Origin of the sequence: Polaromonas sp. (assembly GCF_030689685.1) — a bacterium.
Lineage (GTDB): Bacteria > Pseudomonadota > Gammaproteobacteria > Burkholderiales > Burkholderiaceae_C > Polaromonas.
Genome location: NZ_JAUYEY010000061.1, coordinates 1 through 56,481 on the forward strand (window position 1 = coordinate 1; position 56,481 = coordinate 56,481).

48 protein-coding genes and 1 pseudogene (1 of these 49 only partly in view) are annotated in these 56,481 nt (G+C 62.2%); 28 read left to right on the plus strand and 21 right to left on the minus strand.

Translation table 11 applies throughout. From position 1 onward, the window contains the following. Positions 1-166: 166 nt before the first annotated feature. Positions 167-475 (minus strand): hypothetical protein, encoded by a 309-nt coding sequence (locus Q8O29_RS14385; RefSeq protein ID WP_305563932.1) that lies wholly within the window; start codon positions 473-475, stop codon positions 167-169. 352 nt (positions 476-827) lie between these two features. On the opposite strand from Q8O29_RS14385, the gene Q8O29_RS14390 reads away from it, so the two are divergent. Then, a complete protein-coding gene (locus tag Q8O29_RS14390) occupies positions 828-3,440 on the plus strand; it encodes a GAF domain-containing protein (RefSeq protein WP_305563933.1) in 2,613 nt (870 codons plus the stop codon). Between the two features lie 249 nt (positions 3,441-3,689). Next, positions 3,690-4,793 (plus strand): alkene reductase, encoded by a 1,104-nt coding sequence (locus Q8O29_RS14395; protein WP_305563935.1) that lies wholly within the window; start codon positions 3,690-3,692, stop codon positions 4,791-4,793. 75 nt (positions 4,794-4,868) lie between these two features. On the opposite strand, the gene Q8O29_RS14400 is transcribed toward Q8O29_RS14395, so the two are convergent. Next, the gene (locus tag Q8O29_RS14400) at positions 4,869-5,450 is read right to left on the minus strand and encodes a hemerythrin domain-containing protein (RefSeq protein ID WP_305563937.1); all 582 of its coding nucleotides are present in this window, start codon (positions 5,448-5,450) and stop codon (positions 4,869-4,871) included. 44 nt (positions 5,451-5,494) lie between these two features. Next, positions 5,495-7,651, minus strand: a complete 2,157-nt coding sequence (locus Q8O29_RS14405; protein ID WP_371134249.1) for a heavy metal translocating P-type ATPase — start codon at positions 7,649-7,651, stop codon at positions 5,495-5,497. Between the two features lie 218 nt (positions 7,652-7,869). On the opposite strand from Q8O29_RS14405, the gene Q8O29_RS14410 reads away from it, so the two are divergent. The 3 genes from Q8O29_RS14410 to Q8O29_RS14420 all read left to right on the plus strand — a co-directional run bounded on the left by Q8O29_RS14410 (position 7,870) and on the right by Q8O29_RS14420 (position 9,292). After that, the gene (locus Q8O29_RS14410; RefSeq protein ID WP_305563941.1) at positions 7,870-8,064 is read left to right on the plus strand and encodes a heavy-metal-associated domain-containing protein; all 195 of its coding nucleotides are present in this window, start codon (positions 7,870-7,872) and stop codon (positions 8,062-8,064) included. Between the two features lie 8 nt (positions 8,065-8,072). Then, complete coding sequence (gene cueR, locus Q8O29_RS14415) at positions 8,073-8,474, plus strand: Cu(I)-responsive transcriptional regulator (protein ID WP_371134248.1); 402 nt, start codon at positions 8,073-8,075, stop codon at positions 8,472-8,474. Positions 8,475-8,743: 269 nt separating this feature from the next. Next, positions 8,744-9,292 carry a Spy/CpxP family protein refolding chaperone gene (locus Q8O29_RS14420; RefSeq protein ID WP_305563946.1) on the plus strand — a complete coding sequence of 183 codons (549 nt, stop codon included), beginning with the start codon at positions 8,744-8,746 and terminating at the stop codon, positions 9,290-9,292. Between the two features lie 92 nt (positions 9,293-9,384). On the opposite strand, the gene Q8O29_RS14425 is transcribed toward Q8O29_RS14420, so the two are convergent. From Q8O29_RS14425 to Q8O29_RS14435, 3 genes are all read right to left on the minus strand, one after another. Continuing rightward, positions 9,385-9,762, minus strand: coding sequence for a glutaredoxin domain-containing protein (locus tag Q8O29_RS14425; RefSeq protein WP_305563948.1), 378 nt, complete (start codon positions 9,760-9,762; stop codon positions 9,385-9,387). Positions 9,763-9,895: 133 nt separating this feature from the next. Next, positions 9,896-10,417 (minus strand): hypothetical protein, encoded by a 522-nt coding sequence (locus tag Q8O29_RS14430; protein ID WP_305563950.1) that lies wholly within the window; start codon positions 10,415-10,417, stop codon positions 9,896-9,898. A 185-nt stretch (positions 10,418-10,602) separates the two neighbouring features. Then, positions 10,603-11,154 (minus strand): hypothetical protein, encoded by a 552-nt coding sequence (locus Q8O29_RS14435; protein ID WP_305563952.1) that lies wholly within the window; start codon positions 11,152-11,154, stop codon positions 10,603-10,605. A 358-nt stretch (positions 11,155-11,512) separates the two neighbouring features. On the opposite strand from Q8O29_RS14435, the gene Q8O29_RS14440 reads away from it, so the two are divergent. Genes Q8O29_RS14440 through Q8O29_RS14450 form a run of 3 tightly spaced genes read left to right on the plus strand, consistent with a single transcriptional unit; the run spans position 11,513 to position 14,592 of the window. After that, entirely contained in the window at positions 11,513-12,316 is an 804-nt protein-coding gene (locus Q8O29_RS14440; protein ID WP_305563954.1) for an endonuclease/exonuclease/phosphatase family protein, read from the plus strand. Positions 12,317-12,340: 24 nt separating this feature from the next. Further along, complete coding sequence (gene clsB / locus Q8O29_RS14445; RefSeq protein WP_305563955.1) at positions 12,341-13,591, plus strand: cardiolipin synthase ClsB; 1,251 nt, start codon at positions 12,341-12,343, stop codon at positions 13,589-13,591. Next, on the plus strand, positions 13,588-14,592 hold the full coding sequence (locus tag Q8O29_RS14450) for a lysylphosphatidylglycerol synthase domain-containing protein (protein WP_305563957.1): 1,005 nt from the start codon (positions 13,588-13,590) through the stop codon (positions 14,590-14,592). The genes clsB and Q8O29_RS14450 overlap by 4 nt, the downstream gene beginning before the upstream one ends. 3 nt (positions 14,593-14,595) lie before the next feature. Here the strand turns inward: Q8O29_RS14450 and pyrF are convergent, their stop codons facing one another. Further along, the gene (pyrF, locus tag Q8O29_RS14455) at positions 14,596-15,420 is read right to left on the minus strand and encodes an orotidine-5'-phosphate decarboxylase (RefSeq protein WP_305563959.1); all 825 of its coding nucleotides are present in this window, start codon (positions 15,418-15,420) and stop codon (positions 14,596-14,598) included. Positions 15,421-15,667: 247 nt separating this feature from the next. On the opposite strand from pyrF, the gene Q8O29_RS14460 reads away from it, so the two are divergent. Continuing rightward, positions 15,668-16,552, plus strand: coding sequence for a DMT family transporter (locus tag Q8O29_RS14460; protein WP_305563961.1), 885 nt, complete (start codon positions 15,668-15,670; stop codon positions 16,550-16,552). 184 nt (positions 16,553-16,736) lie between these two features. Here Q8O29_RS14460 and Q8O29_RS14465 read toward each other — a convergent pair whose 3' ends face one another. Genes Q8O29_RS14465 through tsaB form a run of 3 tightly spaced genes read right to left on the minus strand, consistent with a single transcriptional unit; the run spans position 16,737 to position 18,890 of the window. Then, on the minus strand, positions 16,737-17,636 hold the full coding sequence (locus Q8O29_RS14465) for a uracil-DNA glycosylase family protein (protein WP_305563963.1): 900 nt from the start codon (positions 17,634-17,636) through the stop codon (positions 16,737-16,739). Next, entirely contained in the window at positions 17,633-18,115 is a 483-nt protein-coding gene (gene rimI / locus Q8O29_RS14470) for a ribosomal protein S18-alanine N-acetyltransferase (protein WP_305563965.1), read from the minus strand. Before rimI ends, Q8O29_RS14465 begins: the two co-directional genes overlap by 4 nt. 55 nt (positions 18,116-18,170) lie before the next feature. Further along, positions 18,171-18,890, minus strand: coding sequence for a tRNA (adenosine(37)-N6)-threonylcarbamoyltransferase complex dimerization subunit type 1 TsaB (tsaB, locus tag Q8O29_RS14475; RefSeq protein WP_305563967.1), 720 nt, complete (start codon positions 18,888-18,890; stop codon positions 18,171-18,173). A gap of 156 nt (positions 18,891-19,046) precedes the next feature. Between tsaB and Q8O29_RS14480 the strand changes: the two genes are divergently transcribed. Both Q8O29_RS14480 and Q8O29_RS14485 read left to right on the plus strand, forming a co-directional pair. Next, positions 19,047-20,309 (plus strand): ATP-binding protein, encoded by a 1,263-nt coding sequence (locus Q8O29_RS14480; protein WP_305563969.1) that lies wholly within the window; start codon positions 19,047-19,049, stop codon positions 20,307-20,309. Further along, positions 20,306-24,382, plus strand: a complete 4,077-nt coding sequence (locus Q8O29_RS14485; protein WP_305563970.1) for an NACHT domain-containing NTPase — start codon at positions 20,306-20,308, stop codon at positions 24,380-24,382. Before Q8O29_RS14480 ends, Q8O29_RS14485 begins: the two co-directional genes overlap by 4 nt. A gap of 4 nt (positions 24,383-24,386) precedes the next feature. Here the strand turns inward: Q8O29_RS14485 and Q8O29_RS14490 are convergent. Next, positions 24,387-24,662 (minus strand): annotated as a pseudogene (locus tag Q8O29_RS14490) (EamA family transporter); the annotation flags it as partial. A gap of 102 nt (positions 24,663-24,764) precedes the next feature. Between Q8O29_RS14490 and dacB the strand changes: the two are divergent. Then, positions 24,765-26,264, plus strand: coding sequence for a D-alanyl-D-alanine carboxypeptidase/D-alanyl-D-alanine-endopeptidase (gene dacB / locus Q8O29_RS14495; protein ID WP_305563975.1), 1,500 nt, complete (start codon positions 24,765-24,767; stop codon positions 26,262-26,264). 55 nt (positions 26,265-26,319) lie between these two features. Here dacB and Q8O29_RS14500 read toward each other — a convergent pair whose 3' ends face one another. From Q8O29_RS14500 to uvrA, 3 genes are all read right to left on the minus strand, one after another. Next, on the minus strand, positions 26,320-28,395 hold the full coding sequence (locus tag Q8O29_RS14500; RefSeq protein ID WP_305563977.1) for a hypothetical protein: 2,076 nt from the start codon (positions 28,393-28,395) through the stop codon (positions 26,320-26,322). Between the two features lie 418 nt (positions 28,396-28,813). After that, entirely contained in the window at positions 28,814-29,872 is a 1,059-nt protein-coding gene (locus Q8O29_RS14505; RefSeq protein ID WP_305563979.1) for an alkane 1-monooxygenase, read from the minus strand. Between the two features lie 54 nt (positions 29,873-29,926). Then, complete coding sequence (uvrA, locus tag Q8O29_RS14510; RefSeq protein ID WP_305564052.1) at positions 29,927-32,884, minus strand: excinuclease ABC subunit UvrA; 2,958 nt, start codon at positions 32,882-32,884, stop codon at positions 29,927-29,929. A 411-nt stretch (positions 32,885-33,295) separates the two neighbouring features. On the opposite strand from uvrA, the gene Q8O29_RS14515 reads away from it, so the two are divergent. Further along, positions 33,296-34,324 (plus strand): DNA methyltransferase, encoded by a 1,029-nt coding sequence (locus Q8O29_RS14515; RefSeq protein WP_305563981.1) that lies wholly within the window; start codon positions 33,296-33,298, stop codon positions 34,322-34,324. On the opposite strand, the gene Q8O29_RS14520 is transcribed toward Q8O29_RS14515, so the two are convergent. Then, a complete protein-coding gene (locus Q8O29_RS14520; protein ID WP_305563983.1) occupies positions 34,325-35,074 on the minus strand; it encodes a hypothetical protein in 750 nt (249 codons plus the stop codon). A gap of 60 nt (positions 35,075-35,134) precedes the next feature. On the opposite strand from Q8O29_RS14520, the gene Q8O29_RS14525 reads away from it, so the two are divergent. From Q8O29_RS14525 to Q8O29_RS14535, 3 genes are all read left to right on the plus strand, one after another. Further along, the gene (locus Q8O29_RS14525; protein ID WP_305563985.1) at positions 35,135-36,364 is read left to right on the plus strand and encodes an MFS transporter; all 1,230 of its coding nucleotides are present in this window, start codon (positions 35,135-35,137) and stop codon (positions 36,362-36,364) included. Between the two features lie 19 nt (positions 36,365-36,383). After that, on the plus strand, positions 36,384-36,884 hold the full coding sequence (ssb, locus tag Q8O29_RS14530; protein ID WP_305563987.1) for a single-stranded DNA-binding protein: 501 nt from the start codon (positions 36,384-36,386) through the stop codon (positions 36,882-36,884). Positions 36,885-37,084: 200 nt separating this feature from the next. Continuing rightward, on the plus strand, positions 37,085-38,506 hold the full coding sequence (locus Q8O29_RS14535) for a MipA/OmpV family protein (protein WP_305563989.1): 1,422 nt from the start codon (positions 37,085-37,087) through the stop codon (positions 38,504-38,506). Between the two features lie 163 nt (positions 38,507-38,669). On the opposite strand, the gene mnmA is transcribed toward Q8O29_RS14535, so the two are convergent. Both mnmA and Q8O29_RS14545 read right to left on the minus strand, forming a co-directional pair. Beyond that, on the minus strand, positions 38,670-39,893 hold the full coding sequence (gene mnmA, locus Q8O29_RS14540; protein ID WP_305563991.1) for a tRNA 2-thiouridine(34) synthase MnmA: 1,224 nt from the start codon (positions 39,891-39,893) through the stop codon (positions 38,670-38,672). 36 nt (positions 39,894-39,929) lie between these two features. Further along, a complete protein-coding gene (locus Q8O29_RS14545; RefSeq protein WP_305563993.1) occupies positions 39,930-40,427 on the minus strand; it encodes an NUDIX hydrolase in 498 nt (165 codons plus the stop codon). Between the two features lie 136 nt (positions 40,428-40,563). Here Q8O29_RS14545 and Q8O29_RS14550 point away from each other — a divergent pair, with 136 nt between their 5' ends. The 5 genes from Q8O29_RS14550 (at position 40,564) to Q8O29_RS14570 (ending at position 46,153) form a co-directional block, all read left to right on the plus strand. Continuing rightward, the gene (locus Q8O29_RS14550) at positions 40,564-41,679 is read left to right on the plus strand and encodes a Re/Si-specific NAD(P)(+) transhydrogenase subunit alpha (RefSeq protein ID WP_305563994.1); all 1,116 of its coding nucleotides are present in this window, start codon (positions 40,564-40,566) and stop codon (positions 41,677-41,679) included. A 70-nt stretch (positions 41,680-41,749) separates the two neighbouring features. Next, positions 41,750-42,076, plus strand: a complete 327-nt coding sequence (locus tag Q8O29_RS14555; protein ID WP_305563996.1) for an NAD(P) transhydrogenase subunit alpha — start codon at positions 41,750-41,752, stop codon at positions 42,074-42,076. Further along, positions 42,073-43,506, plus strand: coding sequence for an NAD(P)(+) transhydrogenase (Re/Si-specific) subunit beta (locus Q8O29_RS14560; protein WP_305563998.1), 1,434 nt, complete (start codon positions 42,073-42,075; stop codon positions 43,504-43,506). Before Q8O29_RS14555 ends, Q8O29_RS14560 begins: the two co-directional genes overlap by 4 nt. 159 nt (positions 43,507-43,665) lie before the next feature. After that, entirely contained in the window at positions 43,666-45,354 is a 1,689-nt protein-coding gene (locus Q8O29_RS14565; RefSeq protein ID WP_305564000.1) for a long-chain-fatty-acid--CoA ligase, read from the plus strand. Positions 45,355-45,421: 67 nt separating this feature from the next. Then, complete coding sequence (locus Q8O29_RS14570) at positions 45,422-46,153, plus strand: 5'-methylthioadenosine/adenosylhomocysteine nucleosidase (protein ID WP_305564002.1); 732 nt, start codon at positions 45,422-45,424, stop codon at positions 46,151-46,153. Positions 46,154-46,563: 410 nt separating this feature from the next. On the opposite strand, the gene recQ is transcribed toward Q8O29_RS14570, so the two are convergent. Continuing rightward, positions 46,564-48,438 (minus strand): DNA helicase RecQ, encoded by a 1,875-nt coding sequence (gene recQ, locus Q8O29_RS14575; RefSeq protein ID WP_305564004.1) that lies wholly within the window; start codon positions 48,436-48,438, stop codon positions 46,564-46,566. A 96-nt stretch (positions 48,439-48,534) separates the two neighbouring features. After that, positions 48,535-48,927, minus strand: a complete 393-nt coding sequence (locus Q8O29_RS14580) for a rhodanese-like domain-containing protein (RefSeq protein WP_305564006.1) — start codon at positions 48,925-48,927, stop codon at positions 48,535-48,537. 146 nt (positions 48,928-49,073) lie between these two features. Between Q8O29_RS14580 and Q8O29_RS14585 the strand changes: the two genes are divergently transcribed. Beyond that, positions 49,074-50,120 carry a homocysteine S-methyltransferase family protein gene (locus Q8O29_RS14585; protein WP_305564008.1) on the plus strand — a complete coding sequence of 349 codons (1,047 nt, stop codon included), beginning with the start codon at positions 49,074-49,076 and terminating at the stop codon, positions 50,118-50,120. Between the two features lie 156 nt (positions 50,121-50,276). Here Q8O29_RS14585 and trxA read toward each other — a convergent pair whose 3' ends face one another. After that, positions 50,277-51,176 (minus strand): thioredoxin, encoded by a 900-nt coding sequence (trxA, locus tag Q8O29_RS14590; protein WP_305564054.1) that lies wholly within the window; start codon positions 51,174-51,176, stop codon positions 50,277-50,279. A 172-nt stretch (positions 51,177-51,348) separates the two neighbouring features. On the opposite strand from trxA, the gene purE reads away from it, so the two are divergent. From purE to Q8O29_RS14620, 6 genes are all read left to right on the plus strand, one after another. Beyond that, positions 51,349-51,858: a 5-(carboxyamino)imidazole ribonucleotide mutase gene (gene purE, locus Q8O29_RS14595; protein WP_305564010.1), complete on the plus strand. Its 510-nt coding sequence runs from the start codon at positions 51,349-51,351 to the stop codon at positions 51,856-51,858. Continuing rightward, positions 51,855-53,075 carry a 5-(carboxyamino)imidazole ribonucleotide synthase gene (locus Q8O29_RS14600; RefSeq protein WP_305564012.1) on the plus strand — a complete coding sequence of 407 codons (1,221 nt, stop codon included), beginning with the start codon at positions 51,855-51,857 and terminating at the stop codon, positions 53,073-53,075. Before purE ends, Q8O29_RS14600 begins: the two co-directional genes overlap by 4 nt. After that, positions 53,072-54,052, plus strand: coding sequence for an L-threonylcarbamoyladenylate synthase (locus tag Q8O29_RS14605; protein WP_305564014.1), 981 nt, complete (start codon positions 53,072-53,074; stop codon positions 54,050-54,052). Before Q8O29_RS14600 ends, Q8O29_RS14605 begins: the two co-directional genes overlap by 4 nt. Before the next feature lie 149 nt (positions 54,053-54,201). Further along, the gene (locus Q8O29_RS14610; RefSeq protein ID WP_305564015.1) at positions 54,202-54,573 is read left to right on the plus strand and encodes a hypothetical protein; all 372 of its coding nucleotides are present in this window, start codon (positions 54,202-54,204) and stop codon (positions 54,571-54,573) included. Between the two features lie 98 nt (positions 54,574-54,671). Beyond that, positions 54,672-54,962: a nucleotidyltransferase family protein gene (locus Q8O29_RS14615; protein WP_305564017.1), complete on the plus strand. Its 291-nt coding sequence runs from the start codon at positions 54,672-54,674 to the stop codon at positions 54,960-54,962. A gap of 29 nt (positions 54,963-54,991) precedes the next feature. Beyond that, positions 54,992-55,837, plus strand: coding sequence for an ATP-binding protein (locus Q8O29_RS14620; protein ID WP_305564019.1), 846 nt, complete (start codon positions 54,992-54,994; stop codon positions 55,835-55,837). A 41-nt stretch (positions 55,838-55,878) separates the two neighbouring features. Here Q8O29_RS14620 and corA read toward each other — a convergent pair whose 3' ends face one another. Continuing rightward, on the minus strand, positions 55,879-56,481 hold the 3' portion of the coding sequence (gene corA, locus Q8O29_RS14625; protein ID WP_305564021.1) for a magnesium/cobalt transporter CorA. Its footprint extends 384 nt past the window's final position; the window shows 603 of its 987 coding nt (coding positions 385-987); its start codon lies beyond the right edge, outside the window — the gene reads right to left on this strand; its stop codon occupies positions 55,879-55,881.

Consider the following 56,481-nt stretch of genomic DNA (forward strand, 5'->3'; position numbering starts at 1 on the left):
TAAGGAAGCGCTGAACAAGTCCCCTGCGGCGCGCGATCAGCCGGGCTCGGGCGGTCTGCTGCGTTGAATTTCTTGCCAATAGCCAGCTATTGGCTGCGAAATCCGCCTTGGCAATCCCATCCCGATCCGGCTGCCGCGCCTCCGCAAGGACTTATTCAGCGCTTCCCTAACGCCGCTTGAGCTTGTCGTACGCCGCATCCATGGCCGGGCTTTTACCCGTGTCTTGCAGGCCGCGACGCAGGTCGGCATGCGCTTGTCGTATGTGCGGGTCGGGCGCTGCGCTGGTCATGTCGGTGGACTGGTCGCGCTCATGCGGCAGCGCCAGGCTGGCTTCGTCCGAGGCGTCCGCTGGCGATGCTGCCCGGCCCGGTCGGGCATGGCCCGGTGCCGGGGTTTTGTGCGGCATGCCGTCGCTGGTTCCGGGTGCGCCCGAGAGGGTCTCTGGCGCCGCCTTGGCGGGAGTGCGTTTGACCATGGTGTGCTTTCTTGCAGTCAACAAAAGGGCTGCAGACCACGACGGTGTCCGCTCTGCGGCTGGCGGTGTGTCAGCACATGAGGGCGGCGGCTGTAGGCGGGTGGCAAGATCTGCGGACCGTTCGGATGCCTTGCTTGTAACAAGGATGTACAAGCCTGTCCAAGCGCGAATCAATGTACTACGATAGTGTGCAAATCGGCCTCGCGTGCTCGCCTTGCCCGGCGGACATACTGCGGTTGCCTCGCAAAACAAAGGCAGAAAGGCATAAGGCAATGGCATGTTGAGTTCCTGGCGGCGTCGCTCTCGCCTTGCCTTGGCGCGAACTTTCAATCGCCTGGCCGGGTCCTTGCAGATGCGCGGGTCAAAGCTTGACGATGCGTCGGCTCGCGTTGGCCGCGAGCATCGGCTGCTTGATTCGATCATCAACAGCATGAGCGAAGGCGTGATCGCCGCTGATACGGATGGCCGGTTTTTGCTGTTCAACGCGGCGGCCAGAAAAATATTCCCGCACCACCAACCCGGCATGATGCTGGCCGCATGGCGCGATCAACATGCGTTGTTGAAGCTGGACGGTAAAACGCTTTACGCGCCAGCCGAACTTCCGCTGAACCGCGCCATACGCGGGGAGAGCGTGGACAACTGGGAGGTGTTGATGCGCACGCCCAACGCCACTGACCAGGTCTTGCAGGTCAACCTGCGGCCCTTGCATGGCGAGGCCCATCAGTTGATCGGCGGGCTGATGGTGTTCACCGACATCACCGAGCGCAAGCGCAACGAGGACTTTTCCCATGGCCAGGAGCGGGTGCTGGAGCTGATTGCCAGTGGTGTGCCGCTGGCGCAGTCGCTCGGGGCCATCGTGACGCTGATTGAAGACCGCGCACCGGACAACCTGTGCTCGATTTTGTTGCTCGATGGCGCGCAGTTGCGCCATGGCGCCGCGCCCAGCTTGCCCGACGCCTTCAACCGTCAAATCGACGGGCTCGCCGTGGGCGACAGGGCGGGCGCTTGCGGGACCGCCGCGTTTCTCAAAAAACCGGTGGTCGTCGTCGATGTCACCACCGACACGCTGATGTGCAACCACATCGATCTGCTGCATGAATTCGGCCTGCGGGCCTGCTGGTCCACGCCCGTTCTCGCCACCGACGGCGAGGTGCTGGCCACCTTTGCGATTTACCACCGCACGCCTTACCAGCCGCAGCCGCGAGACGAGGACCTGGTGGCGACGGCCGTCAGGCTGGCGCGTATTGCCATCGAACGCAGGCGCGCGGAAGAGGCGCTGCGCGACAGCGAGGCGCGTTTTCGGGAGCTTGCTGAAAACCTGGAGGACGTGTTTTACAACCGGGATTTCGTGAGCGGGCGTTTTCTGTACATCAGCCCCGCGTATGAAGTGCTCTGGCGCAGCAGCAGGGAGAGCCTGTATGCCCAGCCGCACTGCTACTGCGATGCCATCCATCCGGAGGACCAGCGGGTCGAGGCCAGTGCCAAGCAGCGGCAGGCGCGGGGAGAGAGCACCAAGCTCGAATACCGCATTGTTCACCCTGACGGGGAAACCCGTTGGATTCGTGACCACTCCTTCCCGGTCATGAACGCGGCGGGCGCGGTCGAACGCATCGTTGGAACCGCGCGCGACATCACAGACCGCAAGTTGGCTGGCCTGGAGCTGGCGCGCACCAACCGGGCGCTGCAAATGCTCAGCCGCTGCAATGAGGCCGTGACACGCATGGACGACGAGTTTGCGCTGTTGATGCAGGTTTGCCGCCTGGGGGTCGATGTGGGCGGCTACCGGATGGCCTGGGTCGGTTATGCGCAGGACGACGAGGCGCGCAGCATCTTGCCGATGGCCCATGCCGGCCACGACGTGGGGTACCTGTCCAGCATCGTGCTGACCTGGGATGCCGAGCAGCCGACCGGCCGCGGGCCCGCAGGACAAACCATACGCAGCGGCGAAGTCCGGGTCAGCGAGGACATCACGCGCGGCGACAACCAGTTCTTCTGGAGCGAGAAGGCCGTGCAGCAGGGTTACCGCAGCGCTGTGTTTTTACCCCTGCGCGACGCCAGCCGCACCTTTGGTTTGCTCTGCCTTTACTCCGCATCCGTGGAAAAACTGGCGCCCGAGGAGGTCAAGCTGCTGCAGGAGCTGGTGGACAACCTGGCCTTTGGCATCGGCAACTTGCGTTCGCGCCTGGAGCGCAAGCAGGCCCAGGTGGAAATCCTGCGGCTTAACGCGGAGCTGGAAGAACGCGTGCGCCAGCGCACAGCGCAGCTGGAAGCCGCCAACCAGGAGCTCGAAGCCTTCTCGTACTCGGTGTCCCACGACCTGCGCACGCCGCTGTCGGCCATCGACGGCTTCAGCGGTCTGCTGGCCAAGGACATCCGTGCCGGCGGCATGACCCCTGCACGCGGCCAGCACTACCTGACCCGCATCCGCGCTGGCGTCGCGCAAATGGGCGAGCTGATCAACGCCTTGCTGTCGCTGGCCCAGGTGTCAAAAACCAGCTTGCGCTGGGACAGCGTCAACCTCAGCGCCCTGGCCCAGGAAGTGTTGAACGGATACCACGAGCGTGAGCCCGGCCGCTCGGTGCAATTGCAGGTCGCGCCTGATGTGCAGGTTCAGGGCGATGCGCGCCTGCTCCGGCAAGTGCTGGACAACCTGCTGGGCAACGCCTGGAAATTCAGCGCCGGCCAGCCGCAAACCCGAATCGCCTTCGGGCGCGAGCAAGGCAGTGAAGGCCAGGACGTGTACGTAGTGCGCGACAACGGCGCCGGCTTCGACATGGCCTATTCGGAAAAACTGTTTGGCGCTTTCCAGCGCCTGCACACAGTGGCGGAGTTTGAAGGCACCGGCATCGGCCTGGCCACAGTGCACCGGATCGTGGTGCGCCACGGGGGCAAGGTCTGGGCCGAGTCGGCACCGGGCCAGGGTGCCACGTTTTACTTCACGCTGGGCGGGCCGCGCGACCATTGATCTTTTCCAAATACACGACAGTGAATTGGACTGCACCCACCCTCGCCCCCTGGGAGAGGGTCGGGGTGAGGGATTGAGCGTTCTGACGGTCATGAGCGCTGAAACGCTCATTAGGCGTTTGGGTGGTCCCGGTCGTTAGCAAAAAACTTGCCCGATAACATGAATCCAGCAACCCGTGTTGCACAAGCCAATTGAACTCGCCGCACACTGCAGGCTGCTTTCCAACCCCCAACTTCCGGACCCTCCCCCATGCCCACCCTGTTCGACACCAACCAAGCTGGCGACCTTGAACTCGCCAACCGCATCGTTATGGCGCCGCTCACGCGCAACCGTTCGCCCGATGCTATTCCGCCCGACATCGCGCAGACCTACTATGCCCAGCGTGCCAGTGCCGGCCTGCTGATCACCGAGGCCACCGCCATCAGCCACCAGGGTCAGGGTTATTCGGACGTGCCCGGCCTGTATGGCACGGAGCAACTCGACAGCTGGAAAAAAGTCACCCAGGCGGTGCACGACAAGGGCGGCAAGATCGTGGTGCAGCTCTGGCATGTGGGCCGCGTCTCGCACACCGAACTGCAGCCCGAAGGTGGCAAGCCGGTTGCGCCGTCGGCCATCACCGCCAAAACCAAAACCGTGCTGATCAAGGACGGCGTGCCAGGCTTTGTGGACACCTCCGAGCCGCGTGCCCTGGACGCCAGCGAGCTGCCCGGCATTGTGCACAGCTACCAGGCGGCCGCACGCAATGCGGTGGACACCGCCGGTTTTGACGGCGTTGAAATTCACGGTGCCAACGGTTACCTGCTGGATCAGTTTCTCAAAAGCGGCTCCAACCAGCGCAGCGACGACTACGGTGGCAGCATAAAAAACCGCGCCCGCCTGCTGCTCGAAGTCACGCGCGCCGTCACCGACGCGATTGGCGGTGGCCGCACCGGCATACGCCTGTCACCCGTCACCCCGGCCAACGATGCTTATGACGCCGACCCGCAGCCGCTGTTTGACTACGTCATCACACAACTGGCCACGCTGAACCTGGCTTACATCCACATCATCGAGGGCGCCACCGGCGGCCCGCGCGACATCAGCGAGCGGCCGTTTGACTACGCCGCGCTCAAGGCCGCCTACCGCACAGCCGGCGGCAAGGGTGCCTGGATGGTCAACAACGGTTATGACAAGGCGCTGGCCGAAGAAGCCGTCAGCAACGGCGCCGACCTGGTGGCCTTTGGACGCCCCTACATTGCCAACCCGGACCTGGTCGAGCGCCTGCGCCTCAACGCAGCGCTCAACACGCCCGACAAATCCACCTTTTACGGTGGCCGTGAAAAGGGCTACACCGACTATCCGGCGCTGGCCTGAAGGCACCATCGCTATGTTATTGATAGCTGTCCACGAATACTGGGCGTGGGCTGCAGCCATACTTGACGCATAAAACTAGGCTGGACCGACCCCAATTGGCGCCGGCGCCTTCAGCACAATGCGCGTAAAAAGCCGCTCGTAACAGGGGTCACGCAGCCCACCGGCCAGCGGGTCCCGGTCGCGGCCAAAGGCTGCGTCCAGCTCCGCCCAGTCGGCGGCGCTCAACGCCTTCTCTGCAGCGGGCAGCAGCTGGGTTTCTTCGGTCTGCATGTGTGTGAGGTAAAAAGCCACATACATCCGCGCCGCGTCTGAAAAGGCTTCGCGCCGTGACTCGCCAATCAGCTCCCAGGCCAGCAGCAGGTGCTGCAGCTCACGCACCTTGCCCTCGCCGCTCATGTGGTCAGCCTCCAGCCGCTGGATCACCGGCATCAGGCCGGGCACGGCACGTGCCAGCCGGGGGAACAGCAGGTCCGACTCCTTCGGGTGGTGCCGCCGCTCGGGGAACTCGTCAATGTAAAACAGCATGGCGCGCACCACGTCAAAAAACCGCTCGGGCGCATCGCCGGGGCCGCGTTCGTTCATCAGCGTGAGTGAGCGCAACACCGCCGCCACGGCGGCGTGTTCGTCACGAATGATCTGCAGGGTGGCGTGGGACATGGCTGCACGATGGCACACGCCCCCGTTGGGCGTCTTGATCTAGCTCAAGGCTTGCGCAGGCGCCAGCGCTTGAGCAGCAGCGCGTTGGAGATCACACTGACGCTGGACAGCGCCATCGCCGCACCGGCCACCACCGGGCTTAAAAATCCCAGCGCCGCCAGGGGAATACCGGCCACGTTGTAGGCAAAGGCCCAGAACAGGTTTTGCCGGATCTTCATCACCGTGCGGTGCGAAATGTCGAGCGCGCCAGCCACCAGCGCCAGGTCGCCGCGCATCAGCGTGATGCCGGCGGCATGCATGGCCACGTCGGTGCCGGTGCCCATGGCCATGCCGACATCGGCCGCCGCCAGGGCGGGTGCGTCATTCACCCCGTCACCCACCATAACCACGGTATGACCACCGGTCTTCAGCTCAGCCACTTTCGCCGCTTTGTCGCCCGGCAACACTTCGGCCATCACTTCCTCGGCGCCCAGCCCCAGCCGCGCGCCCATGGCCAGTGCAGCACCCCGGTTGTCACCTGAAATCATCACCACACGAATGCCGCGTTCGCGCAGCGCCGCCAGCGCTTCTTTGGCACCTGACTTGGGTTCATCGGCAAAGGCCATCAGGGCACGGACTGCCATACCTTGCGTCACCCGCTCAACCAACACCGACAAAGTCGCGCCTTCGGCTTGCAAACGCTCGGCCTCGGGCGCCAGCGCCCCCAGCGCAACACCCAGCTCATCCATCCAGCGCAGGCTGCCAATCAGGTAGCTGCGCGTGCCGACCTCGCCCTCACTGCCACGTCCTGGTACGGCGCGCAGGCCTTCGGGTGCGGCCACGGTCATGCCGCGCTCTTGCGCCGCAGCCACCACCGCGCGGGCCAGCGGATGTTCGCTGCCGCTTTGCAGGCTGGCGGCCACTGCCAGTTGCTGCGCCTCGTCGGCGTCCGGTGCATTCACAAACGCTACAAGGCGCGGCCGGCCTACGGTCAACGTGCCGGTTTTGTCAAACGCCACGGTATCGACCTTGTGCGCAAGTTCCAGCGCCTGCGCGTCCTTGATCAAAATGCCGTTTTTCGCCGCCACACCAGTGCCGGCCATGATGGCGGCCGGCGTGGCCAGACCCAGCGCACACGGGCAGGCAATCACCAGCACCGCCACCGCATGAATCAGCGCCATCTCCAGGCCCGCACCCACCCACCACCAGCCCAGCAAGGTGGCCAGCGCAATCACCAGCACCACCGGCACAAACACCGCCGAGACCTGGTCCACCAGCCGCTGAATCGGCGCTTTGGCGGCCTGCGCATCTTCCACCAGCCGGATGATCTGGGCCAGCACACTTTCACTGCCCACCGCGCTGACCTGCAGCAGCACCCGGCCATCGCCATTGATGCTGCCGCCGGTGAGTTTGTCGCCAGGCTGCTTGGCCACCGGCAGCGGCTCGCCGGTCAGCATCGACTCATCGACCTGCGTCTGCCCGTCCTGCAGCAGCCCGTCCATCGGGATGCGCTCGCCGGGCCGCACCACCAGCCGGTCGCCCAGCAACACCTCGGCCACCGGCAAGTCGGCTTCTTCGCCGCCAGGCTGCAGCACATGCGCCAGCTCCGGGCGCAGGGCATGCAGCGCACGAATCGCCGCCGTGGTCTGGCGCTTGGCGCGCGCCTCCAGCCATTTGCCCAGCAGCACCAGCGTCACCACCACGGCCGAGGCCTCAAAGTACAGGTGCGGCATGCCGCCCGATTCAGCGCTGAGCCAGAGCCACATCGACAGGCCCCAACCGGCACTGGTGCCTATCGCCACCAGCAAATCCATATTGCCCGTCAAGGCCTTGAGCGCATGCCAGCCCGCCTTGTAAAAACGCGCGCCCAGAATGAACTGCACCGGTGTGGCCAGCAAAAACTGCTGCCAGGCCGGCAACATCCAGTGTTTGCCAAACAGGTCACCAAGCATCGGAAAAAGCAGCGGTGCTGATAGCAACAAGCCCACGGCCACCGGCAAAAAACCGGTCCAGGGCGACAGGTTTTCGGGCAGCGCCGCCTCGGGCGCGCGCGGCTCGTAGCCGGCGTTGCGCACGGCCCGGCGCAGCTGCGCATCCATCTGCGTCGAAGGGGCATACACCACCCGCGCGGATTCGGTCGCCAGGTTGACCGTGGCGTCCTGCACGCCGGGCACTTTTTTCAGGGCCTTTTCAACCCGCGACACACACGACGCGCAGGTCATGCCGCCAATGCCGATGTCCAGGGAGGAAGGAGGGGGGGAGGGGGAGGTCAAGGTCAAGAGAGTCATTGTTCGATGATTGACCTTGCCACCATGGCAAGGTCAAGCCTTGATGCAGATCAACCCCACCCGTATCAAGGGTTTGGGTTCACCCGCTTGACCTTACCATGGTGGCAAGGTTCAAGCTACAGGCTTCCATATTCAACCCACCAGGACACACCATGAACCAGATCTTTCACGTACAGGGCATGACCTGCGGCCACTGCGAGCGCGCCGTGACCCAGGCGGTCAAAACCGTCGATCCGCAGGCCGAGGTCCGCATCAACCGCGCATCAGGCCAGGTCGATGTGGTATCCGACAAGCCGCGCGAAGCCATCCTGGCCGCGATCTCCGAAGAGGGCTACGCCAGTACATGAGCTTGCCCATGAACATCGGCGAAGCGGCGCGCCAGTCCGGTGTGTCGGCCAAGATGCTGCGGCACTACGAGTCGCTGGGGCTGTTGCCGCAGGTGCAGCGCAGTGACAGCGGCTACCGCCAGTACAGCGACGCCGAGGTACACACGCTGCGTTTCATCAAACGCGCGCGCGAGCTCGGGTTTTCGATGGCAGAGATCGCCGAGCTGGTCAGCCTCTGGCAAAACCGTCGCCGCGCCAGCGCCAGCGTGCGGCGCATCGCGCAAAAACACGCCGACGAGCTGGCCCAGCGTATCGCTGACATGCAGGCGATGCAGCAGACACTGGCCCACCTGGTCCATTGCTGCCAGGGCAACGACCGGCCCGACTGCCCCATCCTCGACGACCTGGCGGGTCAACCGGCTGATAAATAACAGGGCAGAACACGGCCCTTGGTCTGCCCTTTACCAATCTTGACGCTCATTTTTTAATAGCTGTCGACGCTTTCTGGATATGGGCGGGAGGCCATCTTTGTCACCAACTGCCAGCGCCCGGATGGAGAACAGGAGACCCGCGCAACGACAAAAACTTTACGAAGTCCTCACGCTGGCGTCACGACGCCCTTACACGGGCCGCGCAAACTCACTTTCAACCTAATGCTAGTTCGGCAACAGGCCTGTCTTCCAACCGAAAGGACGCGCTCATGACTTCCGTCTTCAAACCCCTGAAATCCGTCAACACCCTGGTTTTGGCCGGCATTCTGGCCGCTGCCAGCCTGGCCGCCACGGCGCAAACCGTGGCACCTGCCGCGCCGGCAACGGCAAGCGCGCCGGACAAATCCGACCCGACAGCGGGTCACCACGACCAGCATCGCCACGACCCGGCCAAGATGCAGGCGCGTATCGCCCAGCACCAGGCCGAACTCAAGGCCAAGCTGGCCATCACGCCAGCGCAGGAAGGCGCATGGTCCGCCTACACTTCGGCCCTGCAGCCGCAAGCACCCCATGCAGTCCAGCGCCCTGATCGCACGGCAATGCGCGCCGAGGTCGAGAAACTGACCACACCCCAGCGCATTGACAAAATGAACGCGCTGCGCACCCAGCACATGGCCGAGATGAACGCTGCCTTGACCAAACGCGGCGATGCGATCAAAAGCTTCTACGCCGCTTTGAATGCCGACCAGCAAAAGGTCTTTGATGCGCAGCGCATGGGTCGCGGCGGCAAGGGCCACCCCAGCCACCACAACGGCTGAGTTGTGAACTGAAGCCCCGGCGCCACCAAGGCGCGCCGGACAGGACCCGTGCGTGTCATGACAGACCTGCGCGGGTTTTTATTTGATCCCGGTTAACCGCTTCGGCCCGCCAGCAGCGTCTGCAACTCGCCGCTGGCAATCAGTTGGTCCAGATCGCTGGCGCCACCGATCAACATGCCACGCACAAACACCATGGGCAGCGTCGGCCAGCCGGTCCACATCTTGAGCGCATTGCGCTCGCGCCAGGTGTTGAAGTAGTTGCCGTATTCAAGGTAGTGATAAGGCACGCCAGCGGCATCGAGCGCGCGGCGAGCTTTTTTGGGAAACGGGTTGATGCCCATGCCGACCACCACCACCGCATGTGCAGCGACCGCGCTTTGCACCTCCTGCACGATGGCTTGTTCGTGCCTGGCCACCTTGCCCTGAATGGCCGGATGGATGCGGGATTCGTCGAGGATGGTGCGGGGCATGTTGACTCCGTTCAAAAATAATGCGTGCCAAAGCTTAAAGGCAGAACGCCGCGAGCAGACCAAAAAAACGCCCGATCCTTGCGGAGCGGGCGTTTTTTCAAGCCCGTGGGGGCCTGGCGGTCATGTTAACGGCTTACTGTGGTGCGGTGCGTGCTGGGGTGCTGGGGCCGGAATCCATGCCTTTGCCGGTGCTGGTAGAAGCACTGTTACGCTTGGCCTGACGCGCTGCCTTGCGTTCAGCGCGCGCTGCTTTGCGCTCTGCAGCGGTCGCGGACGTTGCTTTTGCACCGCCTGGGGCCATGGCGCCGGAGACGGTCGAGTCGCCCTGCGCGCTTGCGCCGGCTTTGCTGCTGCCGGGCACTTGCGCTTTGACATCGGCACGGGTGTTGGCCGAAACGCCACCGCTGCCGGCTGGCTTGGCCGCACCAGAAGGGGTGCCGCCGCCTTGAGCGGGAGCGGCAACTTTGGCACCGGAGCTGGTGTTGATTTCGCCTTTGACTTCAGCGCGGGTGTTGGGCAGGGTGCCAGCGTCAACCGGCTTCTGTACGGTTGGGCCACCTTGGGCTGGCGTCGGGTTGGAAGTGGTTTGCGCGGTGGCAAAACCAGCGGTGGCCATCAGGGCGGCCAGCAGAATCGATTGTGTTGTCTTGTTCATCTTGTTTCCTTGAGTGTTAAAGGGGGACCCTGTGAGAGGTGTTGCTTTCTGAGCGCCCCCACAGATTTAATTTATGTTGCGCTACTCGTCGGAACTATCGGTAAAGCGGCTGGCCCGACGTAGGACGTAAGCCGTTCACGGGCAGGCCGCAATCTCTCACGGTCTGCCCTCGTTTGCTCGCGGTTTTACTGCGGTGGAGGAGAAATCTGCCCGCTCACATTGCCAGAGCCCTGAACATTCGCCCGGCCAGCAGCGCCTGCGTTACTGGCGGGCAGATTGTTCTGAATGCCTCGGTTGGCTTTGGCTGCCACGTTGCCCACTGCATTTTTGGCACGGTAGGCGCCGCTTTTAGTCGCATCGGCTGCGTTGTCCACAGCAGCTTCAACTTTGTTGCCGGTACGCTGGACTGCATTGCCCGTTCGTTTGACCGCTCTTGTCACCGTGCCGTCGCTGTTACCGGTCGCATTGTTGTTTGCGTTGGTATTTGCAGTGGTGTTTGAGCTCACAGAGCCACCCGTGCTGGCATTGGAGCGCACATCGTTGCCGATGTTGGCGTTCACGCCGGTGCGCACGCCGACACTTGTATGGGTTGTTGCGCCGGTTCCCGATGTCGCTGTGCCTGCGCCGGCATTGATGCCAACGCCTGCGCCAACAGCCACATGTGCATGGGCTGTAAAAACCAGCGTGGCACTCAAGGCCATCGCGGCGGGAAGGGATCGCATTGAAAACTTGTTCATGGTTAACTCCTGAAACTCGCTTGAACTAAAACCCATTTGCAAAGAACACTGGGGAACATCTGCAAAACCCAGTTCCGGTTGAACTTGGATGATTTGAATTTAGCGCTGTGCCGCACGCCGGCTTATCGGCTAGCCACGATCAAGCGCGTAGGACGCCGCCCTTTACAAACGCTTCATACAGGGCGCGCGGGGCGCCACCGCTGCCACGAAAAATGAGCTTACTGTCCTACAGTTGTTTTGTCGCTGTCCAAGCAACAATAGAGGCTTCCCTTTCCTGCAGTTTTATTCCTGCCGCTCCATGCTTGCTCCCCAGTCCCTTATTCAGGTCAGCCCAACGCCGTCCGTTGTCACGCCCCCCATGAACGATGCCGATGCACTTGCCGAGACGCAGGAGGTGATTGCTGCGGCGGCCCTGAGCTTTTCCCTGAAGGTGCTGACGGTCAACATCCACAAGGGTTTTACCTTCTTTAACCGCAAGTTCATCCTGCATGAACTGCGTGAAGCGGTGCGCACCGTGGGCGCGGACGTGGTGTTTCTGCAAGAAGTGACCGGCACCCATGCGCGCCATGAAAGCCGGGTCGCCAATTACCCGGCCACGCCACACTACGAGTTTCTGGCCGACAGCATCTGGCCGCAGTTTGCCTACGGCCGCAACGCGGTCTACACCAACGGGCACCACGGCAATGCCGTGTTGTCCAAATTTCCCATTGTCAGTTTTGAAAACCGCGACGTGTCCATCAGCGGGCCCGAGCGCCGCGGCCTGCTCCATTGCGTATTGCAAATTCCCGGCCGCGAGACCAACGTGCATGCGATTTGTGTGCACCTGGGGCTGGCCGAGTCGCATCGCCTCCAGCAGCTCAACATGTTGTGCGAGATGGTGCGCAATGACATACCGGCGAGCGCCCCTGTGATTGCCGCCGGCGATTTCAACGACTGGCGCCACCGCGCGCACGACGTGCTGGCGCAGGGCGCCGGCATGCACGAGGTTTTTGTGCAGGCCAATGGCAAGGCAGCGCGTACTTTCCCGGCACGTTTTCCGGTGTTGCGGCTGGACCGCATCTACGTGAGAAATGCCATCGGCCATGCACCGGTGGTGCTGCCGCCCAAGCCCTGGTCGCACCTGTCGGACCATGCGCCGCTGGCGGCCGAGATTGAACTCTGACCCACCGCCACAGGAAATATGTTGATGCGCGGACACTGGGTACCCGGCAACAAGTTCACACTGCTGGAAAACGGCGAGGGTTTTTTCCCTCGCGTGTTTGAATGCATTGCCGCCGCAGAGCGCGAAGTACTGCTTGAGACCTTCATCCTTTTTGAAGACAAGGTCGGCCAGGCCTTGCAGGAAGCCTTGCTGGTCGCGGCCGGGCGCGGTGTGCAGATCGACATCACCATTGACGGTTACGGCTCGCCCGATCTGTCGCCGGGTTATATCTCCGCGTTGACCTCGGCTGGCGTGCGGGTGCATGTGTTTGACCCCAGCCCGCGCTTGTGGGGCTACCGCACCAATTTGTTTCGCCGCATGCACCGCAAGATCGTGGTGGTGGACGGCCAGCGCTCTTTTGTCGGCGGCATCAACTATTCAGCCGACCACCTCGCCGACTTCGGACCCGAAGGCAAGCAGGACTATGCCGTGGAAATTGAAGGGCCGCTGGTCGCCGAGATCGAGCAGTTTGTGCGCGCCCAGCTTCAGCTCGGCCAGCAGCCGCCCGGTGGTCCGCTCACGCGGCTTCTCAAGCGCAAGCCGGCGATTCCGGCCCTCGGGGCACTGCCCGCCGTCGGCCATGCCCAGGCCATGCTCGTCACGCGCGACAACCGCGAGCACAAAAACGACATCGAGCGCCACTACCGCATCGCGATCCGTGGCGCGCGGCAACGCATCATCATCGCCAACGCTTATTTTTTCCCCGGCTACCGCCTGCTGCGCCAGTTGCGCAAGGCGGCCAAGCGCGGCGTGGACGTGCGGCTGATCCTGCAGGGCGAGCCCGACATGCCCATCGTCAAGATCGCGGCCAGCATGCTGTACCACCACCTGCTGGGCGCCGGCGTGAAGATTTACGAATACCGCGAGCGCCCGCTGCACGGCAAGGTGGCGCTGACCGACAACGAATGGTCCACCGTCGGCTCCAGCAATCTCGACCCGCTGAGCCTGTCACTCAACCTCGAAGCCAACGTCATCATCAAGGACCGCGACTTCAATCAGCACCTGGCCAACAAGCTTGAAAAACTGATGCAGGGAAGCTGCAAACAGATCCATGCCAGCGACCTGCCGGAATCGCGCCTGTGGGTCGGCTTGCGCAGCTTTTTTGTGTTTCACCTGCTGCGCCGCTACCCCGCCTGGTTCGGCTGGCTGCCGGCCCACCTGCCGCGCCTGACGCCGGCCGAGAAGCTGCTGGGCGAAGCGGTGGTAGATCACATCAACGAAGGCCAGGCCTCATGACAGCTACGGCGGTTGCCCCAGAGTGTCCGTCCAGGGCTGGCATCACCGGCAAGCCCTGGTGGCCCTGGCTCAAGCGCGGCGCCACGCTGGTGTTTTTTGGCCTGGTGACCTGGCTGCTGGTCGAGCAGGGCCGCGCCATCGAGTGGCAGGAGGTGTTTGCCGCACTGCGTGCGTACCCGCCGGCGCTGCTGCTGGGCGCGCTTGCATTGGGCGCCCTGAGCCTGGGCCTGTATAGCTGCTTTGACCTGCTGGGCCGCCACTACACCGGCCACACGCTGCGCGCGCCCACGGTGATGCTGGTGACCTTCATCAGTTATGTGTTCAACCTCAACCTGGGCTCGCTGGTGGGCGGCGTCGCCTTTCGCTACCGGCTGTATTCCCGGTTGAAGCTGGACACGGCGACCATCACCCGGGTGTTGACGCTGAGCATGCTGACGAATTGGATCGGTTACCTGTTCGTCGGTGGCCTGGTCTTCGGCTTTTACACGCCGGAGCTGCCGCCGGGCTGGAAAATCGGCACGCGCGGCCTGCAGGTCCTGGGCTTTGTGCTGCTGGCCGGGGCGGTGGCCTACCTGCTGCTGTGCGCGCTGTCGCGCCAGCGCAGCTTCACCCTGCGCGGCCACCGTCTTGACCTTCCCTCCGGCAGGCTGGCCGTGCTGCAGGTGGCCATGGGTGCGGCCAACTGGTTGATCATGAGTGGCCTGGTGTTTTTGCTGTTGCAGCAAAAAATTGCGTTCCCCACCGTGGCCGGTGTGCTGCTGGTGGCCGCCGTGGCGGGCGTGATCGCCCATGTGCCGGCCGGCCTGGGTGTGCTGGAAGCGGTATTTGTCGCCTTGTTGTCGCACGAGATGCCGACCCACCAGCTACTGGCCGCCCTGGTGGCCTACCGGGTCATCTATTACCTGGTGCCTTTGGTCATTGCCACGTTGCTTTACCTGGTCACTGAAGCGCGGGCCAAACAATTGACCACCTCCGTCGATGACGCAGACGCGGCCGCTTGACCTTCAGCCGCGAGCCGTCTGCAGCAGATCCCGCATCCGCATTGCCTCGCGCCGCGCCGCCTCGGCGAAATCATCGCCCGATGACGCGTAAATGATGGAGCGCGAGGAGTTGACGATGATCGGTGCGCCGGGCCGCCAGCCGGCCTTGACGGTGGCCACCGCATCGCCGCCCTGCGCGCCGACGCCGGGAATCAGCAGCGGCAAGGTTGGCGCGACCAAACGCACGCGTTCGATTTCGGCCGGGTAGGTTGCACCAACCACCAGGCCCAACTGGCCGTTGAGGTTCCACGGGCCCTGCGCCAGGCGTGCCACATGTTCGTACAGCAGCGGCTGGCCTTCCACTGAAGCAAAACGCTGGCTCTGCAAGTCGTCGCCGCCGGGGTTGGAGGTGCGGCATAGTAGAAACGCGCCCTTGCCTTCGTGCTTCAAATAAGGCGCGACCGAATCAAAGCCCATGAAGGGCGACAGCGTCACCGCGTCGGCGCCGTAACGCTCGAAGGCCTCGACCGCGTACTGCTCGGCGGTACTGCCGATGTCACCGCGTTTGGCGTCGAGGATGATGGGCACCTGCGGCGCGACGCGGCGCATGTGTTCCATCAGGCGCTCGAGCTGGCCTTCGGCGCGGTGCGCGGCGAAGTAGGCGATCTGCGGCTTGAAGGCAATTGACAGATCGGCCGTGGCGTCGACAATCGCGGCGCAAAAGTCGTAGATCTTGTTCGAGTCGCCCTTGTAGCGGCCAGGAAACTTCAGCGGGTCCGGGTCCAGCCCCACGCAGAGCATCGATTGGTTCTGGCGCTCTGCCGCGCCCAGCATCTCGAGAAAAGTCATGAAGCATTTTAAGGCCCCCACGGTCGCTTACTGCGTGTAGCTCCCTGCCTCGGGGGGCCCTGCGCCTGCGGCGCCGGCAAAGCCGGACCTGCGGCCCCTGCTTGAACAGAGGTGCCTTCGTGGACGCCTCTTTTGATCTGTTTCTCCTGAGCTTGTCGGAGTGTCGAAGGATGCGACCCAAGGGGCACTGCAAGATTTCCCCGCTGCCCGGACAATAGCGGCACCTTTCACCCTCCTGCCTTCCCGCATGCAACTCTCCCAACGCCAACTCATCATCCTGGTCCTGCTGACGCTGGCCTGGGGCTTCAACTGGCCGGTCATGAAGCTGGGCATTGCCGACTTTCCCCCGCTGACCTTTCGCGCACTGTCGATCTGGCTGGGGCTGCCGGTGCTGGGCCTGGCGATGGTGGTGATGAAGGTGCCGTTTTTTGTGCCGCGCGACAGGTTCCGCGAGCTGTTCTGGCTGGCCTTTGCCAACATGTTTGTCTGGCATGCGCTGATCATCGTTGCGCTCAAACACCTGAGCAGCGGCCGCGCCGCCATTCTCGGCTACACCATGCCGATTTTTTCAGCGCTGCTGGGCGCCTGGTTTTTCGGCAACAAGCTGACAGCGCGCAGTTGGGTCGGCGTGGGCGCGGCGGCGCTTGGCGTATCGCTGCTGCTGTGGCACGAGCTGACCAACCTCAGTGGCGCGCCGCTGGCCGTGCTGTGTGCGCTGATAGGCGCGGCGACTTGGGCCCTAGGCACGCACAAGCTGCGCAACACCACCATGCCGGTGGCCACGCTGACCATTTCTTTCTGGATGACGGCCATGACAGCGGTGGTGCTGAGCGTGCTCAGCCTGCTGTTCGAAGTGCCGCAATGGAAAGCGCCCAGCGTCGCCACCTGGTGGTCGATTGGCTACAACGCTGTGCTGATTTTCGGTTTTGCACACGCCGCCTGGTACTTCCTGGCGCGCAGCCTGCCCCCCGTGGCCTCATCGCTGAGCGTGATGATGATTCCCATCCTGGGCGTGTTCTCGGGCGCGCTGGGTCTGGGCGAGGTGCTGCACTGGCAAGACTGGGCTGCGGTCGTGCTGATGGTGGTGGCGATTGCTTCGGTGCTGGTGCCAGGACGGGCGGCGGACAAGTGAACTCGCGCTGAGGGCGGCCGCTCCCCCTCTTCACCAGCCGGGGCCGCGGGTCCGGCTTTGCCGGCCCGCAGGCGCAGCGGCCCCCTCGGGGCTGGTGCCTGCGGCTCCGAACCTGCTTGAGCAGGTTTGGACAGGGATCAGAAGCGAAGCCTCTGGCGAGCGGCGGCCTGCAAGGTGCAGGGAGTTACGCGGAGCGAACGACCGTGGGGGCCACACTCATCGCCAGGCACAAATCGTCCCAGGCCTTGGCCTTGTCGCCGAGGCTGCGCAGCAGATAGGCCGGGTGGTAGCTCACCACCACCGGCACACCGAGGTAGTTGTGCACCTGGCCGCGCAGCTTGCCGAGCGGGATTTTCTGCACTTCGGGCACGCTGTCCTGCAGCAGCGACTGCGCCGCGAACTTGCCCAGCGCGAGAATGATTTTTGGTTGCAACAATTCGACTTGGCGTTTCAGGTAAGGCGCGCACTGCGCAACTTCCGCAGGGTCCGGGTTGCGATTCGCCGGCGGGCGACACTTGAGCACATTGGTGATGAAGATATTTTTAGCCACACCGGGCCGGGCCGCGTCATCGTTGCCGCGCTGCAGCCGCATCGCCAGCAGCATGTTGTCGAGCAGCTTGCCGGCCTGGCCGACAAAAGGTTCACCGGCGATGTCCTCGTTTTCACCGGGCGCTTCGCCGACGATCAGCCAGTCCACGGCCGGTGCGGCGTCCCCAGCGACGGGGCCGACGCCAAACACGGTGTTTTTGCGGCTGGTGCACAGCGCGCAGGCGCGGCAGCCGGCCACTGCGGCCTGCAAGGCTGGCCAGGCCATCAGCTCGATACCGGCCGGGCGCGGCTGCAGGCCGGGCGCGCGTGCAACGGTGGGCACCGGCGCCGCCTGAGGCGCGCGGGCGGCCGCGACCTGCGGACGCTGGGGTTCAGCATCAAATCGGGCCTCAGCCCTTGACGGACGGACGTGATTAGCTACTGAATTCATAGCAACCGAAAGATCGGACGCAGCCACCACAGGCGGCGCTTGCCAGATACGCACACCCATCTCGCGGAGCATGGCGCGCTGGCGTTTGTCGAGGTCCAGGCTCATGACAGGCCCAAGCTCATGACCACTGCGTCTTCACGCTGGCCGTTGGCCGCTGGGTAATACTGGCGGCGCGTGCCGACATGGCGAAAGCCGTAATGCGCGTACACGGCGCGCGCGCGCTCATTGCTCACGCGCACTTCCAGCCACAGCCACAAGGCGCCCTGGCTGCGCGACCAGAGCACCAGCGCGTCGAGCATCACGCGGGCCCAGCCCTGGCGCTGGTGTTCGGGTGCGACGGTGATGTTGAGCAGGTGCACCTCGTCCACCCCCTTCATCGCCACAAAATAACCGAGCAATTCGCTGTCGCCATCGGGCCCGGCGGCCAGCAACTGCGCCTGGTAGCCGGCGTTGAGCGAGTCGCTGAAGTTGCCCCGGCTCCAGGGGTGGTCGTAGGCGCTTTGCTCCACCCGCAGCACCGCATCGAACCATGACGCGGTCATCGGCTCGAAACGGGCTTCGAAGGGTTGCAGAACAGCGTTCATTGGATAAGCTCCGCCCTGCGGGCTGCGGTATTCGCCTTGGGAACGGCCCGGCGGCTCATGGTGGGGTGGCGAGCGCGGCCCGGGCCTTGACCCTGGCGCGCTCTTCGGTGGTCAATGCTACTTTATCGCGCACATACAGCGGCAGCGCCTGCGCCGCGTCCACCCCGTGACCGGCCGCCAGCAGCGCCGGCGCCAGCCGCAGCATGGCGCTGGCCGTGGGCAGGGCTTCAACACACTGCGCCGCCGGCCAGGCCGGCAGGCGGCCTGCGTACACCTTGAACACATTGCCGGCCAGCAGGGTGTCGGCCGTGCACGGTACCAAGGCCTCGGGCCGGCGCAGCGTGCAGGTGTCCAGCGCCGCCCAGGCGCCGGCGGCCCAGGCAAAACGCTGCACATACATCTCGTCCATGCGGGCATCGAGCAGCGTCGTGAGCTGCAACGCATCCGCGCCCGGCTGGTACTGGAAGCGCGCTTCTTCGGCGACCGCCAGCAGCGTATCCAGCGGCAGCACCGGCAGCTTCGTGCCCAGCGCCAGGCCTTGCGCGACCGAGCAGGCGGTGCGCAGTCCGGTGAAGGAACCGGGCCCACGGCCGAACACCAGCGCATCGAGCCCGTCCAGCCTCAAACCGGCTTGCGCCAGCAGGTCCAGGATGGTCGGGATCAGCGTGCGGGACGCCTGCGCGCCGCCGGGGCCGCTGTGCTGCCAGACATGATTGCCGTCGGTCAGCGCCACCGACAGGATCTCGGTGCTGGTGTCGAAGGCCAGGAGTTTCATGGAGTTCACAGTCAAATCAGGCCTTGGCCCTTGTGGGACGGGCATAAACAGCTCTCATTTAGATAGCAAAACAAGCCTATTTTTTAGCAATAAAAGAGATATCTTGACTGAGATGAGTAAATTTACAATACTGAGTAAATTTACTCATAATCAATTATGACTTTTCAGCGCGCCCAAGTCCAAGAACTTCGCAAAAGATTTGGTGAGGCGTCACGCTTCATCACCATCGTCGCTGGACCCCGGCAGGTAGGAAAAACGACCTTGGTACATGCCGCGCTTGCGGATATTGACCATGAGTTTATCGCCGTTGATCAATATGAAGAGTTGGCACCACGCTCTTTTGGCAGCTACGGCGAAACCAGCGCCGAACCCACCGGCGAAATCAGGGACGCCGCATGGTTGATTCGCAAATGGCAGTTCGCCCGAGAGCAGTACAAACAGAAGAATGCAGATAACCCTGACAAGGCTTTTGCGCTCGTCTTTGACGAGATCCAAAAAATCCCTCGTTGGTCTGAAATAGTCAAAGGCCTGTGGGACGCCGACCGGGCTGCTGGGTTGGATATGCACGTGGTGTTGCTTGGCAGCTCGCCGATTCTGATGCAGAAAGGCCTGACCGAAAGCCTGACAGGGCGGTATGAGTTGATACCTGTCACGCACTGGTCTTTTCAGGAAATGCATGAGGCCTTCGACTTCACGCTCAACGAGTATTTTTTCTTTGGTGGCTATCCGGGCAGCGCGCCCCTTATTCGCGACGAAGGCCGCTGGCGCAACTACGTGCTGGCAAGTTTGGTGCAGCCCAGCATAGACACCGACATCCTGCAAATGGTGCGGGTGGACAAACCCGCGCTGCTCAAACAGCTCTTTACCTTGGGCAGCAGTTACTCGGGGCAAATACTTGCACTCGGCAAGGTGAAAGGCCAACTCGATGGCGCGGGAAACGAAACCACCCTGGCAGGCTACCTCGACCTGCTCGGCAATGCGGGCTTGCTCATGGGTCTGCACAAATACCACCGGGGCGTGGCACGGCAACGCGCGTCACCACCCAAGTTCAACGTCTTGAATACGGCGCTCATGTCGAGCGCCACGCCTTACACGTTTGCCGAAGCCCAGGCTGATCGCTCGTTCTGGGGGCGGCTTGTAGAAAGCTCTGTGGGTGCGCATTTGTGCAATACAGCCACAAGCAATGAAAAAGTTCACTACTGGCGTGAGAGCCCCCATGAAGTGGACTTCGTCATCTCGGATGCGAACCGGCTAGCCGCCATTGAAGTTAAAAGCGGAGCCAACTACGGCAGGTTGTACGGTCTGGACGCATTTGCGCAGCAGCACAAAGATTGCCGGAGCTTGCTGGTAGGTGCAGGCGGCGTGGAATTGACGGAATTTCTGTCGTATCCATTAGCCCACTGGCTGGAACATACATGAGCGCCAGCATCGATCCCGCGCAAAATCGCTTGCCCATTGAGCGCAGAGTGCGTGTGCGCCAGTCCGACGGCGCCCTGTCAGCACCTGAGCCCATCAGCCATTTCAGCGCAGTGCGTGCCTGGGTATTGATAGGAAACCCGGGCGCCGGGAAAACAGACGCATTTAAGGAGCGCAGTGCAGCGGAGGGCGGTGACTACATCACCGCCCGCAATTTCGTGGATTTAGAGCAATCCCCCACTGTCTCGCTTCTTTTTGTTGATGGCCTCGACGAAATTGCAGCCGGCAATGCGTTGGGCTTTACGGCACTCGGTCAGATGCGCACCAAACTGCAAAGAATGGGTACACCCAAGTTCCGTATCTCCTGCCGGGAAGCGGATTGGCGCGGCAGTACAGACAGCGAGGCACTGCGACATTTGGTAGGTGAAAAAGATTTCCTGGAACTGCACCTTGAACCCTTAAACAGCCAAGAAGTTGAGGAGCTGATCGCTCACTGGCAACCCTCAAGCGCGCAAAAAGCCGCGGACTTCATCAAGGAAGCAGAAAAGCACAACCTCGACGGACTGCTGGACAACCCCCAAACTTTGCGCATGCTGGTGGAAGCAACGGCCAGTGGCTGGCCCGCGAATAAAACGCAAACCTACCAAATGGCCTGCGCAAAACTTATGCGAGAACATAACGATCAGTGGCTTGCAGTCACACGAGAGGACGCCCACCCAGACGACGAGCTTCTTCAGGCCGCTGGCTATTTGTGCTCCCTCATGCTGCTCTCGGGCGGCGCTTCCTTGGCGCTTCAAAGACCAGGCAACAAGCAAAAGGATGTGCTTTCTCTACCTCAATTGCGCAGCAACGAATCCGCCCCAGACATCGGACTTTGCCGCGCGGCACTTCACACCCGGCTCTTCAGAGGCAATGGCAGTGGTGAATTTTTTCCAGTTCACCGCACCGTGGCCGAGTACTTGGCGGCCCAATACATTGCCAAGCGGATCAACGCAGGCCTGCCTTCAAAACGCGTATTGGCACTGATGTTGGGTGAAGACGCTGGCGTTGTGCCTGAGTTGCGGGGTCTGCATGCCTGGCTTGCTGCAACTGCGACAGGGAATCTGCGCATGGAGTTCATAGACCGTGATCCGCTGGGCGTAATTCTCAACGGCGACGTGCAAAGTTTCACGCGTTCAGAAAAACTGCGAGTACTCGACGCACTGAGCAACGAGGCGAAGCGCTACATCTACTTCCGAAGCCAGAATTGGGTCAGCCAGCCCTTCGGTGCATTGGCCACCGCGGACATGGAAGGAGATTTTCGGAGTTTGCTACGTTCGAGCGACCGCAGCCCCGCTCATATGGCATTGATCGATTGCGTACTGGACGCGATCGCCCATGGGCAGCGGATGCCTGGACTCAATGCAGAACTGGAGAAAGTTGTCCGAGACACAAGTTACTGGCCAGGCTCACGGACAGAGGCTTTGCGGATTCTTATCGCATTTGATCGCCGGGATGATAAATGGTCGATTTCCAGAACATTGCTGGAAGATATTCACGCCGGCATAGTGGAAGACAGCGAGGATGAATTGCTTGGCACCTTGCTTTTGGCTATGTATCCCGGCCAACTGTCACCCGCAGAAATATGGTCTCACTTCAGAAAACCGAAATCCAATGCACTGTTAGGGTCCTACTGGCGGTTTTGGCATGACTTGCCTGGAAAGAGCGCGCCCGACGATGACATCCCCATCTTGCTCGACGCCATCATCGCCCGCAGTTACCAGCTAAGCAACCAACACGACCATTTGAGATCTGCCAGGATTGTTGGAGAGCTACTTGTAAAGGGAGTTCGCCAAGTTGGATCGATGTTGACCATATCGCATCTTTACCAATGGCTGTCTCTGGGACTAGGTCCGCACTATCACTCTCCGCTAGAACAAGAGCACAAAGAAGCGCTTGGAGAATGGCTTAAAAATCATCCTGCCAAGTACAAGGCGCTTTTCGAGTTCGGCCTATATCTCGAACTCGAAACCAAGAAATCGGGAATGAGTTTGATATGGCCCGTTCGCCGTCATCTCTATGATGCCCCCATGCCTCACGACGCAGACAATTGGTATTTGTCTTTGGCGAAAAAATCCCCCCACAAAGAATTGCGCAGGGAGCTTGTTGCAGAAGCCTTTCATCTGACGGAGGTCAAGAGAGGGGCCGATGACGCCCTTCAATTAATTGAGGTGTGGCGGGTGACCCATCCGGATGATGCCACCTGGGTCGACGAGTTTTTGCAACGCCCATATCCCCGGCAAGGTCTTGATCAGGAAAGCATTGACCTGGAAATTGAGTATAAAAATAGAACTCGCGAAGAGGAGCAACAAAAGCTTGCTTTTTTTCAACGAACGCTTCCCGGTTTCCTCGAAGGACCTGCGGACCTGGGAGCCTTGATTGAAATCAGCAACGCCTATCTCAATTTCTTTCACCATTCCAATGAAACGACTCCAGATACACGCCTGCTGGAGCTATTGAATCAAAACCAGGAATGGAGGGAGCTGGCTTTGCATGGTTTGCGCCAATGCCTATTCCGCAAAGACTTGCCAACCGCCAGCGATATCGTCGAACTCAATGCCCAAGGCCGCCGCTACAACTTAGCCACGCCCTGCATGGCAGCCATGGCGTTACGTTGGGCAGAAAATTCAGCCACGGCCTTGGAACTGCCCGACCCAGTCATCGAGACGATGGTCGCATTTCGCCTGACCAACGACTACGACACGACGCCGGAATGGTTCAAGCGTCTGACCACTACGCGCCCCGACATTCTCGCGCTCGTTATGGGGCCGTTGATCAATGCGCAAGTCACGGCCAAAAAGGAACACGTCGATGGCCTGTACGCGCTTGCGCATGACGCTGACTATGCAGAAATTGCGAAGCTCATCACGCCCGCGCTTCTCAAAAATTTCCCCAGCAAGGCACACAATAAGCAATTGAAAAGCCTGCGCTTGCTGATCGTTTCGCTCATGACCAGTCTGGACAAACCCGTCCAACTGGAAATCATTGCTGACAAACTTGGGGGTAAACCAAGCGATGTTGCACAGCACGTTTACTGGTTCACGGCAGGTCTGCAGGCGGCGCCCGACCTCTACCTCAATACCGCCAGACAATACATCGCCCATACCCAAACTCGAATCAGTCATCTGATTGAGCTTGTACATGAACAACGAGAGAGGGAGGGCTCAAGAATCGCGCTGCCTGTGGCGGCACTTGAGTTTTTGATTGAAATTCTCGGGCCGCGATGCACTCCGCGATGGCCAAATCAATCTGGTTGGGTATCTCCTGCCATGGAGTTGGGCCGGTACGTGGAGGGGCTTATCTCGACGCTTGCCGGCAATCATGATGACGACGCCATGCAGGCCCTTGCCGCGCTGCTGCAGCATAAAACTCTGAAGCAATGGGAAGACTCCCTGCGCCGCGCAATGTTTGACCAGAGGTTGACCAGACGGAAAGCGTCGTTCCAACCCGCATCGGTGACGAAGGTCTCCTCCACATTGGCCAACCTGACGCCTGCGAATGCCGCCGACTTGTGGGCACTGACGCTTGATCATCTACAGCAGCTCGCACACGAAATCCGGAATGGCAACACCAATGGATACCGCCAATATTGGGCTGGCGGCAAGTCCAAGCTGGAAGACGAATGCCGTGACAACCTGTTGTTTGCACTCCGGCCGCGCCTTTCCCCGTTGTCGGTCAGCGCAGAGCCGGAAGGCCGCTACGCCGACGAAAAATGCGCAGATATCAAGGTTTCATCACAGGGTTATCACATCCCTATCGAAATCAAACGCGAGATGCACAGGGGCTTGTGGAGCGCCATCTCCAACCAGTTGATTGCCAGATACACGCGGGAACTGGCATCGGACGGCTACGGCATTTTTCTCGTGTTCTGGTTTGGTGGAACGGGCCAACCAGTGGCTGGCGACGGCGGAACAAAACCCAAGACTGCCAGTGAGTTGCAAGAAAGGCTGCAGCGAACCGTGCCGGCAGGTTATGAAAACAAAATCACCGTCTTGGTCGTTGATTGCTCCTTAAGACCAGCGGGGAAGGTCAGGTAGCAAATCAGGCCTTGGCCCTTGTAGGACGGGCGCCATCAGCTATTAAATCAGGAGCAACCACCGACGCACGCTGCGCCTGCATAGGCACGCCAAACACAATGCCGACCGTCACCAGCGCCAGCCCGGCCAGCAAATTCCAGTGCAGCGGCTCGCCGAGGAAAAACACCGCCCCGAGTGCCGACAGCCCCGGCACCACGGCGGTGATCATGGTCGAGCGCACCGGGCCGAAATACTGGACCATCTTGGTGAAGGTGATGCCCGAGACCACCACTGAGCCCAGCAGGCAGATGTCCAGCGAGCACGCCCACAGTCTTGGGGGAAAAACGCATGCCCCGATTATCCGGGCAAGTCGCAAGGACCGGACTCACACAGATAATCAGTCATGCTTGTGAATTTCCTTTCCGCCCGGCTGCTGCTGGCCACCGCTCTGGTCCTGCTGCCGGCCTGGGCGCTGGCCCAGAAGGCCCCGGCCGCCGTCAAATCGCCCAAACCGGTGCTGCCGGCGGCGATCAGCAAGGCCCTGACCCGCGCCCAGGTCCCGACGGATGCCGTGACCCTGCTGGTGGTCGACGCCACTGGCAAGGCGCCGCCGCGCCTAGCCCATCGGGCCGGCGAACCGATGAACCCGGCCTCGGTCATGAAGCTGGTGACCACCTATGCGGCGCTGGACCTGCTGGGGCCCGAGTTCACCTGGAACACCCGCGTGCTGATGGACGGCAGCATGTCCGACGGCGTGTTACACGGCAACCTGATCGTGCGCGGCGGCGGCGACCCCAAGATGGTAGTAGAGCGCCTGCAGGCGCTGCTGGCACAGGTGCAGTACAGCGGCGTCAAGGTGGTGCGCGGCGACATCGTGCTGGACCGCAGCGCCTTCCAGACATCGGCCCAGGACGCGGGCGAGTTTGACGGCGAGCCGCTGCGGCCCTACAACGCCAGCCCGGACGCGCTGCTGATCAACTTCAAATCGCTGGTGATGCGTTTCACGCCCGATCCACTGAACAATCGGGCGCTGGTGGCAGTCGAGCCGCCGCTGGCCGGCATCGTGATTGACGACAGTGTGCCGCTGGCGCGCGTGGCGCGCTGCGGCGACTGGCGCAGCGAGCTGCGTGCCAGCGTCGACAACCCGAACCGGCTGCAGTTCAGCGGCAGTTATTCGGTCGCCTGCGGTGAACGCGTCTGGCCCAGCGCCTATGCCGAGCCCGCGAGTTTTGCGGCGCGCGCGCTCGAGGGTTCCTGGCGCGCCCTGGGCGGGCTGCTGACCGGCACAGTGCGCGACGCCACGGCCGGCGAGCTGGCGCTGCTGCGTGCGCGCGGCACGCTCTCTGGCGAGAAACCTCCGCTGCGCCTGGATGCGCCCTCGCTGCCGCTGCGCGAGATCGTGCGCGACGTCAACAAGTATTCCAACAACGTGATGGCCAGGCACCTGTTTCTGAGCCTGAGCCGCCAGCGGGACGGGCAGCTTGACCAGGCCTCGCCCGAGACCGGCCGCGCGGCGCTGGCCGCCTGGTGGAAAAAATTGCTGCCGCAGCAGCCCGCACCGGTGATGGACAACGGCTCCGGCCTGAGCCGCATCGAACGGGTCACGGCCAATGGCCTGGCGGCGATGCTGCAACACGCCGCGCAAAGCCGCGTCGCCCAGGACCTGCTCGACTCACTGCCGGTCGCCGGCATGGACGCCACCATGCGCGAGCGCGCCAAAAATGTCGCTGGCCAAGCCTTCATCAAGACCGGCTCGTTGCGCGACGTGACGGCGGTCGCAGGTTATGCCAACGGTGCCAGCGGCGCGCGCTACATCGTGGTCGGCATGGTCAACCACCCGAATGCCGGAGCGGCGCGGCCTGCGCTGGACGCCTTGATCCAGTGGGCCGTGCAGGAGCGCTGAGACTTCAAAACGCATTCAAGCGCTCCGGATGGGATAGCTGCTTGCTACTGATGGCCTACTTTGCCCGCGAAACCTGAGCAGCACCGGACTGGGCGTCGGCAATTGCTGAAGCCGTAAAACTGGCGCGGCGCGTGTTGCCGGCTTTGACCGCCCAGTGCGTGCCCCGGTCTGACACCGAGACGTTGCCGTAAGTGCTCACAGGCTGGCCGGTGTAACGCGACTTCGGCAGCAGCCAGACCATTTCTTCGAGGCTATGGAGGTGGCTGGCTTCAAACAGCGACGTACCCGCCGCATCGCGCTGCTCGGTCCAGACGACCGCCTGCCGCATGGTCATGAAATCGGCCAGCCGTGTCATGGTGTACCAGCGAAACTGTTCAGGACCTTTTGCCTTGGCGTAAGCCAGCAAATCCTGCAGCACATCGGGCCAGACATTGGCGCCATTGGGGTGCATGTAGATCATCCGGGTGGTGTTGTGATTCACCGCAAAATCCACTGAATCGCGGTACCAGTCGATGACTTCCTGTTTGGGTACTTTGTTGACCTGAAACTCTTCGAAAGTGGCGTAGCGCCCCGCCGGTGTGACGGGAAAAACCCACAAGCCCGGGTTGCGCAGTTGGCCCTCGCGGTACTGCCGGGTAGGCCCCAAGCCGGTATGGCCGCCAAAATAAACGGCCACCACACCTTGCTGCTCCAGCCAGTCCATGGCCCAGGTCGGGTTGTTGCCCACAGGGGGTGAATACTGCCGCATGGGTGGGCCAAAGGTCGAATCGATGAACGCCCTGATTTTTTGAACCAGTGGCAGAAAACTGCTGGGAACCACTGGCGGTGTTGAAGTCGTCAGCCCCAAATAGGGCCGCAAGGCGTGGCTCACGGTGTTCCTGATGGAGGCCACGTTCTGCTCCAGATAGGGGAGGAACGTGGCACGGTTGGACTCGTTGACATTGAGTCCGTAGTAGTCGTGATTCCAGCCGCCGTGGCTGCCGATGGCGTGTCCTTTTTTGGCAAAGCGCCGCAAGATATCCTGCGCGACCGGGTTGTTGTCCAGGTTCCAGCCTTTGCCGTCTCCCACAGTCACCGCGTCAGGACCGGCCGTCATGTCGATAGAAAACGGCCCGTCGTCGAAGATGCCGAGTTTCTCCAGCGTCAGGGTCGGTTGCTGTGCGGTGAACGAGTCTAGGTGCCAGTCCAGCGTCAGTCCGGGCACGGCATTGGGCACGGGCGACAGTCGCGCCAACTGCAGGACATTGTGTGCAAAGTAGTGCAGAAAGCCGTGCAGCGGCAAACCATCGGTGCGCGCCACCTTGAGATAAGTCAAGGGCAGATTCACAAACAGCACCTGCCCGCGCCCGACTTTGTTCAGCCCTGCCACCAGGCCGGCCTGCGGCGATGTCGCCAGCGTCTTGCCAGTGAAGGCGCCGCGCGTGACAAAGCTCGAATACTTCAACTCTCCCAAAAGGTAGCCGCTGTAAGTTTCCAGAACGTCCCCAGGCATGGGGGCGCTTGGCAAGCCGCTGCCCGCTGACGCGGGCGGCGTGCTCTCGGCCAGGTAAGTGGTGGGGGTGTCAACTGCTGCTGTTGCGGCGGGCGCGGGAGGAGCCGTTGCCGAAACTGTTGCGAGGGCTGCATCGCGGTTGGCGTCTGCGACATACGCAATGGACTTGCCCGGCGGGACCTGCAGCGCGCGCATGGTGCTTCGCATGGCGGTCACCGGCCCTATTGCGGTACTTTGTTCACGCAGCGCGTGGTAGAGCCCATAGTCCACGCCGGCCAGGTCGCTCAACCTTGCACTGGGAATGGCGTAGGTTGGTTTTTGGTTGCCGTCCAGTGCGAAGATGCCAAAATCGTGAACCAGCAGGGTGTTGCCTCCCGCCGAGGTGTAGTCGCGCACTGCCTTGAGCAAGGCCTCGGTGGCGATGGGGTGCAGCACGTCGGGCAACACGAGTCCCCCGTACTTGAGGGCTGCGGGCCCGAGAGCCATGAATTCGCTGTCGGTCACAGGCTGCAATCGCAGGCCGTCTTCAGAGGCAGCATCTATCCATGCAGTCACTTCGGGTGAAACCAGTTGCTGGCCGTCCGGGACCAGCAGCATCAGCAGGCCAGGGTCGGCGACCTCCGGTAGTTTGTCAGCCACAGGCGGCCGGCCGTTCTCTGGCGCGCCGGCCAGAGTGTTTTGCTCCGCGCAACCGCCCAAGGCTGCTGTCAGCAGCACTGAGAAAAAGCAGATCAGGACGGTGTTACGGGAAGAGCGGAAAAGTGTGAACAGGGGCGGAAAATGCATTGGAGGCAAACGCAGTCATGGATGTCGAACGCGCGGTGGCCCTCCATCTTGCGCAAATATCTCTCAACCCTAACCGCGCACTATTTCAAGTCACGGGCGGATGGGAGGCCACACTTGTAGGACATCACGCCGTAAAAGCTCATAGTTGCAGGGTGCGGGCCGCCTCCAGGTGCGCCTTGACCCGTTGTGCCAGCGCAATGCGCCAAAGTTGATGGTGCTGGGCTCGGCCAGAAAAACGCAGGGTGATCAAGGACATGGCAACTCCGGCCCATCAGGGCGTCCAGAGGGCGGCCGTGGCACCGGGCGACAAGGCGTCCAGGCGTTGGTGCATCAGGGCAAACCACAGCGGCGGCAACATCGCCAGCATCAGGCAGCCCGCGTAACCGGTGGGCAACTGCGGGCCGGGCAAGGCAGCCAGGGTGGGATACGGTTTCCACGCGTGCATGTGGTGGTCAGAGTGGCGCTGGTTGGCCAACAGCGCGTTGCTGAGCACATGGTCGGCGTTCCAGGCGTGGTTCAGGCCGAAAGCCTCGCGCCGCCCGCCTTCGCTGTTTCGGCGCAGGCCGTAATGCTCGATGTAGTTCACGACCTCCAGCAACAGAAAAGCGACGACCGATTGCAGTGCGAAAAATGCTATGAATTTAATAGCTGTTTGCGCAGGCAGGTAAAGGGCTGGCAGCACAAAAAGCATCAAGAAAGCGGCTGTGCTCCAGGCCAGCGGGCTGCGCAGCCAGGTGCTTTTGAACTGGGCAATACGCTGGGCTTCCAGTTGCCAGCCGCTAGCCAGGCTGCCCCAGAGGGTGCGCGGCAAAAACCGGTACAGGCTTTCACCCCGGCGCGCCGACGCCGGGTCTTCCTGTGTGGCGGCGCGCGGGTGGTGGCCCCGGTAGTGCTCGACCATGAAGTGGCCGTAACAAACGCTGCTCATCAGTACCCAGGCGCAAAAACGGTCCAGCTTTGATTTGCTGTGGCCCAGCTCGTGCGCAAAGGTGATGCCCTGCGAGCCGGTGATAAAGCCCACACTGAAGGCCAGGCCCAGCACGGTCGGCCAGTCGGACTGAACGGCGGCATAAGCGCCCAGCGTGATCAGCGCCAGTTGCAGCAACACATACAGCCGAAGCAGCCACTGAAACCAGGCCAGGCGGCTGTTGTCGGCAGCAAGCGCCGCGGGCGAGGTTTTCCCGCCAGGCAGCAGGGCATCGAGCAGCGCAATGCCGCCCCAGACGGCGAAGGTCCAGAAGGCGGCCTGGGCGGGCGCGTGGGCAATGCTATACAGCGTCAGCAGCGGCAACAGCCACGCCAGCAAAAAGCGGAGATCGGACGGGCGCATGGCGGCTACTTTCTCATGCCGGGCGGTGCGTGGCAAGTTTTCCAGGGCCCGGATTCAGGACTGGAGCAGCCGCTTCAGGTAACGCCCGGTGTGGCTGCCGGGGTTGGCCGCGATGTCTTCGGGCGTGCCCACACCGACCACACTGCCGCCGCCGGCGCCGCCTTCTGGCCCCATGTCGATCAGCCAGTCGGCGGTTTTGATGACGTCCAGGTTGTGCTCAATCACCACAATGGTGTTGCCGGCGTCGCGCAGCTGGTGCAGCACCTTGAGCAGCAGGGCTATGTCGGCAAAATGCAGGCCGGTGGTCGGCTCGTCCAGGATGTAGAGCGTGCGGCCGGTGTCGCGTTTGGACAGCTCCAGCGCCAGCTTGACACGCTGCGCCTCGCCGCCCGACAGTGTGGTTGCGGCCTGGCCGAGCTTGATGTAACTCAGGCCCACATCCAGCAAGGTGTGCAGCTTGCGCGCGATCACCGGCACCGCCTTGAAAAACTCGGCAGCGGCTTCGACCGTGAGGTCGAGCATCTGCGCGATGTTTTTCCCCTTGTACTGCACCTCCAGCGTCTCGCGGTTGTAACGCATGCCGCGGCAAGCGTCGCAGGGCACATAGACATCGGGCAAAAAATGCATCTCGACCTTGACCACGCCGTCACCCTGGCAGGCCTCGCAGCGGCCGCCGGCCACGTTGAAGCTGAAGCGCCCCGGCCCATAGCCGCGTTCACGCGCGGTGTTCATCTCGGCCATCAACTCGCGGATCGGCGTGAACAGGCCGGTGTAGGTGGCCGGGTTGCTGCGCGGCGTGCGGCCAATCGGCGACTGGTCCACGTTGATGACCTTGTCGAAATGCTCGATGCCTTCAATGCTTTCGTGCGGCGCCGGCTCTTCATGGGCGCGGTACAAGGTGCGTGCCACGGCAGCGTACAGCGTGTCGTTGACCAGTGTTGATTTGCCCGAGCCCGACACGCCGGTGACGCAGGTCAGCAGACCAACCGGAAAATCGACGCTGACACTTTTCAGGTTGTGACCGCTGGCCTTGATCACCTTGATGGCCTGCAGGTTACCCTGGGTCAGCAGGTGCTCCGCCTCGCGTGCTGCGCGTTTGATGCCGGCCGCACTGGGCGCAAATTTGGAGGGTTTGGCCGGGTCGCGGTAAGGTGCCTTCACCACCGTGGGCAACCAGGGCGTGCGGCGCTTGGGCACGGCAATGGCGAGTGTGCCCGCCAGGTATTGGCCGGTCAACGAAGCCGGGTTGGCGACCACGTCGGCATAACTGCCCTGCGCCATCACGCGCCCGCCGTGAATGCCGGCGCCCGGCCCCATGTCGATCACATGGTCGGCGGCGCGGATCATGTCCTCGTCGTGTTCCACCACCAGCACGCTGTTGCCGATGTCGCGCAGGTGTTTGAGCGTACCGATGAGCCGGTCGTTGTCGCGCTGGTGCAAGCCGATGCTGGGCTCGTCCAGCACATACATCACGCCGGTCAGGCCCGAGCCGATCTGTGAGGCCAGGCGGATGCGCTGCGACTCACCGCCCGACAGCGTCTCGGCGCTGCGGTCCAGGCTCAGGTAATTCAGGCCGACGTCGTTGAGGAACTTCAGGCGCAGGCCGATCTCGCGCACCACCTTGCCGGCAATTTCGGCTTTGGCGCCTTCCATGGACAGGGCGTTGAAATACGCAAAACTTTCGCGCAGCGTGACGTTGCTGATCTCGTAGATCGCCTTGCGGCCGGCCACACCCACCAGGTAAACATGGCGCGCCTCCCGGCGCAGGCGCGTGCCTTCGCAGTCGGGGCAGGGCTGCACGCTGCGGTAACGCGCAAGCTCCTCGCGCACGGCGGCCGAGTCGGTCTCGCGGTAACGGCGCTCGAAGTTGGTGATCACGCCTTCAAACGGATGTTTCTTCGTGTGCTTTCTGCCCGCGCTGGCGCCCGAGTCGATGACATAGCTGAACTTGATGTCCTCGTCGCCCGAGCCGTGCAGCACCACCTGCCGCACCGCGTCCGGGAGTTTTTCAAACGCGGTGTCGATATCGAAGCTGTAGTGTTTGGCCAGGCTTTCGAGCATGGAAAAGTAGTAGGCATTGCGCCTGTCCCAGCCCTTGACGGCGCCGCTGGCCAGGCTCAGCGAAGGGAAGGCCACCACCCGCGCCGGGTCGAAAAACTCCATGTGGCCCAGGCCGTCGCAGCTTGGGCAGGCGCCTACTGGCGAGTTGAAGGAGAACAGGCGCGGCTCCATCTCGCTGAGCGAGTAGCTGCAGACCGGGCAGGAAAATTTGGCGCTGAACAAATGCTCCTTGCCCGAGTCCATCTCCATCGCCAGGGCTTTGCCGTCGGCCAGGCGCAGTGCGGCCTCAAAACTCTCGGCCAGGCGCTGCTGCATGTCGGGCCGCACCTTGAGGCGGTCTATCACCACGTCGATGTTGTGTTTCTCGGCCTTTTTGAGCTTGGGCAGCTCGTCAAACTCGTACGCCTGGCCATCGACACGAAAGCGCACATAACCCTGGGCCTGCATCTCGGCGAACAGCTCGACAAATTCGCCCTTGCGCTCGCGCGCCACCGGCGCCAGGATCATGAGCTTGGTGTCTTCCGGCAGGGCCAGCACATGGTCGACCATCTCGCTGACGCTTTGCGCCTGCAAGGGCAAATCATGCTCGGGGCAGTAGGGCGTGCCGGCGCGCGCAAACAGCAGCCGCAGGTAGTCGTGAATTTCAGTGACGGTGCCGACGGTGGAGCGCGGGTTGTGCGAGGTCGCTTTCTGCTCGATGGAGATCGCCGGCGACAGGCCCTCGATCATGTCCACATCGGGCTTGTCCATCAGTTGCAAAAATTGCCGCGCGTAAGTGCTCAAACTTTCAACATAACGGCGCTGGCCCTCGGCGTACAGCGTGTCAAAAGCCAGGCTGGACTTGCCCGAACCGCTGAGCCCGGTGATCACCACCAGCTGGTTGCGCGGAATGTCCAGGTCGATGTTTTTGAGGTTGTGCGTGCGTGCGCCGCGGATGCTGATCCGCTGCATGGCCAGACTCTGCGCCAGGTAGCGGCTGGGGTCCGGCTCAGCCACATGCCGACCGTCTACAGCCGCAGGCGCAAGGTATTTACCGTCGTTGGGAGAGTTCACTGGGTGTGGGCGCCGCAAAACCCACCATCATAGACTGCTAAGTGCTTATGGTGGACTTCTGCCCCCGCGCTTGGCGGAGGAGGCGAATTGGTTCGCCGACGATGTTGGCATTCTTTGAAAGCGCTCAAAAGGGCGCTTTGAATAAATAACTTCTTTATGAAGCGCTAGAAAGACGTCCAGACGTCTAAAATACCCGGTATCAACAGGAGTCCGAAATTGCGTAGACGACCAGGCGAAGTGCGGGATGCCATTGTTCAAGTGCTTGAGGGTAGACATCATGGCGCCAGTGTTCAAGAGATCACAAAAGATGTGATCGATCTGATTGGGGCGGTTCCGTCTTCGTCCGTGAGGTCGTACCTGCAACTAAATACGCCAACTTTGTTTGCGCGGATGGAGCGGGCTCAATATTCTTTGAGTGGATTCCAGGTTGCACCTGAGCTGAGTTTGCCGACCCCGCGAGACGAGACAGAAAGCTTTCAATATGGCCGAGCCTCGCTGATTCTGGAGGACTGCACGGCTTGGTTGAACCGTCAGCCGGCAAATTCACTTCATGCGGTTGTCACTGACCCCCCTTATGGTCTGGTGGAGTACTCAAGCATTGAGCAAAGCAAGTTGCGATCAGGAAAAGGCGGGGTGTGGCGCGTTCCCCCGAGTTTTGACGGGTCCAAACGAGCGCCCTTGCCTCGCTTTACAGTTCTCACGCCCGCTGATCTGGAAGCTTTGGAAAAGTTTTTCTTGGCATGGGGGCGTAGCTTGATACGTGTTCTTGTTCCTGGCGCAAATGTCGTTGTCGCCAGCAATCCCCTGCTTTCTTACCTGGTGTCTGGAGCGCTCGCGCGGGCGGGCCTGGAACGCAGGGGAGAGTTGATACGTTTGGTCATGACCATGCGGGGCGGTGACCGGCCCAAGGCTGCGCATGTGGAATTTGATGGCGTGAGTGTGATGCCACGCTCCATGTGGGAGCCGTGGCTTCTGTTTCGCAAGCCGCTTGAAGGCCGCGTGCAGGACAATCTGCGCAAGTGGGGCACGGGTGGGTTCAGGCGAATCTCGGCTGACAAACCCTTTGGAGATGTCATTGAATCTGCACCAACGCGGGCTTCAGAACGAAAATTTGCCAACCATCCCAGCCTAAAGCCGCAGGCTTTTCTACGCAAAGTGATTCGCGGTGTGCTACCGCTGGGCGAAGGGACCATTCTGGATCCCTTTGCAGGCTCAGCGTCAACGCTAGCCGCCTCGGAGGCGGTTGGTTATCAGAGCATCGGCATTGAGCAAGATCGAGCCTATTTCGAATTGGCCAAAGAAGCGCTTCCTAAGCTTGCGAGTCTGAGCCTTGACTGATCACTGTCTGTAAATCCAGTTTGTTCTGAGCTTGGCTATGCCCTTGGCGTGTAATGTGGCGGTGCGCGTACCGAGTTCACCGCGTGCGTTTTTGCGAAAGTCTTCTACCTGAACTTCGCCGAGGTAAATTTCCGTGAAACGCATGGGTAGACGCGCAATGGCGGGCTCGGTCACGGTATCAACGCCATATACGAAAACACACATCCACTGATTGCGTGCGCCATGTGTGTCAACGGCGCCGCCAGATTTTCGTGTTGTTTTAACCTCCACGCCAAATTCACCGGCCTTCGCAGCATTGAGCGGGTATTTGCCTCGGACTACCAAATCCGGGTGGCCGTTGAAGTAACTATTGACGACCAAGGTTCGAGAATGTTTTGCGAGGCTCGCTGTGAGCATATCGGAAAGGACTCCAGACATGATCGCTGGCCGAAGGGTGTCGTCAAGCCGCTCAAGCCCTTTCGCCACAAGGTTTGTATTTACGTCAAAGAAAAAATCATAGATGTCTTGAGTGGCAAGCAGAAAATCATCAATGCGAAGCTCAAACGCAGCACCGCAGCGTTGTTGACCTTGGTTAAATCCAGGCTGTTGCGAATGACGGACATGGAGGGTTTGCCTGAAATTGATGTTGCTGCGGATTCTGACATGAAGGGGCGACGTGAACAGTGCGTGCGCCCGCGGAATGGAGCGCTGTCGTGACCAAGGAGGCGAATCAAAGACAATAGCCAACTTGCCCTCTGGCTTTGCCGCCACTTTCCACCCGCCTTGCTCCCGACTGTGTCTTCAACCCCAACCGCCCCGCCCTCCTACCCCATGACCGCCACCGAGCGGCGCGCCAGCGCCTCGCTGGCGTCGATTTTTGCGTTGCGCATGCTGGGCTTGTTTCTGGTGTTGCCGGTGTTTGCGCTGGAGGCTGCACGCTACCCCGGTGGCGATGACCCGGCGCGTGTTGGGCTGGCCATGGGCATTTACGGCCTCACGCAAGGGTTGCTACAGATTCCTTTTGGCATGGCGTCTGACTGGCTGGGGCGCAAAAAAGTCATTGTTGTCGGCTTGCTGGTGTTTGCGCTGGGCAGTTTTGTGGCCACCTGGGCGCCGGATTTGAACTGGCTGATTATTGGCCGGGCCTTGCAGGGCGCAGGGGCCATCTCTGCTGCGGTCACCGCTTTGCTGGCCGACACCACACGCGATGAGGTGCGTACCAAAGCCATGGCGCTGGTTGGCGCCAGCATCGGCCTGATGTTCGCGCTGTCAATGGTGCTGGCGCCGCTGCTGGCGGCATTTGTCGGGCTGGGCGGTCTGTTTGCGTTGACCGGTGCGCTGGCGCTGGCCGGTATCGCGGTGGTGATCTGGTGGGTGCCGCCCGAACCGGCGCAGCCTGTGCACCGGCCGCGCGGCAGTCTGACCGAGGTCTTGAAACACGAAGGTTTGCTGCGGCTGGATTTCGGCGTGTTTGTGCTGCACGCAGTGCAGTTGGCCATGTGGGTGGCGATTCCGGCGATGCTGGTGCAAGCCGGGCTGGGGCAGGACAGCCACTGGCAGGTCTACCTGCCGACGGTGCTGGCATCGTTTGTGGTGATAGGCGCGATCTTGTTCCCGCTGGAAAGGCGTGGCCGCCTGCGCGGGGTGTTTCTGGCAGCGGTAGCGCTGCTTATGTTGGTACAGCTCGGCCTGATGGGCTTGGTCGCTGCGCCGGGCACGCCTGGCCTGGCCTGGCTGGTCGCCTTGCTGCTTTTGCATTTTTGCTGCTTCAATGTGCTCGAAACCTGCCAGCCCAGCCTGGCGTCCCGGATTGCCCCCGCCCATTCGCGCGGTGCGGCGCTTGGGGTGTACAACACGCTCCAGTCGCTGGGCTTTTTTGCCGGCGGCGCATTGGGTGGCTGGTTGGTCAAGGCTGCCGGTCCGCAGGCGCTGTTTGCCGCCTGCGGTGGCCTGATGCTGCTCTGGTTGCTGGTCGCCTGGCCGATGAAAGCACCGGGCCGGACCGGGTCTTCGGCTCCCGGCCCGGCTGCCGCGCCGGCGGTCCAGCCAGTTAAACTGTGAAAAATTAGGAGAACACGCCATGGCATCCGTCAACAAAGTCATTCTCGTCGGCAACCTGGGCCGCGACCCCGAAGTGCGCTACATGCCCAGCGGCGACGCCGTGGCCAACATCGCGCTGGCCACCAGCAGCAAGTACAAGAACAAGGCTGGCGAAATGGTCGAAGAGACCGAATGGCACCGCATCAGCTTTTTTGGCCGCCAGGCCGAAATTGTGGGCGAATACCTCAAGAAAGGCCGCTCGGTTTATATCGAGGGCCGCCTGAAAACCCGCAAGTACACCGACAAAGACGGCGTCGAGAAATACGCCACCGACATCATCGCCAGCGAGATGCAGATGCTCGGCAGCCGTGAAGGCATGGGTGGTCCGGGCGGCAATGACGGCGGTGAGGAGGGCGGCGAGCGCCAGTATCCGCGCCCACCAGCAGCCGCGCCGCGCGCCCCCGCAGCGGCCCCGCGCCCACCGGCGCCGACCAAGGCTGCCAGCGGTTTTGACGACATGGACGATGACATCCCGTTTTAATCTTCCGGTTTTCGATATTTCTTCTGCCCGGCCTGCGCTCTGCGCACGCCGGGCAGATGCATTTTTAAACAACGCTTTTTGTCACCAGCCGCCGTGACACCGTGTAGGCGCTGGCCTTGTTCTGGCGCGCGGGCTTTTTTGGAGCGTTTTGTTGGCTAGGATGAAATCTCCTGCCAACCCCACGACCTGAGAAGCCACCCATGCGCCCGAACCACCATCACACGACATCTTCCCTGCGGTCCCAGCGCTTGACCGGCTGGCTGGGTGCGGCCCTGCTCGCCGCCGCAGGTCTGACGCCGGTGCATGCCAACACTGACCCCCTCAGCGATTTGCTCAGTACCCCCGGCAGTGCCGGCCTGGGTCTCGCGGTGCGCGCTGAGCAGTCGCCTTATGTCGGTGGCGGTACCCGTTATGACCTGCTGCCGCTGTACCTGTATGAAGGCAAACGCGTGTTTCTGCATGGCAGCCGCGCCGGACTCAAGTTGCTGGACGACGGCGCCCAGCGTGTTGATCTTTTCCTCGACCAGCGCTTCGAAGGGTATGCCGACGACCGGATTCCGCCCAGCCTGGCCGGCATGGCCGAGCGCGGCTCGGGCCTGGACGCCGGTGTGTCTTACCGCTACCGCCAGCCCTGGGGCACGCTGCAGGCCGAGTATTTGCAAGACGCCGCCGGGTTTTCCAAGGGCAGCGAGTTGCGCCTGTCCTACGCTTACGACTGGCGCTCGGGACGGCTCGCGTTGCGGCCCAGTTTGACGCTGGCCGCCCGCAGCGCCAAGCTCAACAATTACTACTACGGCGTGCGGCCTGGCGAAGCCACCACAACGCGGCCGGCCTACGCGCCTGGCAGCGGCGTCAACACCACGCTGGGTCTGTACGCCACTTACGAATTGAGCGAAGGCTGGCGCCTGCTCGGTGGCGTGACCCGCACCTTTCTGGACGACAAGGTCAAGGCCAGCCCCATCATCGGCAAGTCTGCGCAGACCGGCGTGTTCATCGGCGCCGCCTATGACTTCGGCACCTACAAGGGCCACTGGACGCAGGAAACTTCGCCGACTTACCTCAAGCTGCTGTACGGAAAATCGACCGAAGACGGTTGCCACCTGGCGAAAATCATCACCTTGCGCTGTGCCTCCACGGCCAAGGTCAACTCGACGCGCATTGCGGGTGTGCAGGTCGGCAAACCCTTCATCGAGCAGCTCAACGGCTGGCCGCTGGACATCGTCGGTTATGTCGGCCTGCTGCAGCACGACGACCGCGGGCTGGCTCCCAACGGCCTGCAGCTCGACGCCTTCATGAAGGCGTATTACTACGGCTTTCCGTGGAGCGAGCGGGTCAAGACCCGGCTCGGCCTGGGTGTAGGCGTGTCGCTGGCGCAGCGTGCGCCCTATGCCGAATCCAGCAGCCAGGCGGCGCGCGGACGCTCGCCCTCGCGCTTGCTCAGTTACCTGGACCCGAGCATCGACGTCAGCCTGGGCGACCTGATCGGCCGCCCCGGCCTGAAAGACACCTACCTCGGCTTCGGCGTGTCGCACCGCTCCGGCATCTTCGGTTCCTCACGCCTGCTGGGCAACGTCAACGGCGGCTCCAACTACATCTACACCTACATTGAAACCGTGCTGTAAGTTGTTGGGAGTTGAGGGAGATTGGTTTGCTATTAAAACAATAGCTGCTTGCACTTGTCTGGTATGGGCTGGAGACGGATTTTGCTTATAAAAAGCAAGCGATCAGGTCGTATTCGCCCTCACCCCAACCCTCCCCCAGAGGGAGAGGGGGCAAGACAAGCCTTCAGCCGAGGTTTTGCACGTTGCTCGACGCAATGACGCCGCCGCCCAGGCAGACCTCGCCCTGGTACAGCACCGCCGACTGGCCCGGCGTCGCCGCCCATTGCGGATGCTCAAAGTGGAGTTCTGCGTCGGTTGCTGAGGGGTGGACCAAGTCACAGCTTGCGTCGGCCTGGCGGTAGCGCGCTTTTGCCGCCATCGTGCCGGCTTCGGGCGGTGCACCGGCGACCCAGCTACAGTCCTGCACCTGCAGTTCGGTGGACAGCAGCCAGGGGTGATCGTGGCCCTGCACCACCCACAAGGTGTTGCTAGCCATTTCCTTGCGAGCCACAAACCAGGGTTCGTGCTCGCCCAGCCCGCGCTGGCCCAGGGCCTGCACCGCCTTGAGCTCGGCGCCGCGCGCCTTCACGCCGCCTATGCCCAGGCCCTGGCGCTGGCCCAGCGTGTAAAAACTCAGGCCCACATGTTCGCCGAGCACGCGGCCCTGGTCGTTTTTGATCGGACCGGGCGCCTTGGCGATGTAGCGGTTCAGGAAGTCGCGGAAGGGCCGCTCGCCGATGAAACAGATGCCGGTCGAGTCCTTTTTCTTCGCGTTGGGCAGGCCGATCTCGTCAGCGATGCGCCGCACCTCGGTCTTCCTCAACTCACCGACCGGAAACAGCGTGCTCGATAGCTGCGCCTGGTTCAGGCGGTGCAAAAAGTAACTCTGGTCCTTCGCCGGGTCCAGCCCCTTGAGCAACTGATAGTGTCCATCGAAGGGACGGGCGCTATCGCGCGCGGTCGCGTGCGATTCATCAATAGGCCCAAAGGGCATGGAGCCAGAGGGAGCCGCAACGCGGCGAACCCTGGCGTAATGCCCGGTCGCGATTTTTTCGGCACCCAGCCGCATCGCGTGGTCCAGAAAGGCCTTGAACTTGATCTCGGCATTGCACAGAATGTCGGGATTCGGCGTGCGGCCGGCTTGGTATTCGCGCAAAAACTCGGCAAACACCCGGTCTTTGTAGTCGGCGGCAAAATTGACGTGTTCGATCTCGATGCCGATCACGTCGGCCACGGCGGCGGCGTCCACAAAGTCGATGTTCGACGAGCAGAATTCGCTGTCGTCGTCATCTTCCCAGTTCTTCATGAAGATGCCGACAACCTCGTGGCCCTGCTGTTTGAGCAGGTGTGCCGTCACCGCAGAGTCCACGCCTCCGCTCAAACCGACCACGATGCGTTGTTTTTGCATAACCGATTTTAGGGGGGCGGCTTTAAACGGACGTCGTCAGGGTTTTGCGTCGTAGACGCTGGGGTCGGTGGTGACCAGCGCCAGCGGGTAACGCTTGCCGGCCAGGTAGTCTTCCATGCAGGTCAGCAGCAGCGGGCTGCGGTGCAGCGGAACGCAGGCCCGGATTTCGTCGGGGCTGAGCCACAGGGTGCGCACAATGCCTTCGTCGAGCGCCTGCCCCACCACTTCGTCACCCAGCGTGCCGCAAAACGCGAAACGCAGGTAGGTGATGTCCAGCGCCTGGTCCTTGCCGGGCACGCTTTTCTCAAAGCGGGACATATAAATACCGACCAGCGCGCCAGGGGTGAAGTGAAAGGCGGTTTCTTCCAGCGTCTCGCGGGCGCAACCCTGGATCGGGCTTTCACCGGGGTCCAGGTGGCCGGCCGGGTTGTTCAGGCGCAGGCCGTCCTGCGTATGCTCCTCGATCAGCAGAAATTTGCCCTCGCGTTCGATGATGGCGGCAACGGTGACACTGGGTTTCCAACGTGAGTTCATGGGCGCATTATCCGGGGGCCGCACCGCCCGGCCGGCGCGCGCTCACCGCGCGGCCAAAACGGCGCGAAACTCATGTAAGCTAGCCGACAGCTTTAAATTTCACGTAGAACTACTTACACGCCACGAGGAGACACCCATGCGAATTGGGGTACCAGCCGAAATCACGGCAGGGGAAACACGCGTTGCCGTCACGCCCGAGACGGCCAAAAAACTCAAAGCCCAAGGCCATACGGTCGTCATCCAATCGGGTGCCGGTGTGGCCGCCAGCGTTCCCGATGAAGCTTATGTAGCGGTCGGCGCTGAAATTGGCGACGCTGCCACTGCCTACGGTTGCGACATCGTGCTCAAGGTGCGTTGCCCGCTGGACAGCGAGATTGGCCTGGCCAAAGCCGGCACGGTGCTGGTCGGCATGCTCAACCCGTTTGATGCCGCCGGCCTGCAGCGCCTGGCCGGCGCGCAACTGACGGCGTTTGCACTGGAAGCCGCGCCACGCACCAGCCGTGCGCAAAGCATGGACGTGCTCTCGTCGCAGGCCAACATCGCTGGCTACAAGGCCGTCATGTTGGCGGCCAACAGCTACCAGCGCTTCTTCCCGATGCTGATGACCGCCGCCGGCACCGTCAAGGCCGCCCGTGTGGTGATTCTGGGCGTCGGCGTGGCCGGCCTACAGGCGATTGCCACGGCCAAACGCCTGGGCGCGGTGATCGAGGCCAGCGACGTGCGCCCCAGCGTCAAGGAGCAGGTGGAGTCGCTGGGCGGCAAGTTCATCGACGTGCCGTATGAAACCGACGAGGAGCGCGAAGCTGCTGTCGGGGTCGGCGGTTACGCGAAGCCGATGCCGCCAAGCTGGCTGGAGCGGCAAAAAGCCGAGGTGGCCAAACGCGTGGCCCAGGCCGATATCGTGATCACCACCGCACTGATCCCCGGCCGCGCTGCGCCGGTGCTGGTGACCGAGGACATGGTCAAGGCCATGAAACCCGGCAGCGTGATTGTGGATCTGGCCGCACCGCAGGGCGGCAACTGCCCGCTGACCGAACCCGGCAAAACCGTGGTCAAACACGGCGTAACGCTGATTGGCGAGACCAATGTGCCGGCGCTGGTGGCTGCTGATGCCAGCGCGCTCTATGCCCGCAACCTTCTGGACTTCCTCAAGCTGATTGTCAGCAAGGAAGGCCTGCTCTCCATCGACCTGGAAGACGACATCGTGGCGGCCTGCCTGATGACGCAGGGCGGTGAGGTCAAAAGAAAATAACAAACCCCGTTCGCCTCAGGCCTGTCGAAGGGTTCGGCAGCTTGAGCGCAACGGACACGGAAGAAACATCATGGAAGCAGTATCCCCCACCGTCATCAACCTCATCATCTTCGTGCTGGCCATCTACGTGGGTTACCACGTCGTCTGGACCGTCACCCCCGCGCTGCACACGCCGCTGATGGCGGTGACCAATGCGATTTCGGCGATTGTCATCGTCGGCGCCATGCTGGCGGCTGCGCTGACGGTCACGCCGCTGGGCAAAACCATGGGTGTGCTGGCGGTGGCACTGGCGGCGGTCAATGTGTTTGGCGGCTTTCTGGTCACGCGCCGCATGCTGGAGATGTTCCGGAAAAAAGAGAAGAAGGCCGTTTCAGCTGACGCGGGAGCAGCCAAATGAGCATGAATGTTGTCACGCTGCTGTACCTGGTGGCTTCGGTCTGTTTCATCCAGGCGCTCAAGGGCCTGTCGCATCCGACCACCTCGATTCGCGGCAACCTGTTCGGCATGGTCGGCATGGCGATTGCCGTGTTGACCACCGGTGCCCTGATTGTGCAAATCTCCGGTGGCAAGGCCTTTGGCATGGTGTATGTGCTGGGCGCGCTGGTGGTCGGTGGCGCCGCCGGCACGCTGATGGCCCAACGTGTCGAGATGACCAAGATGCCTGAGCTGGTGGCTTTCATGCACAGCATGATCGGCCTGGCGGCGGTGTTCATTGCGGTGGCGGCCATGGCCGAACCCGGCGCCTTTGGCATCGTGGCTTCCGGTTTGGGCACCGCAGCCATTCCCGCCGGCAACCGGCTGGAGTTGTTCCTCGGTGCTGCGATTGGTGCCATCACCTTCAGCGGCTCGGTGATTGCTTTCGGCAAGCTCAGCGGCAAGTACAAGTTCCGCCTGTTTCAGGGGGCGCCGGTCACGTTTTCCGGACAGCACATGCTGAACCTGGTGTTGGGCATTGCCACGCTGGCACTCGGGCTGGTGTTCATGTTCACCGGCAACTGGACTGCGTTTTTTGCGATGCTGGCCCTGTCTTTTGTGCTGGGCGTGCTGATCATCATCCCCATAGGCGGCGCCGACATGCCGGTGGTGGTGTCCATGCTCAACAGCTATTCGGGCTGGGCCGCTGCCGGTATCGGTTTCTCGTTGAACAACGCGATGCTGATCGTCGCCGGTTCCCTGGTCGGCTCGTCAGGTGCCATCCTGTCCTACATCATGTGCAAGGCGATGAACCGCTCTTTCTTCAACGTGATCCTGGGCGGCTTCGGCGGCGAAGCGGGCACGGCAGCGGCCGGTGCCAAGGAGCAGCGCCCGGTCAAGTCGGGGTCGGCCGATGACGCCGCTTTCATTCTGGGCAATGCCGAAACCGTGATCATCGTGCCGGGTTACGGCCTGGCAGTTGCGCGCGCGCAGCATTCGGTCAAGGAGCTGGCACAAAAACTGATCGACAGGGGCGTCACGGTCAAATACGCAATCCATCCTGTGGCCGGCCGCATGCCGGGCCACATGAATGTGTTGCTGGCCGAGGCCGAGGTGCCTTACGATCAGGTGTTCGAGATGGAAGACATCAATGCCGAGTTTGGCCAGGCCGACGTGGCCATCATTCTGGGCGCCAACGATGTGGTCAACCCCGCCGCCCATGTCAAGGGCAGCGCCATTTACGGCATGCCGATTCTGGAGGCCTACAAGGCCAAGACGGTCATCGTCAACAAACGCTCGATGGCGGCCGGTTATGCCGGTCTGGACAATGAGCTGTTTTACATGGACAAGACCATGATGGTGTTTGGCGATGCCAAAAAAGTCATTGAAGACATGGGCAAGGCGATTGAGTGAATGGCGGACAGCCGACACTTTTTGCTGCTCCAACAAGCTCGATTAGAGGGCCCTCCCTTCTGATTCTCCGGTTTCCTAGGGAAAACGTAATAGCCCCGCAGAGGGTTGCGCCACGAAAATTCGTGGCAGTTGTTCAATCGTCATCTGGAGAAGACAAGCATGAATGCATCCACCCTTGAGCGTCCCTGGCTGACCGCCTATCCCCCGGGTGTGCCTGCCGATATTGATGCGTCACAGTACGCCTCTCTGGTGGCACTGATGGAGGAAAGCTTCAAGAAAAACGCCTCCGCCGTGGCTTACAGCTTCATGGGCAAAGACGTGACCTTCGGCCAGACCGACAGCCTGTCGCAGGCTTTTGCCGCCTATCTGCAGGGCCTGGGCCTGGCCAAAGGTGACCGGGTGGCCATCATGATGCCCAATGTGCCGCAATATCCGGTGGCGGTGGCGGCGATTCTGCGCGCCGGTTTTGTGGTGGTCAATGTCAACCCGCTGTACACACCGCGCGAGCTGGAGCATCAGCTCAAGGACTCCGGCGCCAAGGCGATTGTGATCATCGAGAACTTCGCTGGCACGCTGGAGCAATGTATTGCCAACACGCCGGTCAAACACGTGGTGCTGGCCGCCATGGGCGACCAGCTCGGCATGCTCAAGGGCGCGTTGGTCAATTACGTGGTGCGCAACGTCAAGAAGATGGTGCCCACCTTCAATCTGCCGGGCGCGGTGCGCTTCAACGATGCGGTGGCCCAGGGCACACGCGGCACGCTCAAGCGGCCAGACATCAAGCCCGACGATGTGGCCGTGCTGCAGTACACCGGCGGCACCACCGGTGTCTCCAAGGGCGCCGTGCTGCTGCACCGCAATGTGATTGCCAACGTGTTGCAGTCTGAAGCCTGGAACGGCCCGGCCATGGCCAGCCTGACGCCTGGCGTGCAGCCGACCTATGTCTGCGCGTTGCCGCTGTATCACATCTTCGCCTTCACGGTGAACATGATGCTGGGCATGCGCACCGGCGGAAAAAACATCCTGATCCCGAATCCGCGCGACCTGCCGGCGGTGCTCAAGGAGCTGGCCAAACACAAGATTCACAGCTTTCCGGCCGTCAACACCTTGTTCAACGGGCTGGCCAACCACCCCGACTTCAACACCGTGGACTGGTCGCATCTGAAAATTTCCCTGGGCGGCGGCATGGCGGTGACCAGCGCGGTGGCCAAACTCTGGCTGGAGAAAACCGGCTGCCCGATCTGTGAAGGTTACGGACTGTCGGAGACCTCGCCGTCGGCCAGTTGCAACCCGACCAACAGCAAGGTCTTCACCGGCACCATCGGTGTGCCGATCCCAAGCACCTGGTTCAAGCTGCTCGACGATGACGGCAACGACACCCCGGTGGGCCAGCCCGGCGAGATCGCCATCAAAGGCCCACAGGTGATGGCGGGCTACTGGCAGCGGCCTGATGAAACCGCCAAGGTCATGACGCCCGACGGCTACTTCAAATCTGGCGACATTGGTACTGTTGACGAGCGCGGTTTCTTCAAAATCGTTGATCGCAAAAAAGACATGATTCTGGTCAGCGGCTTCAATGTCTATCCGAACGAGGTCGAAGACGTGGTGGGCGGCATGCCCGGCGTGATGGAGTGCGCCTGCGTCGGTGTGGCCGACGAGAAGTCGGGCGAAGCGGTGAAACTGGTCATCGTCAAGAAAAACCCGGACCTGACCGAAGCCCAGGTGCGCGAGTTCTGCAAAACCAACCTGACCGGCTACAAGCAGCCCAAGGTGGTGGAGTTCCGCACCGAGTTGCCTAAAACACCGGTCGGCAAAATTTTGCGCCGCGAATTGCGGGACAAGAAGTAAGGCGGGACGTCCCTCCTTCAGAAAAGGCGGCTCCGGCCGCCTTTTCTTTTGATGCAAACTCGCAGCCATGACAACGACCGCCATTCTCAGTGCCCTGGCCGAAGAGCAGCAGGGCCTGCTTGCGCTGCTTGAGCATCCGCAACAAACCCGCCACGCCGGGCGCGACTTCTGGCACGGCCGGCTGCACGGCCAGCCTGTGGTGCTGGCGCTGTCACGCATCGGCAAGGTCGCGGCCGCCACCACCAGCGTGGCGCTGATCGAGCATTTCAAGGTCAGCCGCATTGTGTTCACCGGCGTGGCCGGCGGCCTGGGTGAGGGCGTGCAGGTCGGCGACGTGGTGGTGGCCAGCGAGTTTATGCAGCATGACATGGATGCCTCGCCGATTTTTCAGCGTTACGAGGTGCCGCTCTACGGTCAAGCCCGCTTCGCCTGTGACAAGGCGTTGACGGCCTTGCTGGTGCAGGCCAGCCGCGCCGGGCTCGAAAGCCTGGCCCTGCCGGCCAAGACCCTGCTGCATCACGGCCTGGTCGCCAGCGGTGACCGTTTTGTCTCCGGCGCAACCGAGTCGCGGTCCTTGCGCTCGGCGCTGGGGCAGGGCGGGCATGAGGTGCTGGCAGTGGAGATGGAAGGGGCGGCGGTGGCGCAAGTGTGTTTTGACTACGGCCTGCCGTTTGCAGCGATGCGCACGATCTCCGACCGTGCCGATGACGCAGCGCATGTGGACTTCCCGGCCTTCGTCAAAGACGTGGCCAGTTTGTATGCCCAGGCGATGGTTCGGCACCTGCTGGAGATGCTGTAAAAGCACGCCGCAGGGCGGCCCGCCACGGCCTTCAAAGCGGGATCATGCGAATCGCTTTGCGCGAACCGTCGTTCATGTCCTTGACCGCCTGCGGCATCTGGCTCAGATACGACGGGGCTTCCGATTTTGCAAGCGTTTTTGTCACGGCTGCTGGCGGATTGCCGGGGCTGTCGGCTTGACCGGCGGTGGTCCGCGCCCCGGCGCCGGTGCTCCGCAGACCTGGCGGGCGTGTTATTTGCTATTGATTTTGTAGCTAACTTCGCTGATAAACAATGGGTCGCTGCCCGATTTATTGATCTTTTCCAAATACCCGACAGTGATTTGGACGACTCTCACCCTTGCCCTTCGGGAGAGGGCTGGGGTGAGGGGTTGAGCGTGCCGACGGTCATGAGTTTTGAAACGCTCAATAGTCAGGAATCTGTGTTGCAGACACGCAGTACTTCATTGCCGTAGGCTTCGAGTTTTTTGACGCCTATGCCGCTGATGCCTTCCAGGTCGGTCAGGGTCTGCGGTGCGCGCTCAGCAATGGCGCGCAGGGTGGCGTCGTGAAAAATCACAAAGGCCGGCAGATTGTGCTCGCGCGCCACTTCGGCGCGCCAGGCCTTGAGTCGGGCCAGGCGCTCCAGCGCGCCGGCGTTGAGTGAGGCCTCGGCCATGCCTTTGACCGAGGTCTTGGTGCTTTTTTTGCGCCGCTCGCCCGCGCCGCTTGCGGCCTGCTCGCGCAGCAGCACGCTGACCTCGCCCTTGAGCACCTGGCGCGCGTCGGGCAGCAACTGCAGGGTGTTGAAGGCGTCCGGATCGACCCGCACCATGCCCTTGGCAATCAGTTGGCGCAACACGCCGCGCCACTGCACTTCAGACAGATCGACGCCTATGCCGAAGGTGCTGAGTTTGTCGTGGCTGTGCTGCAGCACTTTCTCGGTGGTCTTGCCGCGCAGGATGTCCATCAGGTGGCCGGCGCCGAAGCTGATGCCGCTGGCCTGTTGCACGCGGTAGATGCAGCTCAGCATCTTGCGGGCGGCTTCGGTGGCGTCCCAGACCACAGGCGGGCTCAGACAGTTGTCGCAATTACCACAAGGCTGGCTGTCCTCACCAAAGTAATGCAGCAGGCTGACCCGTCGGCAACGCGTGTCTTCGGCCAGGCTCAAGAGCGCGTCGAGCTTGCCGCGCATGACCTGTTTGAATTCTTCGCTGGCCGCCTCGCTGGTGTCTATCATGCGGCGTTGGTTCACCACGTCCTGCAGACCGTAGGCCATCCAGGCGTTGGCCGGCAGGCCGTCGCGGCCGCCGCGCCCAGTCTCCTGGTAGTAGCCTTCGATGTTTTTCGGCATGTCCAGGTGCGCGACAAAACGCACGTCGGGCTTGTCGATGCCCATGCCGAAAGCAATCGTTGCCACCATCACCATGCCTTCTTCGCGCAGGAAGCGGTCCTGGCGTTGTTGGCGCAGCGCGCTGTCCAGGCCGGCGTGGTAGGCCATGGCCTTGATGCCGGCATCGGCCAGTGTGTCGGCGATTTCCTCCACCCGTTTGCGCGACTGGCAGTAGACGATACCGGCTTCACCGGCGTGTTCGCTTTCGATGAAACGCAGCAACTGGCGCGTGGGCTCCAGCTTCTCGACGATGGTGTAGCGGATATTGGGCCGGTCAAAACTGCTGACAAACTCGCGCGCATCCTCCAGCTTGAGCCGCTCAATCATGTCCTGCCGCGTCAGCGCATCGGCGGTTGCCGTCAGCGCGATACGCGGCACGTCGGGAAAGGTTTCGTGCAGCAGGCTCAAGCTTCGGTACTCGGGCCGGAAGTCGTGGCCCCACTGGCTCACGCAATGCGCCTCGTCAATCGCGAACAGGCTCAGCAAACCGCGCTCGTGCAGCGAGCCCAGCAGGCCCTTCATGCGCGGCGTGTTGATGCGCTCGGGCGCGGCGTACAGCAGCGTCAGCTCGTTGCGCAGCAACTGCTTTTCGAGCGCGCTGCTTTCTTCCTGCGTCTGGGTGGAGTTGAGGAAGGCGGCAGAGACGCCGGCCTCATGCAGCGCGCCCACCTGGTCGTGCATCAGCGCAATCAGCGGCGAGATCACCACCGTCACGCCATGGCCGGCATTTTGCCGAACGATGGCCGGGATCTGGTAACACAGCGACTTGCCGCCACCCGTGGGCATCAGCACCAGCGCGTCGCCGCCGCCCACCACATGCTCGACGATGGCCTGTTGCGGACCGCGAAAATCGGAATAGCCGAAAACCTGGCCCAGGATGTCCAGCGGGGAGGGGGGGGGCGAGGTGTGCGGCAAGGTGGGGTGCGTCAGGACAGAAAAAATTGCTATTAAATCAATAGCTGCTTATGCCCACTGGATATGGGCTAGAGCCAGACTTGACTAAAAAATCGGCTACATCTGCTCCCAGGGCAGGCCTTCAAAACGCCAGCCGCTCAGGGTGGAGCGCTGGAACTGCTCATCGAGCTCGCCCTCGAAACCGTGCACGATGTTGATCACCTCGGCAAAACCTGCGGCTTCCAGCGCCTGGCCGGCGGCCAGTGTGCGCTGGCCGGACCGGCAGATCAGCAACACCGGCTGCTCCTTGCTGCTGGCCTCACGCGCCACCGCATCGGCAAACTTCTTCGCATCCGGCGTCAGGTCGGGGTACTCGTACCAGGGCACGTTGACCACGCCGGGCGGCCGGCCCACGTACAGCGACTCGATCTCCATGCGCACATCGACAAACAGGGCGTCGGGGTGCTGCTGGAGGTAGTCCCAGGCTTCTTGGGGTGGGAGGTGTTTCATGGATCGGATCCAGGCTGAAGCCTTATTGTCGGGCAAAGCGGCGCGGGAATTTTCCGCCGGGCCGCCCCAAGGAAAATTAGCCCCTTCGGGGGGCAGCGCATTACACGAAGTGAAAAGCGTGGGGGCGAAAAGTTTAAAATCGGGGCATGAAGCAAGCCATCTACACCTGCGGCGCGGCGCTCCCCGCCATCCTCGAAAAACGCATCGCCATTCTCGACGGCGCCATGGGCACCATGATCCAGCGCTTCAAGCTCAACGAGGCGCAGTACCGGGGCGAGCGTTTCAAGGACTTCCACAAGGACGTCAAGGGCAACAACGAGTTGCTCAGCCTGACCCGGCCCGATGTGATTCAGGACATCCACGAAGGCTACCTGGCGGCCGGCGCCGACATGGTGGAGACCAACACCTTTGGCGCCACCACCGTGGCCCAGGCCGATTACGATATGGCCGATCTGGCGGTCGAGATGAATTACGAATCCGCGCGGGTGGCCCGCGCGGCCTGCGACAAATTTTCCACGCCCGACAAGCCGCGGTTTGTTGTCGGTGCGCTTGGACCCACACCCAAAACCGCGAGTATCAGCCCCGACGTCAATGACCCGGGCGCACGCAACACCAGCTTTGAAGAGCTGCGCAAGGCCTATTACGAGCAGACCGAGGCGCTGGTCAAGGGCGGCGCCGACGTGTTGCTGGTCGAAACCATTTTCGACACGCTCAACGCCAAAGCGGCGCTGTTTGCGATTGACGAGTACTTTGACAACAGCGGCGAGCGCCTGCCGCTGATCATCAGCGGCACGGTGACCGACGCCTCGGGCCGTATCCTGAGCGGCCAGACCGTCACCGCCTTCTGGCACAGCATCCGCCACGCCCAGCCGCTGGCCGTCGGCCTGAACTGCGCACTCGGCGCGGCCTTGATGCGCCCCTACATCCAGGAGCTGGCGCGGGTGGCAGGTGACACCTACATCAGCTGCTACCCGAACGCCGGCCTGCCCAACCCGATGAGCGACACCGGTTTCGACGAAACCCCCGACGTGACCTCGCGCCTGCTGCGCGAGTTCGCGGCCGAAGGCCTGGTCAATATTGTGGGTGGTTGCTGCGGCACGACGCCGGAGCACATTGGCGCCATCCATCAGGCGGTCGAGCCGCTGGCGCCGCGCAGCATCCAGCGGGGGTTCTTTTACAAGGAAGCGGCCTGAGCTTGATGAAGGGTCGAGGCCACCTCTATCACCGTTCGGGCTGAGCCTGTCGAAGCCGTCTTAACCTCCAACGGTTGGGGTGTGCCAGCAACCCCCGGCTTGCTGGCGACCTACAAAAGCACAGATTGAACCGTGAGAAGTCGGCAGCCCGAAAAATCAGCTCAGCACCACACTGCTCAAGCGTCGGCGATAAGTCGCCACAACAGGATCATCCGGCGGAATCTGCCCGTCGGCGACCTTGATTTTGGGCGGCTCGATGATCTCCAGAATCGAGACAAAGGTCTTGCGCGCCAGCTCTTCGTTCCAGGACTTGTCGCGCATCAAAATTTCCAGCAACTCGTCCATCGCCGCCACCCACTGCTGCTGGCTCATGTGCCACTGGGCCAGTGCAAAACGCGTTTCGAAATCACGCTTGTTGGCCAGAAGTTTGGCATCAAATTCGGCTTTAGCCCTTTCCCCGTCTGCGTAAACAGCTCCTGATTCAATAGCAGTAAACCAGTGTTGCAGAGCTTCAAACTTGCGCACCAGCGCTACTTTGGGCAGGGCCGGCGCAAACGCCGCCTGGGCATGCGCGACCTGGCCGTGCTGCAGCAGCAGGCGCACATAGTCAAACAGCGCGTGGTCGTTGGTCGGGTCGTTGGCGACGGCAGCCTTGAGTTTTTCCAGCACGGTGGCCGGGCTGCTGTCTTCCGGTTCTGCGACTTCTTCTTCAGGCGGCGGCAGCTCTTCGGCCGGTGGCAGGTGCTTGTCCAGAAACTCCTTGACCTTGCCTTCGGGCAGCGCGCCCTGAAAGCCGTCCACTGGCTGGCCGTTCACCATCAATATGCAGGTCGGGATGCTGCGTATGCCAAAGGCGGCGCCCAGTTGCTGCTCCTGGTCGGAGTCAATCTTCACCAGCTTGAAGCGTCCGCCGTAAGCGATTTCGACCTTCTCGAGGATGGGACCGAGTGATTTGCAGGGCCCGCACCAGGGCGCCCAGAAATCAATCAGCACAGGGATGGTCATGGAAGCCGCAATGACTTCGTCTTCAAAATTGGCAGTGGTGGCGTCGATCATGGTGCTGGACAAATAGGGGTTGTTAAGGCTGTTTTCAACTGACGCAAAACGCGCCGCGCAGGCACGATAGCACGCGCCGGGCGGCGGGGCGGCGGCGCAGAGCCCTGAGCAGCCCGTAAAATCGTTGTTGACATCGAACGATTAACGGCACAGCAGGCTCCGGAAGACAAACATGACAACAACGCAAGATCAGAAGGCGCCGCTTGTGGGCGTGGTGATGGGCTCCAGCAGCGACTGGGCCACCATGCAGCATGCCGTGCAGATTCTTCAGCAGTTCGGCGTGGCGCACGAGGCACGTGTGGTCTCGGCGCACCGCATGCCAGACGAGCTGTTTGCCTATGCCGAGCAGGCCGCCGGGCGCGGGCTGCAGGCCATCATTGCCGGGGCTGGCGGCGCAGCGCACCTGCCGGGCATGCTGGCGGCCAAAACTGCCGTGCCCATACTCGGCGTGCCGGTGGCCAGCAACCATTTGCAGGGCGTCGATTCGCTGCACAGCATTGTGCAAATGCCCAAAGGTGTGCCGGTGGCCACCTTCGCCATTGGCAACGCCGGGGCCGCCAATGCCGCCCTGTTTGCGGTGGCCATGCTGGCCACCCATGACAAAACCCTGGCCGACAAGCTGCAGGCCTTTCGCGCCGAGCAGACTGCCGCCGCCCGCGCAATGACCTTGCCTCCTGCATGAATCTTCCGATTTTCCCGGGCTCTGTCGATGCGACTGGCCAGCCCGCTACCCTGGGCGTGATGGGTGGCGGCCAACTGGGCCGCATGTTTGTGCATGCCGCGCAGCGCCTCGGTTATTTCACCGCCGTGCTCGACCCCGATGTTGACAGCCCGGCCGGCCGCGTCAGCCACCACCACATCCAGACCGGCTACAGCGATGCAGCCGGCCTGGCGCAACTGGCATCGCTGTGCGCCGCCATCACCACCGAATTTGAAAACGTGCCGGCCGAGGCGCTGCGCGCGCTGGCCGCCAGCCGGCCGGTGGCGCCCGGCGCAGCGGCGGTGGCGATTGCGCAAAACCGCATCGAGGAAAAAGCCCATTTCACGGCCAGCGCCGGTGTGGCAGGCGTCAGTTGCGCGCCTTATGCGGTCATCAGCACAGCGGAACAGCTACGCGCCGTGCCAGCCGATCTGCTGCCCGGCATTCTGAAAACCGCGCGCATGGGTTATGACGGCAAGGGCCAGGTGCGTGTTCGAAACATGGCCGAGCTTGCGGTGGCGTGGGCCGAGTTGAAGGGCGTGCCCTGCGTGCTGGAAAAGCTGCTGCCGCTGAAGGCCGAGTGTTCGGTCATCGTGGCGCGCGGCTGGGACGGCCGCATCGTGGGCTTTGCGCCGCAGTACAACGTGCATGTGAACGGCATTCTGGCCGTGACCTCAGCTTATGAAGGAAATATGCCTCCAGCCCTTGCGCAGCGGGCGCGAGCAGCTACGGAATCGATAGCAACCCACATCGGCTATGTGGGTGTGTTGTGTGTCGAGTTTTTTGTCATCGACGACGGCAGTGCCGACGGCGCACTGGTGGTCAACGAAATGGCGCCGCGCCCGCACAACAGCGGCCACTACACGCTGGACGCTTGCGATGTCTCGCAGTTTGACCTGCAGGTGCACGCCTTGGCCGGTTTGCCGCTGCCGCAGCCGCGCCAGCATTCGCCGGCCATCATGCTGAACCTGCTTGGCGATATGTGGCTGGACGCCGCAGGTCAGGCACGCACGCCCGACTGGCAAACCCTGCTGGCCCTGCCCGGCACCCACCTGCACCTGTACGGCAAACTCGAAGCGCGTGCCGGACGCAAGATGGGCCACCTCACCATCACCGGCGCCGACGTGGCCTCGGTGCGGGCTGTTGCGCGCCAGGCGGCGCAAGTTCTGGGGCTGCCCGGCTTGGACTGTTTGGGATGATTCGCGACGGCAAGGACCCGGCGGCAATTGCCGAGGCAGCGCGCGTGATCCGCGCCGGCGGCCTGGTCGGCTTTGCGACCGAGACGGTGTACGGCCTGGGCGCCGATGCGTCCAGCGACAGTGCAGTCGCTGGCATCTTCGCCGCCAAGGGCCGGCCCAGTGAGCACCCGCTGATCGTGCATGTGGCCGACCCGGCGCAGGTGACCGATTACGCGCTTAATATCCCCCCGTTTGCCGAACGCCTGATGAAGGCGCTGTGGCCCGGCCCGCTGACCGTGATTCTCCAACGCCAACCCGGCGTGGCGGCGGCGGCTGCGGGCGGGCAAGACTCGATTGGCCTGCGGTGCCCGTCTCACCCGGTAGCGCAGGCACTGCTCAAGGCCTGTGCCACTGGTGTGGCCGCGCCGAGTGCCAACCGTTTCGGCCGCGTCAGTCCAACCACCGCAAAACATGTCGCCGAAGAGTTGGGCGACAGCCTGCTGGTGCTCGACGGCGGCGCATGCGAGGTCGGCATCGAATCAAGCATTGTTGACTGCACGCGCGGCCGGCCGGTGCTGCTGCGCCCCGGCGTGTTCACACGCGCGCAACTCGAAGCCGCCTGCGGCGAGCCAGTGCTGGACAACGAGGAGTTTCTGAGCGACGCCGCCCCGCGCGCCTCCGGCACACTCGAATCGCACTACGCACCCAACGCCAGGGTGCGCCTGATGGACGCCGCCGCCGTGCAGGCGGCGCTGGATCTGCTGGGCACCGACGCCGCTCACATCGCGGTGTATGCCCGTTCCATCGTACGCATCACCTCGGACAAGGTGATTTACCGCCGCATGCCGGACGACGCGCTGGCCACGGCGCAGCAACTGTTTGCGGTGCTGCGCGGCTTTGATGCGCAGGGTGTCAAGCTGATCTGGATTGAACACCCGCCTCTAGGTCCCGAGTGGGACGGTGTGCGGGATCGGCTGGGTCGGGCGGCTGCGGATTGACGCCTGTTGGACGGTTCGTGAGGTGGCAATTACCGCAAGGGATGCAACCGGAGTGCGATAAGGTTGTTGTGCGTGGGTCGGCTATTCGCTCGAATTAGTCAGGCCAAGGTTTTGAATGGTGATTCAAAGTAGACATCCGGAGAATATTTATGTGGGAATGGATACGCCAAAACCTGAATGAGATGGGTGTTGTATTTACGGTGTTTGCATTCCTACTTTCGCTTATCGTCCTGACGATGTCTGCATTTCGCTACGTGTCTGTGCGCAGAGATGAATTAAAAAATCAACGCTATGAGAGATATCACACCTTGCTTCGCAATATCAGTACAGGGGCTGATGGCGTAGGGATGTTGAAGCTGGTCAGTCAACGCGCATTTATTTATGAACTCCGTCACTTTCCAGAATATGACGTACTCACCAAAAGACTACTTGAGTCTTTATTGACAGAGTGGAATGAGGATCCGGAAAAGAGTGCAAAACTTACGTTTGAAATTCAGGACACGATTAACGCGATCAAATAGTCGCTCAATCGTTACCCGAACATGGACGTTGACCTCTATCTGTGGCTGCTGATTGGGATCAGAGGGTGAAGCCGGCTATTGGTACTAAACTTGGCACCATGCGCCCCTCAGAAGCCCTTTCCCTGCACAGGACACGCATCCGCGAGATTGCGCTGAGCCACCGTGTCAGTGACGTTCGCGTGTTTGGGTCGGTCCTCACGGGCGAGGACGGTGTGGACAGCGATCTGGATCTGCTGGTTGAGCCCACGGCGCAGACCACATTGATGGATATCGGCGCGATCCGGTACGAGTTAAAGCGTTTGCTTGGCATTGAGGTGGATGTTCTTACCCCCAATGGCCTGCAGCCCCGCTTTCGTGAGCAAGTGTTGCGTGAGGCCATTGCGGTATGAACCGCACCAGCCTGCTATGACCGCTTGGCATGACACCAACTCCTGAATCCCCCAAAGTCAGCGCCGTACCCGCCATGGCCGCCTTGCTGGAGCAATTGCGCGAGGGCAGCGACCCCGCTGCCGCTGAGCAGGAAATCCTGCGCATCACCGGCTTGCTGGAGGACGAGCTGAACCAGCGCAGCGCCGATGTGGCAGCAGCCCACAAAGAGCTCGAAAATTTTTCCTACTCGGTCTCGCACGACCTGCGCGCGCCGCTGAGCACCATCGACGGCTTCAGCCGGCTGCTGGAGGGCGCCTCGGCCAAGGGCGATGTCGAGCGCAGCAAACATTATCTGCAACGGCTCAGGCTGGGTGTGGCCAATATCAACGAGCTGATCGGTGCGCTGCTGGTGGTGTCGCGCCTGCTGCGCGCGCCGATGGCGGTGCAGGCGGTGGACCTTGGCGCGCTGGCGCAGGCTGCGCTCGCAGCCTTGCAGGCGGCTGAGCCCGCGCGCCTGGCTCAGGTCGATGTGCAGCCGGGCCTGATCGCCCAGGGCGACCCGGCACTGCTCAAGCAACTGGTGGAGCATCTGGCCGGCAATGCCTGGAAGTTCAGCGCCAAAAAGGACAAGACCTTCATTACCGTCGGTAGCCAGGCCGGAGCGGATGGCGAGACGGTGTACTTTGTCCGCGACCAGGGCGCGGGCTTTGACATGGCCCATGCTGAAAAATTGTTCGGCATCTTCCAGCGCATGCATGTCTCGTCGGACTTCCCCGGCCTCGGCGCGGGCCTGGCGACGGTGCAGCGGATCGTGACGCGGCACGGCGGAAAGATCTGGGCCGAGGCTGCGGTTGAAGAGGGTGCGACGATCTACTTCACCCTGCCTGGGGCCTGAAGACTGCTATTGCGGCCAGGATGTCGGCTCGACCGCACGGCCTACTTCAACCAGCCACGCTTTCTGAAGTACCACATTGGCACCACCGCGCTGGCTGCCATCAGCAGCAGGGCATAGGGATAACCGAGTGCCCAGTCCAGCTCGGGCATGAGCTTGAAGTTCATGCCGTAGACGCTGGCGATCAGCGTCGGTGGCAGCAGGGCCACGCTGGCCACAGAAAAAATCTTGATGATCTTGTTCTGGTTGATGTTGATGAAACCGACGGTGGCGTCCATCAGGAAGTTGATCTTGTCGAACAGGAAGGCGGTGTGGGAGTCCAGCGAGTCGATGTCGCGCAGGATCTGGCGCGCTTCCTCGAACTGCTCGGCATTGAGCATCTTGCTGCGCATCATGAAGCTGACGGCGCGGCGCGTGTCCATCACATTGCGGCGGATACGGCCATTCAAATCCTCGTGGCGCGCGATGGCGCCCAGCACCTCGCCGGCCAGCGCATCGGTCACATCGCCCGACAGCACCTTGGTGCTGACTTTTTCCAGCTCGACGTAGATGTTCTCCAGCGTGTCGGCCGAATACTCGGCATCGGCGTCAAACAGTTTGAGCAGCACTTCTTTAGCGTCCTCGATCAGTCCCGGCGCCCGGCGTGC

What these genes read in the sequence shown, in the direction of transcription:
- Q8O29_RS14605 (WP_305564014.1), top strand. Translation starts at nt 53,072, where the DNA reads ATGATTCGCGACGGCAAGGACCCGGCGGCAATTGCCGAGGCAGCGCGC.
- Q8O29_RS14570 (WP_305564002.1), top strand. Translation starts at nt 45,422, where the DNA reads ATGACAACGACCGCCATTCTCAGTGCCCTGGCCGAAGAGCAGCAGGGC.
- Q8O29_RS14465 (WP_305563963.1), bottom strand. Translation starts at nt 17,636, where the DNA reads ATGAGCCTGGACCTCGACAAACGCCAGCGCGCCATGCTCCGCGAGATG.
- uvrA (WP_305564052.1), bottom strand. Translation starts at nt 32,884, where the DNA reads ATGCAGCGGATCAGCATCCGCGGCGCACGCACGCACAACCTCAAAAAC.
- Q8O29_RS14620 (WP_305564019.1), top strand. Translation starts at nt 54,992, where the DNA reads ATGACACCAACTCCTGAATCCCCCAAAGTCAGCGCCGTACCCGCCATG.
- Q8O29_RS14560 (WP_305563998.1), top strand. Translation starts at nt 42,073, where the DNA reads ATGAGCATGAATGTTGTCACGCTGCTGTACCTGGTGGCTTCGGTCTGT.
- Q8O29_RS14425 (WP_305563948.1), bottom strand. Translation starts at nt 9,762, where the DNA reads ATGCCCCGCACCATCCTCGACGAATCCCGCATCCATCCGGCCATTCAG.
- Q8O29_RS14550 (WP_305563994.1), top strand. Translation starts at nt 40,564, where the DNA reads ATGCGAATTGGGGTACCAGCCGAAATCACGGCAGGGGAAACACGCGTT.
- mnmA (WP_305563991.1), bottom strand. Translation starts at nt 39,893, where the DNA reads ATGCAAAAACAACGCATCGTGGTCGGTTTGAGCGGAGGCGTGGACTCT.
- Q8O29_RS14610 (WP_305564015.1), top strand. Translation starts at nt 54,202, where the DNA reads ATGTGGGAATGGATACGCCAAAACCTGAATGAGATGGGTGTTGTATTT.
- clsB (WP_305563955.1), top strand. Translation starts at nt 12,341, where the DNA reads ATGCGCGGACACTGGGTACCCGGCAACAAGTTCACACTGCTGGAAAAC.
- rimI (WP_305563965.1), bottom strand. Translation starts at nt 18,115, where the DNA reads ATGAACGCTGTTCTGCAACCCTTCGAAGCCCGTTTCGAGCCGATGACC.
- Q8O29_RS14565 (WP_305564000.1), top strand. Translation starts at nt 43,666, where the DNA reads ATGAATGCATCCACCCTTGAGCGTCCCTGGCTGACCGCCTATCCCCCG.
- trxA (WP_305564054.1), bottom strand. Translation starts at nt 51,176, where the DNA reads ATGATCGACGCCACCACTGCCAATTTTGAAGACGAAGTCATTGCGGCT.
- Q8O29_RS14555 (WP_305563996.1), top strand. Translation starts at nt 41,750, where the DNA reads ATGGAAGCAGTATCCCCCACCGTCATCAACCTCATCATCTTCGTGCTG.
- Q8O29_RS14395 (WP_305563935.1), top strand. Translation starts at nt 3,690, where the DNA reads ATGCCCACCCTGTTCGACACCAACCAAGCTGGCGACCTTGAACTCGCC.
- Q8O29_RS14435 (WP_305563952.1), bottom strand. Translation starts at nt 11,154, where the DNA reads ATGAACAAGTTTTCAATGCGATCCCTTCCCGCCGCGATGGCCTTGAGT.
- Q8O29_RS14525 (WP_305563985.1), top strand. Translation starts at nt 35,135, where the DNA reads ATGACCGCCACCGAGCGGCGCGCCAGCGCCTCGCTGGCGTCGATTTTT.
- cueR (WP_371134248.1), top strand. Translation starts at nt 8,073, where the DNA reads ATGAACATCGGCGAAGCGGCGCGCCAGTCCGGTGTGTCGGCCAAGATG.
- Q8O29_RS14535 (WP_305563989.1), top strand. Translation starts at nt 37,085, where the DNA reads ATGCGCCCGAACCACCATCACACGACATCTTCCCTGCGGTCCCAGCGC.
- Q8O29_RS14615 (WP_305564017.1), top strand. Translation starts at nt 54,672, where the DNA reads ATGCGCCCCTCAGAAGCCCTTTCCCTGCACAGGACACGCATCCGCGAG.
- Q8O29_RS14545 (WP_305563993.1), bottom strand. Translation starts at nt 40,427, where the DNA reads ATGAACTCACGTTGGAAACCCAGTGTCACCGTTGCCGCCATCATCGAA.
- Q8O29_RS14450 (WP_305563957.1), top strand. Translation starts at nt 13,588, where the DNA reads ATGACAGCTACGGCGGTTGCCCCAGAGTGTCCGTCCAGGGCTGGCATC.
- Q8O29_RS14430 (WP_305563950.1), bottom strand. Translation starts at nt 10,417, where the DNA reads ATGAACAAGACAACACAATCGATTCTGCTGGCCGCCCTGATGGCCACC.
- Q8O29_RS14405 (WP_371134249.1), bottom strand. Translation starts at nt 7,651, where the DNA reads ATGACCTGCGCGTCGTGTGTGTCGCGGGTTGAAAAGGCCCTGAAAAAA.
- ssb (WP_305563987.1), top strand. Translation starts at nt 36,384, where the DNA reads ATGGCATCCGTCAACAAAGTCATTCTCGTCGGCAACCTGGGCCGCGAC.
- Q8O29_RS14440 (WP_305563954.1), top strand. Translation starts at nt 11,513, where the DNA reads ATGAACGATGCCGATGCACTTGCCGAGACGCAGGAGGTGATTGCTGCG.
- Q8O29_RS14390 (WP_305563933.1), top strand. Translation starts at nt 828, where the DNA reads ATGCGCGGGTCAAAGCTTGACGATGCGTCGGCTCGCGTTGGCCGCGAG.
- Q8O29_RS14580 (WP_305564006.1), bottom strand. Translation starts at nt 48,927, where the DNA reads ATGAAACACCTCCCACCCCAAGAAGCCTGGGACTACCTCCAGCAGCAC.
- Q8O29_RS14410 (WP_305563941.1), top strand. Translation starts at nt 7,870, where the DNA reads ATGAACCAGATCTTTCACGTACAGGGCATGACCTGCGGCCACTGCGAG.
- pyrF (WP_305563959.1), bottom strand. Translation starts at nt 15,420, where the DNA reads ATGACTTTTCTCGAGATGCTGGGCGCGGCAGAGCGCCAGAACCAATCG.
- Q8O29_RS14600 (WP_305564012.1), top strand. Translation starts at nt 51,855, where the DNA reads ATGAATCTTCCGATTTTCCCGGGCTCTGTCGATGCGACTGGCCAGCCC.
- Q8O29_RS14485 (WP_305563970.1), top strand. Translation starts at nt 20,306, where the DNA reads ATGAGCGCCAGCATCGATCCCGCGCAAAATCGCTTGCCCATTGAGCGC.
- Q8O29_RS14480 (WP_305563969.1), top strand. Translation starts at nt 19,047, where the DNA reads ATGACTTTTCAGCGCGCCCAAGTCCAAGAACTTCGCAAAAGATTTGGT.
- Q8O29_RS14585 (WP_305564008.1), top strand. Translation starts at nt 49,074, where the DNA reads ATGAAGCAAGCCATCTACACCTGCGGCGCGGCGCTCCCCGCCATCCTC.
- Q8O29_RS14460 (WP_305563961.1), top strand. Translation starts at nt 15,668, where the DNA reads ATGCAACTCTCCCAACGCCAACTCATCATCCTGGTCCTGCTGACGCTG.
- Q8O29_RS14420 (WP_305563946.1), top strand. Translation starts at nt 8,744, where the DNA reads ATGACTTCCGTCTTCAAACCCCTGAAATCCGTCAACACCCTGGTTTTG.
- dacB (WP_305563975.1), top strand. Translation starts at nt 24,765, where the DNA reads ATGCTTGTGAATTTCCTTTCCGCCCGGCTGCTGCTGGCCACCGCTCTG.
- purE (WP_305564010.1), top strand. Translation starts at nt 51,349, where the DNA reads ATGACAACAACGCAAGATCAGAAGGCGCCGCTTGTGGGCGTGGTGATG.
- tsaB (WP_305563967.1), bottom strand. Translation starts at nt 18,890, where the DNA reads ATGAAACTCCTGGCCTTCGACACCAGCACCGAGATCCTGTCGGTGGCG.
- Q8O29_RS14400 (WP_305563937.1), bottom strand. Translation starts at nt 5,450, where the DNA reads ATGTCCCACGCCACCCTGCAGATCATTCGTGACGAACACGCCGCCGTG.
- Q8O29_RS14505 (WP_305563979.1), bottom strand. Translation starts at nt 29,872, where the DNA reads ATGCGCCCGTCCGATCTCCGCTTTTTGCTGGCGTGGCTGTTGCCGCTG.
- Q8O29_RS14385 (WP_305563932.1), bottom strand. Translation starts at nt 475, where the DNA reads ATGGTCAAACGCACTCCCGCCAAGGCGGCGCCAGAGACCCTCTCGGGC.